We start from the raw sequence: 57,671 nt of genomic DNA on the forward strand, positions 1-57,671 counted from the left end.
GAATTATGCAAGCGGTCAATTCGTTGTATATTTAATTATACAATGATTTCGGTGTTCTGGAATTAATTAGAGGAATCTATGCGAGGGAAAAACGCATTGGGTTATTATTTTTGCTGATAACGGTTGTGGTTGGTGGCGGCGGGTTATTACTGGCGCAAAAAGCCTTACATAAAACGTCGGATACCGCATTTTGCCTTTCCTGCCACTCAATGAGTAAACCTTTTGAGGAATATCAGGGAACTGTCCACTTTTCTAACCAGAAAGGGATACGTGCGGAATGTGCCGATTGCCATATTCCAAAGTCAGGGGTGGATTATTTATTTGCTAAATTAAAAGCTTCTAAAGATATTTATCATGAATTTGTTAGCGGCAAAATAGACAGTGACGATAAGTTCGAAGCGCATCGTCAGGAAATGGCCGAAACAGTATGGAAAGAATTAAAAGCAACTGATTCTGCAACGTGTCGTAGTTGCCATTCTTTTGATGCCATGGATATTGCCTCGCAAAGTGAATCTGCACAGAAAATGCATAACAAAGCGCAAAAGGATGGCGAAACCTGTATCGATTGTCATAAAGGCATTGCCCATTTCCCGCCAGAAATAAAAATGGACGACAATGCGGCGCATGAGCTGGAAAGTCAGGCCGTCACTTCAGTTGCCAATGGTGCACATCTTTATCCTTTCAAACCCTCTCGCATAGGCGAACTGGCTACCGTGAATCCTGGTACCGATCTCACCGTCGTTGATGCCAGTGGCAAACAGCCGATCGTTCTGTTGCAGGGTTATCAAATGCAGGGCAGTGAAAACACGCTCTACCTGGCGGCAGGTCAACGGCTGGCGCTAGCCACATTAAGTGAAGAAGGTATCAAGGCGTTAACGGTAAACGGGGAATGGCAGGCTGACGAATACGGCAATCAATGGCGTCAGGCGTCTTTACAGGGTGTGCTTACCGATCCCGCATTAGCGGACCGTAAACCGCTATGGCAATACGCTGAAAAACTTGACGATACCTATTGCGCTGGTTGCCATGCCCCTATTGCCGCTGACCATTACACCGTCAATGCATGGCCGTCCATTGCCAAAGGAATGGGTGCGCGAACCAGCATGAGCGAAAACGAACTGGACATTTTGACGCGGTACTTCCAGTACAACGCCAAAGATATTACCGAGAAACAGTGATCCTCGTTGATCAGGGAGGAAGTTATGACATTAACAAGACGTGAATTTATTAAACACAGCGGTATTGCCGCTGGGGCGCTGGTGGTGACATCGGCTGCACCGCTACCCGCATGGGCAGAAGAGAAGGGGGGCAAAATCCTCACCGCGGGCCGTTGGGGAGCGATGAACGTAGAAGTGAAGGACGGGAAGATTGTTTCTTCGACAGGCGCGCTGGCGAAAACCATACCGAACTCCTTACAGTCTACGGCGGCGGATCAGGTACATACAACGGCGCGTATTCAGCATCCGATGGTGAGAAAAAGCTATCTCGATAATCCACTACAACCGGCGAAAGGTCGTGGCGAAGATACCTATGTACAGGTGAGCTGGGAACAAGCATTAAAACTGATTCATGGGCAACACGATCGTATTCGTAAAGCTAACGGACCATCGGCCATTTTTGCCGGATCTTACGGCTGGCGCTCTTCTGGCGTGTTGCATAAAGCGCAAACCTTACTGCAACGTTATATGAATCTTGCGGGCGGTTATTCAGGGCATAGCGGCGATTATTCAACCGGGGCGGCACAGGTAATCATGCCGCACGTGGTGGGTTCCGTGGAGGTGTATGAACAGCAGACCTCCTGGCCACTGATTCTGGAAAACAGTCAGGTGGTGGTGTTGTGGGGGATGAACCCGCTGAATACCTTAAAAATTGCCTGGAGCAGTACCGATGAGCAAGGGCTGGAATACTTCCATCAGCTGAAAAAATCTGGCAAACCAGTGATTGCTATCGACCCTATTCGTTCCGAAACTATTGAGTTCTTTGGCGACAATGCTACCTGGATCGCGCCAAATATGGGCACCGACGTGGCGCTGATGTTGGGGATTGCACATACCCTGATGACACTAGGCAAACACGATAAAGTGTTCCTTGAAAAATACACCACCGGGTATCCGCAGTTTGAAGAGTATCTGACAGGTAAGAGCGATAATACGCCGAAGAGCGCGGCCTGGGCGGCGGAAATTACTGGCGTAGCGGAAGCGCAGATAGTCAAACTCGCTGAACTGATGGCGGCAAATCGCACAATGCTGATGGCAGGCTGGGGAATTCAGCGCCAGCAATATGGTGAACAGAAACACTGGATGCTGGTGACGCTGGCGGCGATGTTAGGGCAGATTGGTACACCGGGCGGCGGGTTTGGTTTCTCTTATCATTACTCAAACGGTGGCAACCCGACGCGTGTTGGCGGAGTGCTGCCGGAAATGTCTGCGGCGATTGCAGGACAGGCCAGCGAGGCCGCTGATGATGGCGGAATGACGGCGATTCCTGTTGCCCGTATCGTCGATGCGCTGGAAAATCCTGGCGGCAAATATCAGCATAACGGTAAAGAACAAACGTATCCGAATATCAAAATGATCTGGTGGGCGGGTGGCGGTAACTTTACCCATCACCAGGATACTAATCGTCTGATTAAAGCATGGCAGAAACCGGAGATGATCGTCGTTTCTGAATGCTACTGGACCGCAGCTGCTAAACATGCAGATATCGTATTACCGATCACCACATCGTTTGAGCGCAATGACTTGACGATGACCGGTGATTACAGCAACCAGCATATTGTACCGATGAAGCAGGCTGTCGCTGCGCAATTTGAAGCGCGTAACGATTTTGATGTGTTTGCCGATCTTGCTGAATTACTCAAACCTGGCGGAAAAGAGATCTATACCGAAGGTAGAGATGAAATGGCGTGGCTGAAATTTTTCTATGATGCCGCTCAGAAAGGTGCGCGTGCGCAACGCGTGACTATGCCGATGTTTAATGCTTTCTGGCAGCAAAATAAACTGATCGAAATGCGCCGCAGCGAGAAGAACGAACAGTACGTTCGTTATGCTGATTTCCGCGCCGATCCGGTGAAAAATGCGCTGGGTACGCCAAGCGGCAAAATTGAGATTTACTCCAAAACGCTGGAAAAATTTGGCTATAAGGATTGCCCGGCACACCCAACCTGGCTTGCGCCTGATGAGTGGAAAGGTTCCGCCGACGAGAAGCAGTTGCAGCTTCTGACCGCACATCCGGCACACCGTTTACACAGTCAGCTTAACTATGCTGAGTTGCGTAAAAAATATGCGGTTGCCGATCGTGAACCGATCACTATTCACACCGAAGATGCTGCTCGCTTTGGTATTGCGAATGGCGATCTGGTGCGTGTCTGGAACAAACGTGGTCAGATTCTGACAGGCGCGGTGGTGACTGACGGGATCAAAAAAGGCGTGGTATGCGTGCATGAAGGTGCATGGCCAGATCTGGAAAATGGCTTGTGTAAAAACGGCAGTGCGAACGTGTTAACGGCGGATATCCCCAGCTCTCAGCTGGCAAATGCCTGTGCCGGTAACTCTGCGCTGGTGTATATCGAAAAATATACAGGCAATGCACCGAAGTTAACGGCGTTTGATCAGCCAGCTGTTCAGGCATAAGACGTGAAAAGCGCCCGGAAACGGGCGCTGAGGTTATGCAAACGTAAAACTGCCTGATGCGCTATGCTTATCAGACCTACATAGTCCCTGCAACATATTGAATTAAAAAGACTTTGTAGGCCGGATAAGGCGTTCACGCCGCATCCGGCAGTAATACCAGACCTTTACGGCTTGCGCGCAATCAGCACCGCGCGTTTAGGTGCCGGATAACCTTCCACCGTTTTACCCGGATCATGTGGGTCGAGAAAATCGGCCAGCGATTCGGTGACCATCCATTCGGTGCGTCGCTGTTCTTCTGTGGTGGTAACGCTCACATCCGCAATGCGAATATCAACAAAACCACACTTCTTCAGCCAGTTTTTCAGCGCCAGCGCGGAAGGGATGAAATAGACATTACGCATTTGCGCGTAACGATCGCCCGGCACCAGCACCGTGTTCTCATCACCATCAATAACCAGCGTTTCCAGCACCAGTTCACCTTCATTCACCAGTTGATCTTTTAACTGCCAGAGATGCTCCAGCGGTGAACGACGATGATAAAGTACGCCCATCGAAAAGACGGTATCAAAGGCTTTCAGTGCCGGAAGTTGTTCAATACCTAACGGCAGCAGATGCGCGCGCTGATCGTTACCCAGCAGTTTACGCACCGCTTCAAACTGGCAAAGAAACAGTTGCGTAGGGTCGATCCCCACCGCGAGGTGCGCGCCTGCGCCAATCATGCGCCACATGTGATAACCGCTGCCGCAGCCGACATCAAGAATGGTGCGCCCGGTTAAATCAGAAAGATGGGGCAGAACACGATCCCATTTCCAGTCAGAACGCCATTCGGTATCGATGTTCACGCCATACAGTGAAAACGGCCCTTTGCGCCACGGCATGAGGTTGCGCATCAGTGTTTCAATGCGCTTAATCTGCCCGGCGCTCAGTGGCTCTTCGCTTTCTGCCGTCACGCTATGTAGTAAATCAAGACGATACGGTTTAATTTCAGGCAGAAATTCCACCGCATTGGACCACTGTTTAAACAGACCGTGCTGCTGTTCGCGCTGCCAGCTGGCAATCTGCGCGGGCAGCGTTTCCAGCCAGTGTGAAAGATGATTTTTGGCAATCAGAGAATAAAAGTTACCAAAGTCGATCATGCAGCATCCTCTGCTTTTAATGCCACCAGTGAACCAAAGTTAAAGCACTGGAACCATAGCTCGCTATGTTCAAAACCGGCTTGATGCAGGCGAGCTTTATGTGTTTCCACGGAATCGGTCAGCATGACATTTTCCAGCATACTGCGCTTCTGGCTGATCTCCAGTTCACTGTAACCGTTGGCACGTTTAAAGTCGTGGTGCATGTTGAACAGCAGTTCACCAACTTTGGCATCTTCGAAACTGAATTTTTCTGAAAGCACCAGCGCGCCGCCCGGATTCAGCCCTTGATAAATTTTATCCAGTAACGCCTGACGCTCTGAAGGTTCCAGGAATTGCAGGGTAAAATTCAGCACAACCATCGATGCATTTTCAATGGTGATATCGCGAATATCACCTTCAATAACGTCTACTGGCGTAGGGGCTTTATAAGCGTCAATATGACGACGGCAGCGTTCAATCATCGCCGGAGAGTTGTCGATGGCGATAATTTTGCAATTATCATGATGAATATTGCGACGCACTGAGAGCGTCGCCGCGCCCAGAGAACAACCCAGATCGTAAACCTGCGTACCAGGTTGAACGAAGCGTTCGGCTAACATACCAATCATGGAAATAATATTGGAGTAGCCGGGAACGGAACGCTGGATCATATCCGGGAAGACTTCGGCTACCCGTTCATCAAAGGTCCAGTCGCCCAGTCTGGCGATAGGGGCAGAAAATAGCGTGTCGCGGTGAGACATAACGTAAAAATCCGGGAAAAAGAAAGTGGCGTATTGTGCGCTAACGCAGGGAGAAAACCAACTCCCAGGGCATATACCAAAGATTCGCCAGCACCATCAGCAACAGCGCACACCAGGTGGCGCTCATGCCAGAACGTCGCCAGCGGAACAGACGGTGATGAAAACCGTAATAATGCATCAGACGACCAGCAAGCAAAACGATGCCGCAAATATGCACCATCCAGGTTTCTGCGCCATTCATTTCCATAAACAGCATCAACACAATCGCGATGGGAATATATTCCACCGCGTTACCATGAATGCGAATAGCGCTTTGCAGTTCGCTAAAACCGCCGTCACCATAGGCAACGCGGTACTGCATTCGCAGGCGAACGACATCAAAAGAGAACTTCATTAATAACAACGCACTTAAAACGGCATATAGCGCGCTTACCATACAAACTCCCTTTAAAATGGCCGATGGCACCTGTCTATGATAGGTGGCAAATTCAGAAAAGAGAAGATTGCTGTGGAATAGCCGGAACTGCTCCGATCTCTGGAAGTGTTTTACGTAAGCCTTCCCAAAGGGTATGTACCAGTTCCGGTGCCTGGGCAATATCTGGCGTATGTAAAAAAAGATAAGGCGTAGTGGTCTGATGCCACTGCGCTAATTTTTGTAACCAGACCTGAAATAATTCCCGGTTTTGCGTCATATCATCACTACCGATAAAACGGATCAGCGGATTTGTCGCCGTCAGCACAGCATGTACGGGAACTTTAGGTTTTTTCCGTTGAGCGTCGCGAATAGCTTCACTGTGTGGGCGTGCTGCATGAACCGGGCGGCTGTCTAAAATCACCCGATTAACGCCGCGCTGATGTAAACCGCGATTAAGTGTTTGTTCCTCTTCCCCTTTGGCGAAAAACTGTGGATGGCGGACTTCCACACCATAATTAAACTCGCCGGGAAGAGAGTCGAGAAAATGCCAAAGCGCAGGCAGATCCCGTGGGCCAAATGTGGCAGGCAGTTGCAGCCAGTATTGCCCAATGCGCGGCGCTAACGGTGACAAGCGAGTCAAAAATTCAGTTACTAAATCATCGCAATGCCGTAATGCTGCCTGATGCGAAATGGTCGCCGGAAACTTAAAACAGAAGCGAAAATTATCTGTGGTCTGCTCACGCCAGCGCAGGACAACCTCGGATTTCGGCAGGGCGTAAAGCGTGGTGTTGCCCTCCACACAGTTAAAGTGGCGGGCATACTCTTCAAGGCTGGTGATCCCCAACCGCACCCATTTAGGATGCGACCATTGCGGCAGACCGATGTAAATCATAATGCGTTGAGGATCTCTTCCACACTGCGCACACGGGCGATGCGTGGGTAGATATGGTTGATGCTGTTATTATGCTGCTCGGCGCTGGCGGCGCTGCAGGCGTCTTCGGCAATCACCAGATTAAAACCGAGTTCCCAGGCATTGCGGGCGGTGGATTCAACACCGATATTGGTCGAGATCCCACATAATACTATTGTATCGATACCCCGGCGGCGTAATTGCAACTCCAGATCCGTACCGTAAAACGCACCCCATTGACGTTTGATGATTTCGATATCGCTGTCGGTTGCACCTAATGCAGCAGGATGTTGCCACCAGTTTTCGGGTAACACTTTAGCGGGGGAGGGGGCATCAACCGGCTGTTTTAATGCTTCGGCATAATCGGCAGACCAGCCAACGCGCACCAGAAACACGGGCTGACCGCTCGCGCGAAATTTCGCCGCCAGCTTCCCGGCGCGATTAACCACCTCATCGGCAGTATGCGGGCCACCGGCAAAAGGTAAGATGCCTTCTTGTAAATCAATCACCACCAGCGCAGTGGTTTTAGCATTAAGTTCAAGCATGATGACTCCTGACAAAACAAAATCGTGCCTCTCACCTTAATGCGATTAGCCGATGGCGGAACGACAAATTTTGTTAATTTTTATGAGTTCGGGCAACACCTTTATAGCAAACTGGCGTAGAGTCTGATTTCAGGCCCGATATAAAGTGGTAACGAGGCGTTCCAGCGCGGGCCAGGCTCTTACGGTGCGGCAGAATTTCCAGTATAATAGCCGCCTTTTTTCATTCAGTTGTGACATACAGCTAACGCTGCGACTTGGTCACCTGCGCAGCAGGGGGCATCCGCCGGCAGCTAAGTTAAGGGATATCTCATGCGTACAGAATATTGTGGACAGCTCCGTTTGTCCCACGTGGGGCAGCAGGTGACTCTGTGTGGTTGGGTCAACCGTCGTCGTGATCTTGGTAGCCTGATCTTCATCGATATGCGCGACCGCGAAGGTATCGTGCAGGTATTTTTCGATCCGGATCGTGCGGACGCGTTAAAGCTGGCCTCTGAACTGCGTAATGAGTTCTGCATTCAGGTCACGGGCACCGTACGTGCGCGTGACGAAAAAAATATCAACCGCGATATGGCGACCGGCGAAATCGAAGTGCTGGCCTCCTCGCTGACCATCATCAACCGCGCAGACGTTCTGCCGCTTGACTCTAACCACGTCAACACCGAAGAAGCGCGACTGAAATACCGCTACCTCGACCTGCGTCGTCCGGAAATGGCTCAGCGCCTGAAAACCCGCGCTAAAATCACCAGCCTGGTGCGCCGTTTTATGGATGACCACGGCTTCCTCGACATCGAAACTCCGATGCTGACCAAAGCCACGCCGGAAGGCGCGCGTGACTACCTGGTGCCTTCTCGTGTGCACAAAGGGAAATTCTACGCACTGCCGCAGTCTCCGCAGCTGTTCAAACAGCTGCTGATGATGTCCGGTTTTGACCGCTACTATCAGATTGTAAAATGCTTCCGTGACGAAGACCTGCGCGCTGATCGTCAGCCTGAATTTACTCAGATCGATGTGGAAACTTCTTTCATGACCGCGCCGCAAGTGCGTGAAGTGATGGAAGCGCTGGTGCGTCATCTGTGGCTGGAAGTGAAGGGCGTGGATCTGGGCGATTTCCCGGTAATGACCTTTGCAGAAGCAGAACGCCGTTATGGTTCTGATAAACCGGATCTGCGTAACCCGATGGAACTGACTGACGTTGCCGATCTGCTGAAATCCGTTGAGTTCGCGGTATTCGCAGGTCCGGCGAACGATCCGAAAGGCCGCGTTGCTGCTCTGCGTGTTCCGGGTGGCGCATCGCTGACCCGTAAGCAGATCGACGAATACGGTAACTTCGTTAAAATCTACGGCGCGAAAGGTCTGGCGTACATCAAAGTTAACGAACGTGCGAAAGGTCTGGAAGGTATCAACAGCCCGGTAGCGAAGTTCCTCAACGCTGAAATCATCGAAGCCATCCTGGATCGTACTGCCGCGCAAGATGGCGATATGATTTTCTTCGGTGCTGATAACAAGAAAATTGTTGCCGACGCGATGGGCGCATTGCGTCTGAAAGTGGGTAAAGACCTTGGTCTGACCGACGAAAGCAAATGGGCACCGCTGTGGGTTATCGACTTCCCGATGTTTGAAGACGACGGTGAAGGCGGCCTGACGGCAATGCACCATCCGTTCACCTCACCGAAAGATATGACGGCGGCAGAGTTGAAAGCTGCACCGGAAAATGCGGTGGCGAACGCTTACGATATGGTCATCAATGGTTACGAAGTGGGCGGTGGTTCTGTGCGTATCCATAATGGGGATATGCAGCAGACGGTGTTTGGTATTCTGGGGATCAACGAAGAGGAACAGCGCGAGAAATTCGGCTTCCTGCTCGACGCCCTGAAATACGGTACTCCGCCGCACGCAGGTCTGGCATTCGGTCTTGATCGTCTGACCATGCTGCTGACCGGTACTGACAACATCCGTGATGTTATCGCCTTCCCGAAAACCACGGCGGCAGCATGTCTGATGACCGAAGCGCCAAGCTTTGCTAACCCGACTGCTCTGTCCGAGCTGAGCATTCAGGTTGTGAAGAAGGCAGAGAATAATTGATATGACTTATAAGCGTCCCGTTTCTATTCTGGTGGTTATTTATGCGCAAGATACGAAACGGGTGCTGATGTTACAGCGGCGTGATGATCCCGATTTCTGGCAGTCGGTAACCGGCAGTGTGGAAGAGGGGGAAACCGCGCCGCAAGCCGCCATGCGCGAAGTAAAGGAAGAGGTCACCATTGATGTTGTCGCTGAACAACTGACCTTAATTGACTGTCAGCGCACGGTGGAGTTTGAAATTTTTTCACATTTACGTCATCGCTATGCGCCGGGCGTAACGCGTAATACGGAATCTTGGTTCTGTCTTGCACTCCCGCACGAGCGCCAGATCGTTTTCACTGAACATCTGGCCTACAAGTGGCTTGATGCGCATGCTGCGGCGGCGCTCACTAAGTCATGGAGCAACCGGCAGGCGATTGAACAGTTTGTAATTAACGCTGCCTGAACAGGCAGGGCTACCTGGAGATATTTTTATGGCAGGTCATAGTAAATGGGCCAACACCAGACATCGTAAAGCTGCGCAGGATGCTAAGCGCGGTAAAATCTTCACTAAAATCATTCGTGAGCTGGTAACCGCGGCTAAGTTGGGCGGTGGCGATCCGGATGCTAACCCGCGTCTGCGAGCAGCTATTGATAAAGCACTGTCTAACAACATGACCCGTGACACCCTGAACCGCGCAATTGCCCGTGGTGTGGGTGGTGATGATGATGCAAACATGGAAACCATCATCTACGAAGGTTACGGTCCTGGCGGCACGGCAATCATGATTGAATGTCTGTCTGATAACCGCAACCGTACCGTTGCTGAAGTGCGTCACGCATTCAGCAAATGTGGCGGTAACCTCGGTACTGATGGTTCCGTAGCCTATCTGTTCAGCAAAAAAGGCGTGATCTCCTTTGAGAAAGGCGATGAAGACACCATCATGGAAGCAGCTCTGGAAGCTGGTGCTGAAGATGTTGTGACCTATGATGATGGCGCGATTGACGTCTACACTGCATGGGAGGAAATGGGCAAAGTACGCGACGCTCTGGAAGCGGCAGGTCTGAAAGCAGACAGCGCGGAAGTTTCCATGATCCCGTCCACCAAAGCTGATATGGATGCAGAAACCGCACCGAAACTGATGCGTCTGATCGATATGCTGGAAGATTGCGACGACGTGCAAGAAGTCTACCATAACGGTGAAATCTCTGATGAGGTTGCAGCGACTCTCTGATGAGGCCTGCTAAACAGCAAAACGGAGACGCGTGATGGCTATTATTCTCGGCATTGACCCGGGTTCGCGCGTGACCGGCTATGGCGTCATCCGCCAGGTGGGCAGGCAGCTGTCCTACCTGGGTAGCGGATGTATACGCACCAAAGTAGATGATTTACCGTCTCGTCTTAAGCTCATCTATGCGGGCGTGACGGAAATCATCACCCAGTTCCAGCCTGATTATTTCGCCATTGAACAAGTCTTTATGGCTAAAAATGCCGACTCGGCCCTGAAGCTGGGGCAGGCGCGTGGCGTGGCGATTGTGGCGGCGGTGAATCAGGAATTACCGGTATTTGAATACGCGGCACGTCAGGTAAAGCAAACGGTGGTAGGTATTGGTAGTGCCGAAAAAAGCCAGGTGCAGCATATGGTTCGCACCTTGCTGAAACTCCCCGCTAATCCGCAGGCGGATGCCGCTGATGCGCTGGCAATTGCCATCACCCACTGCCACGTTAGTCAGAATGCGATGCAGATGAGCGAATCGCGGCTGAACCTGGCGAGAGGGCGACTGCGTTAAGTTATACCGCCTCAGTCAATTCAGGCTGAGGCGTTTCTACTCCCTCCGCATGAATCAACACCAAACCCGGATGATGCCACAAACTGGCTGGCGTGACGGTTTTACGCTCCCACGGAATCGAACCTAAAAACCAGAATTTCCAGAAAGTGAGTTTTGCATTCGGATTGCTGTTTAGCAGTTCTCCAAACGTCTCAATTTCACCCACCGGGATACATAGCGCCTCTTTATAAATATCAAAAACGAATTTTGAACAGAACTGGCGGGATGATTCGTATTTAAAACCGGTGTGGTAGAACTTATGCAACCGGGCAGGGACCTTTTCGACAAGAGCAAGTTTCTGCTCTGCGGTTAAACCTCCTGCCAGGCGGCGAACACCGTAGCGTTGATCGGTCGACCGTTCAATAAATCGTGACAAAGTTGTGATTGTGGAGAGCGGAACTCGACTCTCCGCAACCAGGTAATCATCACCGTCATGTCCGATGATTATCCCCACATGGTTGCTCCAGCATTTCGAGGCTGCAGAGATTTGCCCAAACAGGCGAGCACCGATGCAGGTAAAAACAATATCACCGGTTTCATATTTAGCTGGGTAATTTATTTTCACTATATCAATCCATTATTTATATATAAAACAGCATCTATCTTTCGTGATGGTAAAGCATTAGCATTGTATTGTAATAATGACAAGGAATGTTTTATGCGGTTATTTATTAATGTGATAATTATAGTTTCGATCAGTCAATGCGTGAATGTATTTGCTCAAGATAATGTCATTCGCTATCCCTGGCGATATGGACGTATTTCTTTAAATGAGAATAATGAGTTTGTGCCTCAAATTATTCATATGCGTGATGATATCTACGGCGTGGGTGAAGCTGGTGCAAGCCTTAACGATGCGAGAATGGCGCAAAGTGGTGTCACCGTGAGGCTTAGCGTTATACAGCAGGGGCAGGTGGTGAATGCTTTACTGGATTTCTACAATAGCAATAATCAACCTGCTTATATCTTTGAAGGTGGTTTGATGCCTTGCAATAAAGCCTTTGACATCACAACAAGCAACATTGTCCTTGATGGGATGTGTGGAATTTATGATGGGGTCGATGGCTGGCAAGTTATTCCTGCGGGTGATCATTATAAAGAATCATTTTCACTCACTCAGGCTTTTGAATTTCTGCCGGGAAAACATCATTATAAAATTAATGCCGGAAGTTTTATCATCAGAGTGGGGGATGATATTTTTGCAAGAGAGGACGCCGAAAGCATTCTTTTTGATTTGATTAACTGGCGATATGGCTATGTGCTAAAAAGTTATGAAAGGGTGTCGAAGGGGGATTTGATGGCAGGATATTATGCTCTGTATGAATACTCAGGCGCTGACATAATTGATGAGTATGATATTTACTCAAACCAGGTCTCGATTGATCTTAATGGTGACGAGTTAGCGCATACGGAGTCATATCAGTGGCGTATTGATAGTGGAATGATCCCGCAAAAATTCAGCGTTCAGGGACTCGCTGAATGATTAGTCCTCTACCTGCTTGCCAGATACAGAGGCGCGGATGAATTTATCAAGCGTATTCAATCAGCTTTTAATCTCATTTGCTCTTGCCGGGACGTTGATATTAAGCATCTATCTCATGGAAGCTCACTACCCACGTTTCAGGAAGCCAATTGCGCTCTTTTACTTCTTTTTAGCGATTTATACCAGTTATGCTGCCGTTCAGGAGTATGAGTACCACCGCAATAGCTTGACTACGCTCGCAAAAGTTTCTTCGGTTCGTTATACCAGTAATTTTGAGCGTAGCGCCTCGTACTCCTGCAATTTACTGCGGGGAGGAAGGATTGATTGCACGGGGCTGTATGCCTATGACCTGACCTGGCAGATTGACGGTAAGACCTGGAATTTGCATGTTGAGGACAAGCGTATAAAACCAGGATTCACCATGTGCGTGAAGGTTGTAAAAGATCGCCCCGCCATCGGGAAATCCTGTGAAAACGCGTTTTTCAATGTCAGCCCTTTGCCGATTCTGATAGCTATATGGGCAATCAGCGCATTTATATTTGCGGTCTTACTCCTTCACAGACTAAAAAAATGCCGCAAATGGAAGCACGCCAGCAAGGGGCGTTGAAAAATTGGGCATTAGAAGTGTGATGTAAGGGGTATTCATACAGAATTTCTGATGCCGTGAGCAAAAGGATTATCATTTCTGAAATGATTTAATATCATCCCTCGCTGGATATCTATCCAGCATTTTTTTATCATACAGCATTATCTTTGATTCGTTACGCAGGAGCGTCATGTGATAGGCAGGCTGAGAGGCATCATTCTGGAAAAACAACCCCCGCTGGTGTTACTTGAAGTGGGCGGCGTAGGCTATGAAGTACATATGCCGATGACCTGTTTCTACGAACTCCCGGAAGCGGGCAAAGAAGCGATCGTTTTCACCCATTTTGTGGTGCGTGAAGATGCGCAACTGCTCTACGGTTTTAACAATAAACAAGAGCGCACCCTGTTTAAAGAGCTGATCAAAACCAACGGCGTCGGCCCGAAGCTGGCGCTGGCAATTCTTTCCGGCATGTCGGCGCAGCAGTTTGTGAATGCCGTTGAGCGCGAAGAACCTGCGGCGCTGGTCAAATTACCCGGCATTGGCAAAAAAACCGCCGAACGCCTGATTGTCGAAATGAAAGACCGCTTTAAAGGTTTGCATGGCGATCTGTTTACCCCGGCGGCCGATCTGGTGCTGACGTCACCTGCGAGCCCGGCGACCGACGATGCTGAACAGGAAGCGGTTGCCGCGCTGGTGGCGCTGGGCTATAAACCACAAGAAGCAAGCCGCATGGTGAGCAAAATCGCTCGCCCTGACGCCAGCAGTGAAACATTAATTCGCGAAGCCCTGCGCGCCGCGTTATGAGGTAAAGGATGATTGAAGCAGACCGTCTGATTTCTGCCGGTACCACTTTGCCGGAAGATGTAGCAGATCGCGCCATTCGCCCCAAATTACTGGAAGAGTATGTTGGTCAGCCGCAGGTTCGTTCACAGATGGAGATTTTCATCAAAGCAGCGAAACTGCGCGGCGATGCCCTCGATCATCTGTTGATTTTTGGTCCTCCGGGTTTAGGTAAAACTACGCTTGCCAACATTGTCGCCAATGAAATGGGCGTGAATTTACGCACGACTTCTGGTCCAGTGCTGGAAAAGGCGGGCGATCTGGCAGCGATGCTCACTAACCTTGAACCGCATGACGTGCTGTTTATTGATGAGATCCACCGTCTTTCGCCAGTGGTGGAAGAGGTGTTGTATCCGGCAATGGAAGACTACCAACTGGATATTATGATTGGTGAAGGTCCGGCGGCACGCTCCATTAAAATTGACTTGCCGCCGTTTACTCTGATTGGTGCAACCACGCGCGCAGGTTCGCTGACATCACCGCTGCGCGATCGTTTTGGTATTGTGCAGCGTCTGGAGTTTTATCAGGTGCCGGATCTACAATATATTGTCAGTCGCAGCGCACGCTTTATGGGGCTTGAGATGAGTGATGACGGCGCGCTGGAAGTTGCTCGTCGCGCTCGCGGTACGCCACGCATTGCCAACCGTCTGCTGCGTCGAGTGCGTGACTTCGCCGAAGTGAAGCACGATGGCACCATCTCGGCTGATATCGCTGCTCAGGCGCTGGATATGCTGAATGTCGATGCCGAAGGTTTCGATTATATGGACCGCAAATTGTTGCTGGCGGTAATCGATAAGTTCTTTGGTGGGCCGGTAGGTCTGGATAACCTGGCGGCTGCCATTGGCGAAGAGCGTGAAACCATTGAGGATGTGCTGGAACCTTATTTGATTCAGCAAGGCTTTTTGCAGCGTACACCGCGCGGGCGTATGGCGACAGTGCGGGCGTGGAACCACTTCGGCATCACGCCGCCAGAAATGCCTTAAGTTGAATAAGGTATTCAAGCCGCTTCCGACATTGGCGATAAGCCTGATGCGACGCTGTTCGCGTCTTATCAGGCCTACCAGAAGTAGCGAACCGTAGGTCGGATAAGGCGCTCGCGCCGCATCCGACAAATGTGTTCAGCGACAGATTAGCTGGCCTGCTTTTTCATCATACTGATAATAAATAACAGTGCCGCACATAGCACTACCGACGGACCCGCCGGCGTATCGTAAAATGCGGAAAAGGTTAAACCGCCAGTTACTGCCACCATTCCCACCAAAACAGCGACACCGGCCATCTGTTCCGGCGTGCGGGCAAAGCGACGCGCTGTAGCTGCAGGAATAATCAGCAGCGAAGTAATAATCAACGCGCCGACAAATTTCATCGCTACACCAATCGTCAATGCTGTCACCAGCATCAACAACAATTTCACGCGCTGTAATTTCACACCATCAACAAACGCCAGATCCGGGCTAATCGTCATTGACAGCAAATTGCGCCATTGCCAGAACAGAATCGCCACCACGATGACCACGCCAATCGCAATAGAGATGAGATCTTCTGGCGTCACTGCCAGCAAATCACCGAACAGGTAAGCCATCAAATCAACACGAATGTTAGACATCAGACTAACGACCACCAGGCCCAGCGACAGGGCACTGTGCGCCATAATCCCTAATAACGTGTCGATCGCCAGCTGTGGGCGCTTCTCCAGCCATACCAGACCGCCCGCCAGCAGCAGCGTAACGGCAATTACCGCATAGAATGGATTCACGTCCAGCAACAAACCAAACGCGACGCCAAGTAATGAGGCATGAGCCAGTGTATCACCGAAATAAGACATACGACGCCAGACCACAAACGAACCCAGCGGACCCGCGGCACAGGCGAGCATGATCCCGGCTAACCAACCAGGAAATAATAATTCAATCATGAGCGATCATTTCCCCGACGCAAAACAATTCGTCCCTGTAAATCGTGACGATGATTATGATGATGGCGATAGATACCCAGTTGTTCAGCACCACGAGGACCAAACATAGAAATAAACTCCGGATGCAGGGAAACAACTTCCGGTGTGCCGGAACAACAAATGTGGTGATTCAGGCAAAGCACTTCATCGGTTTTTGCCATTACCAGATGCAGATCGTGAGAGACCATTAAAACGCCACAATCCAGTTCGCGACGCAACTGGTCAATAAGGTCATATAACGCCACCTGACCATTCACATCCACGCCCTGAGTGGGTTCATCCAGCACTAATAATTGCGGTCGATTTAACAATGCTCGCGCTAACAATACACGCTGTGTTTCGCCACCCGAGAGCTTTTGCATCGGTGCGTTAATCAGATGCCCGGCCTGGACACGTTTCAGTGCAGGCAAAATATCTTCTTTATGTGTGCCAGGGCGTAAGCGTAAAAATCGATTTACGGTCAGTGGCAATGTGGTGTCGAGATACAGCTTCTGCGGTACGTAGCCGATGCGCAGTTTTCCGTTGCGCTTGATAACCCCTTCATCGGGTGTTACCAGTCCGAGCACTACCCGTACCAGTGTCGACTTACCTGCGCCATTTGGCCCAAGTAAAGTCAAAATTTTTCCAGGTTTAAGTTCCAGCGACACATCAGAGAGGACGCGGCGTTGGCCAAAAGAAACCGAGACATTTTCCAGGGAAACCAGACTTGTCATGTTAATTTTAGTCTTGCAGTAGTCATGAAATGTTATAATATCACACTTCTCATATTCATTACGATGATTGGTCGCATTATGTTACATAAAAAAACGCTTCTTTTCGCAGCATTATCCGCCGCTCTCTGGGGCGGTGCAACACAGGCCGCAGATGCTGCCGTTGTCGCTTCGCTTAAACCCGTTGGGTTCATCGCTTCTGCCATTGCTGATGGGGTAACAGAAACGGAGGTTTTACTACCTGACGGCGCTTCAGAACATGATTATTCACTGCGTCCATCAGATGTAAAACGCTTACAGAACGCGGACTTAGTCGTTTGGGTTGGCCCGGAGATGGAAGCGTTCATGCAAAAACCGGTAAGTAAATTACCTGAAGCGAAACAGGTAACGATTGCGCAGCTAGAGAATGTGAAACCGCTGCTGATGAAAAGTATTCACGGCGATGATGATGATCATGACCACGCGGAAAAAAGTGACGAAGATCACCATCACGGCGATTTCAACATGCATCTTTGGCTTTCCCCAGAGATAGCGCGGGCTACAGCGGTTGCAATCCATGGAAAATTAGTGGAACTTATGCCGCAAAGTCGAGCCAAACTTGACGCCAACCTGAAGGATTTTGAGGCACAATTAGCCTCAACCGAAAAGCAGGTTGGTAACGAGCTCGCGCCGCTCAAGGGGAAAGGTTATTTCGTTTTTCACGATGCTTACGGCTATTTCGAAAAACAGTTCGGACTGACACCGCTTGGTCATTTTACCGTTAACCCTGAGATTCAACCTGGCGCGCAGCGTTTACATGAAATAAGAACACAGTTGGTTGAGCAAAAAGCAACCTGCGTTTTTGCTGAGCCACAGTTCAGGCCAGCGGTCGTTGAGAGCGTCGCACGAGGGACATCCGTTCGTATGGGAACGTTGGATCCCCTGGGGACGAATATCAAACTGGGTAAAACAAGCTATTCAGAATTCCTGAATCAATTAGCCAACCAGTATGCGAGCTGCCTGAAAGGAGATTAATGAGGAAGTGATTACGTGCAACAGATAGCCCGCTCTGTCGCCCTGGCGTTTAATAATTTACCGCGACCACACCGCGTTATGTTGGGGTCGCTCACCGTTCTTACTCTGGCCGTCGCTGTCTGGCGGCCCTATGTTTATCATCGCGATGCCACGCCAATTGTCAAAACCATTGAGCTGGAACAGAACGAAATTCGTTCGCTCTTACCTGAAGCCAGTGAGCCGATTGATCAAGCTGCACAAGAAGATGAAGCCATTCCCCAGGATGAACTGGATGACAAAATCGCCGGTGAAGCGGGCGTGCATGAATATGTTGTTTCCACTGGCGATACGCTAAGCAGCATTCTCAATCAGTATGGTATTGATATGGGTGATATCACCCAACTGGCTGCTGCCGACAAAGAATTGCGTAACCTGAAAATCGGTCAACAACTTTCCTGGACATTAACCGCGGACGGCGAACTGCAGCGCCTCACCTGGGAAGTGTCTCGTCGTGAAACCCGAACCTATGACCGTACTGCCGCTAACGGTTTTAAAATGACCAGCGAAATGCAGCAAGGAGAGTGGGTCAACAATTTGCTGAAAGGTACCGTCGGGGGAAGCTTTGTTGCCAGCGCCAGAAACGCCGGTTTAACCAGCGCCGAAGTGAGCGCTGTGATTAAAGCTATGCAGTGGCAAATGGACTTCCGCAAACTGAAAAAAGGCGATGAATTTGCGGTGTTAATGTCACGAGAAATGCTTGATGGCAAACGTGAGCAAAGTCAGCTGCTGGGCGTACGTTTGCGTTCTGAAGGTAAAGATTATTACGCAATCCGCGCTGAAGATGGCAAATTCTACGACCGTAACGGCACTGGTCTGGCGAAAGGATTCTTGCGATTCCCGACGGCGAAACAATTCCGTATCTCGTCTAACTTTAACCCGCGTCGTACTAACCCGGTGACTGGTCGCGTTGCACCGCACAGAGGTGTTGATTTCGCCATGCCACAGGGTACGCCAGTGCTTTCAGTGGGTGACGGTGAAGTGGTGGTTGCCAAACGCAGTGGCGCAGCAGGTTATTATGTGGCTATTCGTCATGGTCGTAGCTACACCACGCGTTATATGCACTTGCGTAAGATTCTGGTGAAACCAGGACAGAAGGTGAAACGTGGCGACCGTATCGCGCTTTCCGGTAATACCGGACGTTCAACCGGGCCGCATCTGCACTATGAAGTATGGATAAACCAGCAGGCCGTAAACCCGCTGACGGCAAAACTGCCGCGTACCGAAGGGCTGACCGGCTCCGATCGTCGCGAATTCCTGGCGCAGGCCAAAGAGATTGTGCCGCAGCTACGGTTTGATTAATTAACATCCATTCGCAGCCGGTACGCAGTCAGTACCGGCTTTTTTATTTGGTGCGAGGCAAGTTGCGCCGCTACACTATCACCAGATTGATTTTTGCCTTATCCGAAACTGGAAAAGCATGGAAACGAAAAAAAATAATAGCGAATACATTCCTGAGTTTGATAAATCCTTTCGCCACCCGCGCTACTGGGGTGCATGGCTGGGCGTAGCAGCGATGGCGGGTATCGCTTTAACGCCGCCAAAGTTCCGTGATCCCATTCTGGCACGGCTGGGACGTTTTGCCGGACGACTGGGAAAAAGCTCACGCCGTCGTGCGTTAATCAATCTGTCGCTCTGCTTTCCAGAACGTAGTGAAGCTGAACGCGAAGCGATTGTTGATGAGATGTTTGCCACTGCGCCGCAAGCGATGGCAATGATGGCTGAGTTGGCAATACGCGGGCCGGAGAAAATTCAGCCGCGCGTTGACTGGCAAGGACTGGAGATCATTGAAGAGATGCGGCGTAATAACGAGAAAGTGATCTTTCTGGTGCCGCACGGCTGGGCCGTCGATATCCCTGCCATGCTGATGGCCTCGCAAGGGCAGAAAATGGCAGCGATGTTCCATAATCAGGGTAACCCGGTTTTTGATTATGTCTGGAACACGGTGCGTCGTCGCTTTGGCGGTCGTCTGCATGCGAGAAATGATGGTATTAAGCCTTTCATCCAGTCGGTACGTCAGGGCTACTGGGGATATTATTTACCCGATCAGGATCATGGCCCCGAGCACAGTGAGTTTGTTGATTTCTTTGCCACCTATAAAGCGACGTTGCCCGCGATTGGTCGATTGATGAAAGTGTGCCGTGCGCGCGTTGTACCGCTGTTTCCAATTTATGATGGCAAGACGCATCGTCTGACGATTCAGGTGCGCCCACCGATGGATGATCTGTTAGAGGCGGATGACCATACGATTGCGCGGCGGATGAATGAAGAAGTCGAGATTTTTGTTGGTCCGCGACCAGAACAATACACCTGGATATTAAAATTGCTGAAAACTCGCAAACCGGGCGAAATCCAACCGTATAAGCGCAAAGATCTTTATCCCATCAAATAAAAAAAGCCTCTCGCGAGGAGAGGCTTCCGCCGTGTGATAAGTTCAAGTTTGCTTCAGAAGATTCGAAATCTGTTGAACTATCATTGAACTGTAGGCCGGATGAGGCGTTTTCGCCGCATCCGGCAACGTACTTACTCTACCGTTAAAATACGCGTGGTATTAGTAGAACCCACGGTACTCATCACGTCGCCCTGGGTGACAATCACCAGGTCACCAGACATCAAGTAACCTTTATCGCGCAGCAGATTAACCGCTTCGCTGGCAGCTGCTACGCCGTCATTAGCGCTATCAAAGTGCACCGGCGTAACGCCACGATAGAGAGCAGTCAGATTCAGCGTACGTTCATGGCGCGACATAGCGAAAATCGGCAGACCGGAGCTGATACGGGAGGTCATCAGAGCGGTACGACCCGATTCGGTCATAGTGATGATCGCCGTAACGCCTTTCAGGTGGTTAGCCGCGTACATTGCTGACATGGCGATAGCTTCTTCCACATTGTCGAACTGAACGTCCAGACGGTGTTTAGAAACGTTGATGCTCGGGATTTTTTCCGCACCCAGGCAAACACGCGCCATGGCTGCAACGGTTTCTGAAGGATACTGACCAGCAGCAGTTTCTGCAGACAGCATCACAGCGTCAGTACCATCCAGAACGGCGTTTGCTACGTCCATGACTTCTGCACGCGTCGGCATCGGGTTAGTAATCATTGACTCCATCATCTGGGTCGCAGTGATTACCGCGCGGTTTAGTTGACGTGCACGACGGATCAACGCTTTCTGAATGCCGACCAGTTCCGGATCGCCAATTTCCACACCGAGGTCGCCGCGAGCAACCATTACCACGTCAGAGGCGAGGATGATGTCATCCATTGCATCCTGGCTGCAAACGGCTTCCGCACGTTCAACCTTGGCAACAATTTTCGCATCACATCCTGCATCGCGTGCCAGCCGACGGGCATAGTTCAGATCTTCGCCGCAGCGTGGGAAGGAGACGGCCAGGTAATCTACGCCAATTAACGCCGCAGTCTTAATGTCTGCTTTGTCTTTTTCGGTCAGCGCTTCAGCCGACAAACCGCCGCCAAGTTTGTTGATACCTTTATTGTTGGAGAGGGGACCACCGACGGTCACTTCGGTGAACACTTTCATGCCCTGAACTTCCAGTACTTTTAACTGAACGCGACCATCGTCCAGCAGCAGGATGTCACCAGGCACGACGTCAGCAGGCAGGCCTTTGTAGTCGATACCGACTTTTTCTTTGTCGCCTTCACCTTTACCCAGGTTGGCGTCGAGCAGGAATTTATCCCCAATATTGAGGAAAACTTTGCCTTCTTTAAAGGTGGATACACGGATTTTGGGCCCCTGGAGGTCACCCAGAATAGCCACATGACGCCCCAGTTTTGCGGCAATCTCACGAACTTTATCCGCGCGCATTTTGTGATCTTCAGGAGAGCCGTGAGAAAAGTTCATCCGTACAACGTTTGCACCCGCAGCGATAACTTTCTCAAGGTTATTATCGCGATCTGTTGCTGGGCCTAACGTGGTAACGATTTTTGTTCTGCGAAGCCTTCTGGACATGTAATACTCCGTTGACTGAAACAACCAGGTGTTGCTTGAACATGAAATCCGAATGAAATAACGCCGCGATGGCGATAAAGTAATCTCATTCGGATGTCGTATAAGATTAGAACAGTGACAGTCGTTTTTAGCGATCGTCACTTAAATTAAGTAACTGCTTATCAAAACGCGATTCCTTCAGCGCTTCCTTGACCCGCTTCAAGTTATCTCTGAATTTTGCACCGCGTCGCAAAGTAAAACCTGTTGCCAGCACATCTATCACGGTCAGCTGTGCAAGTCGAGAAACCATGGGCATATAAATGTCAGTATCTTCCGGTACATCGAGGGTAATTGCTAGCGTTGCTTCTCGGGCAAGCGGGGTACCCGCAGAGGTGAGGGCAATCACCATGGCGTCGTTTTCCCGTGCCAACTGCGCCAACTCGACCAGATTTTTTGTTCTTCCAGTGTGAGAAATCAGCACCACCACGTCTCCGTCGCTACAATTCATACAACTCATGCGTTGCAGCACGATATCATCGGAGTACACCACCGGAACATTAAAACGAAAGAACTTATTCATCGCATCGTGGGCAACGGCGGCAGAAGAGCCTAATCCAAAAAACGCGATTTTTTTGGCCTGAGTGAGCAAGTCGACGGCGCGGTTAACGGCAGATTTATCCAGTGAATGACGGACATGATCGAGCGTCGCCATTGCCGACTCAAATATTTTTCCCGTGTATGATTCAACGCTGTCATCTTCATTGACGTTGCGATTAACATAGGGGGTGCCATTCGCCAGACTTTGTGCCAGATGCAGTTTAAAATCAGGAAAACCGCGCGTGTCCATACTGCGACAGAAACGATTCACCGTCGGTTCACTAACATTGGCCTCCAGCGCCAGAGCAGCAATACTCGAATGGATCGCGTTATCGGGCGAAGCCAGAATGACCTCGGCAACTTTGCGCTCTGATTTGCTCAAATGTTCCAGCTGAGACTGGATTTTTTCCAGCATATTCATGATGTAAAGAGACTCACGGGTAATGACGATTTCCGCACTGAAAGAAATCGAAATGCAGTTTTGTCAGATATTACGCCTGTGTGCTGTGTTAATGACAAAAGCAGATAAAAAAGTTGTTATTTTTTTTCATAACATGATCAGTGTCAGATTTTTACCCAATGGAAAACGATGATTTTTTTATCAGTTTTGCCGCACTTTGCGCGCTTTTACTGTAATCGCACGGGTGGATAAGCGTTTACAGTTTTCGCAAGCTCGTAAAAGCAGTACAGTGCACCGTAAGAAAATTACAAGTATACCCTGGCTTAAGTACCGGGTTAGTTAACTTAAGGAGAATGACATGGCGGTAACGCAAACAGCCCAGGCCTGTGACCTGGTCATTTTCGGCGCGAAAGGCGACCTTGCGCGTCGTAAATTGCTGCCTTCCCTGTATCAACTGGAAAAAGCCGGTCAGCTCAACCCGGACACCCGGATTATCGGCGTAGGGCGTGCTGACTGGGATAAAGCGGCATATACCAAAGTTGTCCGCGAGGCACTCGAAACTTTCATGAAAGAAACCATTGATGAAGGTTTATGGGACACCCTGAGTGCACGTCTGGATTTTTGTAATCTCGATGTCAATGACACAGCTGCATTCAGCCGTCTCGGCGCGATGCTGGATCAAAAAAATCGTATCACCATTAACTACTTTGCCATGCCGCCCAGCACTTTTGGTGCAATCTGCAAAGGGCTTGGCGAGGCAAAACTGAATGCTAAACCGGCACGCGTAGTCATGGAGAAACCGCTGGGGACGTCGCTGGCGACCTCGCAGGAAATCAATGATCAGGTTGGCGAATACTTCGAGGAGTGCCAGGTTTACCGTATCGACCACTATCTTGGTAAAGAAACGGTGCTGAACCTGTTGGCGCTGCGTTTTGCTAACTCCCTGTTTGTGAATAACTGGGATAATCGCACCATTGACCATGTTGAGATTACCGTGGCAGAGGAAGTGGGGATCGAAGGTCGCTGGGGCTATTTTGATAAAGCCGGTCAGATGCGCGATATGATCCAAAACCACCTGCTGCAAATTCTTTGCATGATTGCGATGTCTCCGCCGTCTGATTTGAGTGCAGACAGCATCCGCGATGAAAAAGTCAAAGTACTGAAGTCTCTGCGCCGCATTGACCGCTCCAACGTACGCGAAAAAACCGTCCGTGGGCAATACACAGCGGGCTTCGCCCAGGGCAAAAAAGTTCCGGGCTACCTGGAAGAAGAGGGCGCGAACAAGAGCAGCAATACAGAAACCTTCGTGGCGATCCGCGTCGACATCGACAACTGGCGCTGGGCCGGAGTGCCATTCTACCTGCGTACTGGTAAACGCCTGCCGACCAAATGTTCTGAAGTCGTGGTCTATTTCAAAACACCTGAACTGAATCTGTTTAAAGAGTCGTGGCAGGATCTGCCGCAGAATAAACTGACTATCCGTCTGCAACCTGATGAAGGCGTGGATATCCAGGTACTGAATAAAGTTCCTGGCCTTGACCACAAACATAACCTGCAAATCACCAAGCTGGATCTGAGCTATTCAGAAACCTTTAATCAAACGCATCTGGCAGATGCCTATGAACGTCTGCTGCTGGAAACCATGCGTGGTATTCAGGCACTGTTTGTACGTCGTGATGAAGTAGAAGAAGCCTGGAAATGGGTGGACTCCATTACTGAGGCGTGGGCGATGGACAATGATGCGCCGAAACCCTATCAGGCCGGAACCTGGGGACCGGTTGCCTCGGTGGCGATGATTACTCGTGATGGCCGTTCCTGGAATGAGTTTGAGTAATATCTGCACTCATCCTTTATGGTTATTTTACCGGTAACATGATCTTGCACAGATTGTAGAACAATTTTTACACTTTCAGGCCTCGTGTGGATTCACCCACGAGGCTTTTTTTATTACACTGACTGAAACGTTTTTGCCCTATGAGCTCCGGTTACAGGCGTTTCAGTCATAAATCCTCTGAATGAAACGCGTTGTGAATCATCCTGCTCTGACAACTCAATTTCAGGAGCCTTTATGAATCCACAATTGTTACGCGTAACAAATCGAATCATTGAACGTTCGCGCGAGACTCGCTCTGCTTACCTCGCCCGGATAGAACAAGCGAAAACTTCGACCGTTCATCGTTCGCAGTTGGCATGTGGTAACCTGGCACACGGTTTCGCTGCATGCCAGCCAGAAGACAAAGCCTCTTTGAAAAGCATGTTGCGTAACAATATCGCCATCATCACCTCCTATAACGACATGCTCTCCGCGCACCAGCCTTATGAACACTATCCAGAAATCATTCGTAAAGCCCTGCATGAAGCGAATGCGGTTGGTCAGGTTGCGGGCGGTGTTCCGGCGATGTGTGATGGTGTCACCCAGGGGCAGGATGGAATGGAATTGTCGCTGTTAAGCCGCGAAGTGATTGCGATGTCTGCGGCGGTGGGGCTGTCCCATAACATGTTTGATGGTGCGCTGTTCCTCGGTGTGTGCGACAAGATTGTCCCCGGGCTAACGATGGCAGCCCTGTCGTTTGGGCATTTGCCTGCGGTGTTTGTGCCGTCAGGTCCGATGGCAAGCGGTTTGCCAAATAAAGAAAAAGTGCGGATTCGCCAGCTTTATGCTGAAGGTAAAGTGGACCGCATGGCGCTGCTGGAGTCAGAAGCTGCGTCTTATCATGCTCCAGGGACATGTACTTTCTACGGTACCGCCAATACGAATCAGATGGTGGTGGAGTTTATGGGGATGCAGTTGCCGGGCTCTTCTTTTGTTCATCCGGACTCCCCGCTGCGCGATGCTTTGACCGCTGCAGCTGCGCGCCAGGTTACACGCATGACCGGTAATGGTAATGAATGGATGCCGATCGGTAAGATGATCGATGAGAAAGTGGTGGTGAACGGTATCGTTGCACTGCTGGCGACCGGTGGTTCCACTAACCACACCATGCACCTGGTGGCGATGGCGCGCGCAGCCGGTATTCAGATTAACTGGGATGACTTCTCTGACCTTTCTGATGTTGTACCGCTGATGGCACGTCTCTACCCGAACGGTCCGGCCGATATTAACCACTTCCAGGCGGCAGGTGGCGTACCGGTTCTGGTACGTGAACTGCTCAAAGCAGGCCTGCTGCATGAAGATGTCAATACGGTGGCAGGCTTTGGTCTGTCTCGTTATACCCTTGAACCATGGCTGAATAATGGTGAACTGGACTGGCGGGAAGGGGCAGAAAAATCACTCGACAACAATGTGATCGCTTCCTTCGAACAACCTTTCTCTCATCATGGTGGGACAAAAGTGTTAAGCGGTAACCTGGGCCGAGCGGTTATGAAAACCTCTGCCGTGCCGGTAGAGAACCAGGTGATTGAAGCGCCTGCGGTTGTTTTTGAAAGCCAGCATGACGTTATGCCAGCCTTTGAAGCGGGTTTGCTGGACCGCGATTGTGTCGTTGTTGTCCGTCATCAGGGGCCAAAAGCGAACGGAATGCCAGAATTACATAAACTCATGCCGCCACTTGGTGTATTATTGGACCGGTGTTTCAAAATTGCGTTAGTTACCGATGGACGACTCTCCGGCGCTTCAGGTAAAGTGCCGTCAGCTATCCACGTAACACCAGAAGCCTACGATGGCGGGCTGCTGGCAAAAGTGCGCGACGGGGACATCATTCGTGTGAATGGACAGACAGGCGAACTGACGCTGCTGGTAGACGAAGCGGAACTGGCTGCTCGCGAACCACACATTCCTGACCTGAGCGCGTCACGCGTGGGAACAGGACGTGAATTATTCAGCGCCTTGCGCGAAAAACTGTCCGGTGCCGAACAGGGCGCAACCTGTATCACTTTTTAAGACGACAAATTTGTAATCAGGCGAGAGAAAACTCTGATGAAAAACTGGAAAACAAGTGCAGAATCAATCCTCACCACCGGCCCGGTTGTACCGGTTATCGTGGTAAAAAAACTGGAACACGCGGTGCCGATGGCAAAAGCGTTGGTTGCTGGTGGGGTGCGCGTTCTGGAAGTGACTCTGCGTACCGAGTGTGCAGTTGACGCTATCCGTGCTATCGCCAAAGAAGTGCCTGAAGCGATTGTGGGTGCCGGTACGGTGCTGAATCCACAGCAGCTTGCAGAAGTCACCGAAGCGGGTGCACAGTTCGCAATTAGCCCGGGTCTGACCGAGCCGCTGCTGAAAGCTGCTACCGAAGGGACTATTCCTCTGATTCCGGGGATCAGCACTGTTTCCGAACTGATGCTGGGTATGGACTACGGTTTGAAAGAGTTCAAATTCTTCCCGGCTGAAGCTAACGGCGGCGTGAAAGCCCTGCAGGCGATCGCGGGTCCGTTCTCCCAGGTCCGTTTCTGCCCGACAGGTGGTATTTCTCCGGCTAACTACCGTGACTACCTGGCGCTGAAAAGCGTGCTCTGCATCGGTGGTTCCTGGCTGGTTCCGGCAGATGCGCTGGAAGCGGGCGATTACGACCGCATTACTAAGCTGGCGCGTGAAGCTGTAGAAGGCGCTAAGCTATAAAAGTCAAAATGCCCGATCGTGAATCGGGCATTTTTGTAGCGTTTTTCTCCGGGGTTAAGCTTGTACTTTTACCTGTGCTGCGGCGTGCTTTGCGCGCTCAATCGCTTCATCAACGCTCTCAGCGGTCGCCAGCGCTACACCCAGACGACGGCTGCCATCAATTTCCGGCTTACCAAATAAACGAATCTGCAAACCTGCCCCTACGGCATTCTGCACATTATCAAACGTGACATTCTGACTGGTCAGTTGTGGCAGGATAACGGCAGAAGCTGCAGGACCATACTGACGGATCCCGCCAACCGGAAGTCCGAGAAAGGCTCGCACATGCAGGGCAAACTCCGAGAGATCCTGAGAAATTAACGTCACCATCCCGGTATCATGTGGGCGAGGGGAGACCTCACTGAAAATCACCTCATCACCACAGACAAACAGCTCGACACCAAACAGCCCATAACCGCCCAGTGCCAGTACTACTTTGCGGGCAATCTCCTGCGCACGTTTCAGAGCCAGCTGACTCATTTGCTGCGGTTGCCAGGATTCACGATAGTCGCCATCTTCCTGGCGATGACCTACCGGTGCACAGAAATGGACGCCATCCACTGCGCTGACGGTTAGCAGGGTAATTTCGAAGTCAAACTTAACGAAGCCTTCAACAATCACGCGGCCCGCTCCGGCGCGTCCACCTTGCTGAGCGTATTCCCACGCATGTGTAAGCTGCTCGGCGGAACGAATAAACGTCTGCCCTTTGCCGGAAGAGCTCATTACCGGTTTAACTATGCAGGGATAGCCAATAGCGGCAACTGCTTCGCGGAAAAGACTTTCACTATCGGCAAAACGATAAGTTGAAGTGGGTAGCTGCAGTTCTTCTGCCGCCAGGCGACGGATACCCTCGCGATTCATCGTTAATTTCGTTGCGCGAGCGCAGGGGACAACATTCCGTCCTTCCTTTTCAAGCTGGATCAGCATATCGGTGGCAATAGCTTCGATCTCCGGCACGATATAATGTGGTTTTTCCAGTTCAACCACACGGCGTAATGCATCACCATCAAGCATATTAATGACATGGGAGCGATGCGCGACATGCATAGCTGGCGCGTCGGTATAGCGATCGACGGCAATCACCTCTACGCCGAGACGCTGACACTCGATTGCCACTTCTTTACCCAGTTCACCGGAGCCTAATAACATCACGCGAGTTGCTGCCGGACGCAGCGCAGTGCCTAATAACGTCATAACGAATATCCCCTGATTAATTCCGCGCGCAGTATAAACGAAAACGTTTGCGCGTGTCTTTATTGTTGAAGTTGATTTCCCAATCGAGAAGAAATATACTGTATAAAATCACAGTTATTATGAGAGGCTGCAAATGGCGGTTGAAGTTAAATACGTAGTCATTCGTGAGGGCGAAGAGAAAATGTCGTTTACCAGCAAAAAGGAAGCCGATGCTTATGACAAAATGCTTGATACGGCGGATCTGCTTGACACCTGGCTGACAAATTCTCCAGTGCAAATGGAAGACGAGCAACGTGAAGCCCTTTCGCTATGGCTGGCAGAACAAAAAGATGTGCTGAGCACCATTCTGAAAACCGGCAAATTACCGTCCCCACAGGTCGTCGGTGCTGAATCCGAAGAGGAAGATGCCTCACACGCGGCCTGAAGCAACTTGCGCTCCTGACAATTTGTACCATGCTTTCTCCTGAATCATTGTGCTATGGAGAAAAACATGAAAAAAAGAGGGGCGTTTTTAGGGCTGTTGTTGGTTTCTGCCTGCGCATCAGTTTTCGCTGCCAATAATGAAACCAGCAAGTCGGTCACTTTCCTAAAGTGTGAAGGTCTGGATGCTGCCGGAATTGCCGCGAGCGTAAAACGTGATTATCAACAAAATCGCGTGGCGCGCTGGGCAGATGATCAAAAAATTGTCGGTCAGGCCGATCCTGTGGCATGGGTCAGTTTGCAGGACATTCAGGGTAAAGATGATAAATGGTCAGTACCGCTAACCGTGCGTGGTAAAAGTGCCGATATTCATTACCAGGTCAGCGTGGACTGCAAAGCGGGAATGGCGGAATATCAGCGGCGTTAATGGCCTCTGATAATTCGATTGACCGTCGGCGGATGCGGCGCGAGTGCCTGGTCCGCCCTACAAGGCACTTCAATCGTAGGCCTGGGAAGACGCAACAGCGTCGCATCGGGCAATCAGCATCAAACAATGCCACTCAAAACGTCAAATTACGTTCACCTAAAATACCCTTATCACCTGATATACAGTGAACACCTTACCTGGCGCGAATTTCTTTGAATAACGGCCTGCCGACCCGCTTATTTGCGCATCTTTTGTCTCGATATACATTTTCTGACATCCTCATCCGCTATGCTACAGGCACTAAAAATGGTTATTGAGGAGCAAATATGGCTAACTGGTTAAATCAACTGCAATCCCTGCTTGGGCAAAGCAGTTCTTCTACCTCCTCGTCTGCGGATCAGGGATTGGGCAAACTTTTAGTGCCTGGCGCATTAGGCGGACTGGCTGGGCTGCTGGTCGCAAATAAATCAGCACGTAAACTTCTTACGAAATATGGCACCAACGCGTTGCTGCTTGGCGGCGGAGCAGTAGCGGGTACGGTGCTGTGGAATAAATACAAAGATAAAATTCGCGCGGCGCATCAGGACGAACCGCAGTTTGGCGCGCAAAGTACGCCGCTGGATGAGCGTACGGCACGTTTGATCCTTGCGCTGGTCTTTGCCGCTAAAAGTGATGGTCATATTGATGCCAGAGAACGTGCGGCAATCGACCAGCAATTGCGTGAAGCCGGCGTGGAAGAGCAGGGGCGTTTACTCATTGAGCAGGCAATCGAACAACCGCTGGATCCACAACGCCTGGCTACCGGGGTACGCAATGAAGAAGAGGCGCTGGAAATCTATTTCCTGAGCTGCGCGGCTATTGATATTGACCATTTTATGGAACGCAGTTACCTGAATGCACTGGGTGACGCGCTGAAAATCCCCCAGGACGTTCGTGAAGGCATTGAACGAGATCTCGAACAGCAAAAACGCACTTTGGCGGAATAATTCCGCTCTGGATAGCCTGAAGTTGACTATTTCGGGCTATCCAGAACCACACAGCCATTTGAGCAGGCTGATTTTCTCTGTCTGCATAACATTCGATATCCGCGCCATTACCTGTCATCATCTAAGCAATGACTCCCCTGTTTCGCTTGCATCCCCGGTGAGTTTTGCCACCCTTATAAGATGTTTCAACCAGAAAGAACAATAACATGCTACCAAAAGCCGCCCGCATTCCCCACGCCATGACGCTTCATGGCGATACGCGCATCGATAATTACTACTGGCTGCGGGACGATACGCGTTCTCAGCCGGAAGTCCTGGACTACCTGCAGCAAGAAAATAGTTACGGTCATCGGGTGATGGCCTCGCAACAAGCCTTACAGGATCGCATCTTAAAGGAAATCATCGACCGCATTCCGCAACGAGAAGTTTCTGCTCCCTACATCAAAAATGGCTACCGCTATCGGCATATTTATGAACCAGGCTGTGAATATGCTATCTACCAGCGTCAATCGGCGTTCAGCGAAGAGTGGGATGAGTGGGAAACATTGCTCGATGCCAACAAGCGCGCGGCGCACAGTGAGTTTTATTCGATGGGTGGAATGGCGATTACGCCCGATAACACCATTATGGCTCTGGCAGAAGATTTTCTTTCCCGACGCCAGTACGGAATTCGTTTTCGTAATCTGGAAACAGGTAACTGGTACCCGGAACTGCTCGATAACGTTGAACCCAGCTTTGTCTGGGCGAATGACTCCTGGACTTTCTACTATGTTCGCAAGCATCCGGTGACGCTGCTTCCTTATCAGGTCTGGCGTCACGCCATCGGTACGCCAGCATCGCAGGATAAACTGATCTACGAAGAAAAAGACGATACCTATTACGTCAGCCTGCATAAAACGACCTCGAAGCACTATATAGTCATTCATCTGGCCAGCGCCACCACCAGTGAAGTTCGCCTGCTGGACGCGGAAATGGCCGATGCCGAGCCGTTTGTTTTTCTGCCGCGACGCAAAGATCACGAATACAGCCTTGATCACTACCAGCATCGGTTTTATCTGCGTTCCAACCGCCACGGCAAAAACTTTGGCTTATACCGTACCCGTATGCGTGATGAGCAACGGTGGGAAGAGTTAATTCCGCCACGCGATAACATTATGCTGGAAGGGTTTACGCTGTTTACCGACTGGCTGGTGGTTGAAGAGCGTCAGCGCGGGTTAACCAGTTTGCGCCAAATCAACCGCAAGACCCGGGAAGTCATTGGCATTGCCTTTGATGATCCGGCCTATGTGACCTGGATTGCCTACAATCCAGAACCTGAAACCGCGCGATTGCGTTATGGTTATTCTTCCATGACCACACCAGATACTTTGTTTGAACTGGATATGGATACTGGTGAGCGTCGTGTATTAAAACAAACGGAAGTTCCCGGTTTTGATGCGGCGAATTACCGCAGTGAACACCTGTGGATAGTCGCCCGTGATGGCGTCGAAGTCCCGGTTTCGCTGGTTTATCATCGCAAACATTTTCGCAAAGGACACAACCCGCTACTGGTGTATGGCTACGGTTCTTACGGCGCAAGTATTGATGCCGATTTCAGTTTTAGCCGCTTGAGTTTGTTGGATCGTGGATTTGTCTACGCCATTGTCCATGTTCGCGGCGGTGGTGAGCTGGGGCAACAATGGTACGAAGACGGAAAATTTCTGAAGAAGAAAAATACGTTTAATGATTATCTTGATGCCTGCGATGCATTGTTAAAACTGGGCTATGGCTCTCCTTCGCTCTGTTATGCGATGGGCGGGAGTGCGGGGGGCATGTTGATGGGCGTTGCAATTAATCAACGCCCGGAATTGTTCCACGGCGTTATCGCCCAGGTACCGTTTGTTGATGTTGTAACAACAATGCTTGATGAATCAATTCCTCTTACCACCGGCGAATTCGAAGAGTGGGGGAATCCGCAGGATCCGCAATATTACGAGTACATGAAAAGCTACAGCCCCTATGACAACGTCACCGCACAGGCTTATCCGCATTTACTGGTAACGACCGGTTTACACGATTCTCAGGTGCAATATTGGGAACCGGCAAAATGGGTCGCTAAATTGCGCGAGCTGAAAACCGATAACCATCTTTTATTGCTCTGTACCGACATGGACTCAGGCCATGGCGGTAAATCTGGTCGCTTTAAATCGTACGAAGGCGTAGCGATGGAATATGCTTTTCTGGTCGCGCTGGCGCAGGGAACATTACCCGCTACGCCTGCGGATTAAGTATTTTCCAGATAATGTTTCAGTGTTAAACGCAGTTCCGGGCTCATGCTGTCCAGGTTATTAAATAACCAGCGCAGATAGCCCGGATCGCGTTCGGCAACGTCGGAAACCGCTTTGCCACGGTATTTGCCAAAGGTGAAGGTCGTCATCAACGATGGACGTCCGGTGATATCGGCCATCTGTTCTGCCGTCCAGCCGGAGGTGTTCATAATATCGATAAGCAACGCAGCGGTGATATAACAGTCATACAACGCGCGGTGATGATGCAGGCCCGGCGGCGTCTGTACATTGAGCTTCCGTGTTTTATATAACGCCATATTGCTGTACTTGATCCCTGGCCACAGACGACGGGCCAGTTTCATAGTGCAAATCCACTCACCGGGCATCTCAGGCAGTACGCGGCGGTCAAAGCTGGCGTTGTGCGCGACATACCATTCACTACCGTAATAGTGCGGGATCACATCTTCAATCCACGGTTTATCGGCGACCATGGCTTCGGTGATGCGATGAATCGCCATCGCCTGTGGACTAATAGGACGATCGGGGCGCACCAGGTGGCTCATGGGGTTGACGATTTTTCCGTCAATGACATCAACAGAGGCAATCTCAACGATCCCTCCCTGCAAACCGCAGGTTTCTGTATCGATAATGCGCAACATGGCATGCTCCAGGCCGAAAAAGCCTAACGTAATGGAATGATATCGCCTTGCCAACCCTGTGATGAACGCTGACCGACTAACAATAATGAACCACGATCGGCGCGAACGATGAGACGACCATGTTCATCCCATAGTGCACTGTTACCACGGGCATTTGCCATCAGCACGGCAATTGAGTACTGATGTGAAAAAAATTGTAAGCGGCGGGTCGACGCCAGCAGGTCGGGTTCCCCCAGACATTGCCCTGTCGTAAATAGTGAACAGGTCGGATCCATATCCATACCTTGCGGTTGTTCATCGACCACCGTGATGGTTCTGGAACGACGGCCCAGACATGCACCATGACTCTGATGGTAGATCCCTGGCGTTTTTCGCCACGGTGCGAACACCGCAATTCCACGAATAAAGCGATCGTTATATTCAACGGGAAGGCCGGCAATGATGGTCATTCGCCAGGTCGTTGCAGCATAACAAAGCGGGTCTAACAGCGAGAGATCGGGTGGGGCAGGAAGGGCACGTCGCGAATAATCACACCCCAGTAAAGAAAGCGATGGAAAAACTAACAGCAGACATTGTTGCCTGGCGGCGGCCCTCACAAACTCCAGATGATGAGCTACCTGTTCAGTCAGTGAGGTTGTACGAGGCTCATATTGCGCTGCTGCGACTTTCCAGAACGACATAATGACTTCCTTTTCAAAATGACTGTAAATTATGGATGCGGTTTAGAAAATACTCATAATTTAGCAGGCGTTATGTAAGAAAGTGTAACTCTGTATAAGTTTTATTTAAGTTTAGGCTCGTAAGGTAAACGTGACAGATTGACCGACGCTAAACGGTGGGCGATAAGTCGCTCGCGAAACCAGCTGCGCAAATGTTCAGGCTGTTCACGTTCAACCGCTTCAGCGATCACCGGCATATTGTAGCGTTCTTTAAATGCCACCCCGGCTGCCGCCAAATCGACATTCACTTTATCCATTTCTGTTTGATCCAGTTTAGCCAGATTCTTCAGCATTCTTAATCTCCTCATCATTCGCGGGCAAAAGTTACTAAGAGTGAGCCTGGATGGCAAGCCGGAATTGATGATCCTCGACTCAGACATTAGACAAGGTTATGCTCTGTAAAAAAGTTATTACAAAAAGGAATAGATAATATGACTTCAACTGCACGCTCCCTTCGCTACGCGCTGGCAATCCTGACCACTACGTTGGTGACACCTTCCGTCTGGGCACATGCGCATTTAACGCATCAGTATCCTGCGGCAAACGCGCAAGTGACAGCTGCCCCGCAGGCAATCACTTTAAACTTCTCGGAAGGCGTTGAAACAGGATTCAGTGGTGCAGAAATCACGGGGCCAAAAAACGAAAATATTAAAACATTACCGGCGAAGCGGAATGAGCAGGACCAAAAGCAACTGATTGTTCCACTGGCCGATTCGCTGAAACCCGGAACCTACACCGTTGACTGGCATGTTGTTTCGGTGGACGGGCATAAAACGAAAGGACACTACACCTTTAGCGTGAAATAAATCATGCTGGCGTTTACCTGGATCGCGCTGCGATTTATCCATTTCACCTCGCTGATGCTGGTTTTTGGCTTCGCAATGTACGGTGCCTGGCTGGCCCCCTTAACGATTCGTCGCTTGCTGACGAAGCGTTTTCTGCGTTTACAACAGCACGCTGCCGTCTGGAGTTTGATTAGTGCCACTGCAATGCTCGCCGTTCAGGGCGGGTTGATGGGAACGGGATGGTCAGATGTATTTTCGCCAAACATTTGGCAGGCTGTTTTGCAAACGCAGTTTGGTGGTGTCTGGTTATGGCAAATTGTTCTCGCCCTCGTAACGTTGATCGTCGCCCTTATGCAACCGCGGAATATGCCACGTTTGCTGTTTATGCTCACTACCGCGCAATTTATTCTGCTGGCGGGAGTCGGGCATGCGACGCTGAATGAAGGGGTAACGGCGAAAATCCATCAGACTAATCACGCGATTCACCTGATCTGTGCGGCGGCGTGGTTTGGAGGATTACTGCCGGTGCTCTGGTGTATGCAACTCATCAAAGGCCGTTGGCGACACCAGGCTATTCAGGCGCTGATGCGTTTTTCCTGGTGCGGGCATTTTGCGGTGATCGGCGTACTGGCAAGCGGCGTGCTTAATGCATTGTTGATTACCAGATTTCCCCCCACGCTTACGACTTACTGGGGCCAACTCTTATTGCTCAAAGCCATCCTGGTGATGATTATGGTGGTCATCGCGCTGGCTAATCGTTATGTTCTTGTACCGCGCATGAGGCAGGATGAAGATCGTGCGGCTCCCTGGTTTGTGTGGATGACTAAACTCGAATGGGCGATAGGTGCGGTAGTGCTGGTGATCATCAGCCTGCTTGCGACTCTCGAACCTTTTTGATGGATTACGAAAATGATGAAAAAAAGTATTCTGGCGTTTCTGTTACTCACCAGTTCTGCAGCGGCGCTGGCGGCACCGCAGGTGATTACCGTCAGTCGTTTTGAAGTGGGTAAAGACAAATGGGCATTTAACCGCGAAGAGGTGATGCTGACATGCCGACCGGGCCATGCGTTGTATGTTATTAATCCGAGTACCCTCGTGCAGTATCCTTTGAACGATATCGCACAAAAGGAAGTCGCCAGCGGGAAGACCAATGCCCAGCCCATTTCGGTGATTCAGATTGATGATCCTAACAATCCAGGTGAAAAAATGAGTCTGGCACCGTTTATAGAGCGAGCTGAAAAACTCTGTTAATTACCTAAAATAGCCTTTTGATTTCCAATAAAAAACCGCCTCAGTTCTTTCACCAGAACAGGCGGTTTTTAACATTTAAGCTGATGACCACCACGCTTTTTATTGACCATTTTGCACGCAAACTGGAAAACCTGGCGTCGTCATCTATTCTTAAAGGGCAAGGCAACTAAGCCTGCATTAATGCCAACTTTTAGCGCACGGCTCTCTCCCAAGAGCCATTTCCCTGGACCGAATACAGGAATCGTGTTCGGTCTCTTTTTATCTGTTAAAAGCCAGAAGCATTCCCTTCGCTGACTTTATAGTCAACCATAACACACACTCTACTGTCTGAGTCCAGCGTTTTTTAACATTATTGTTAAGATTATGTGATCTTTAGCGCGGGAGGAAAATATTGATGAAACAGCCTGCGCCCGTTTATCAGAGAATTGCGGGTCATCAATGGCGACATATCTGGCTTTCAGGCGATATACACGGTTGTCTTGAGCAGTTGCGCCGCAAATTATGGCATTGTCGTTTTGATCCGTGGCGAGATTTACTTATCTCAGTGGGAGACGTTATCGATCGTGGGCCGCAAAGTTTACGTTGCCTGCAGTTACTGGAACAACATTGGGTTCGTGCGGTAAGAGGCAATCATGAACAGATGGCGATGGATGCGCTGGCATCCCAGCAGATGTCTTTGTGGTTGATGAATGGCGGCGACTGGTTTATTGCGCTGGCAGATAATCAACAGAAACAAGCGAAAACGGCGCTGGAAAAATGTCAGTATTTGCCTTTTATTCTTGAAGTACACAGTCGCACCGGCAAACATGTTATTGCCCATGCCGATTATCCGGATGATGTTTATGAATGGCAAAAGGACGTCGATTTGCATCAGGTCTTGTGGAGCCGCTCACGATTACGTGAAGGCCAAAAAGGGCAGGGAATTACAGGTGCTGATCATTTCTGGTTTGGTCATACACCGTTGCGCCATCGCGTGGATATTGGCAACCTGCATTATATTGATACCGGCGCTGTCTTTGGGGGCGAACTGACTCTCGTGCAACTGCAATAATTAAAAATCACCGTACTCCTGTGCAGGTCGCCAGAAACCATCTATAAAATCCTCAATCGGAAAACAACCGCCATGGCGGATCCGTTGATCGCTCATAGAATAAAGACACTGCTGTTCCGTGTTGTAGACATCCACAACAATATCTTCACAACCGCCATCCAGGTAGCAAACAAAAAGTACCAGCGCGAACATTTCATCCCCGAAGTGTGGTGCCGTACCGTTAAGTTTAGGAGAGATTTTACAACGAGGGAATAACCAGGATAAATAACCCGCCATGCCGACGGGTTCTTTTTGGATCAGGCAAGACGCATAATCCAGGCATCAGATTGTTGATCGTAACGGGTACGGTAAAGGACAGAGTGTTCGCCATTTAGCAGGGCAGGGATACTGGTTTCAGCATCCCAGGCATCCAGTTGCATACATAAATCGGGGTCTGATTTACAAGGAATGGTTAACGTTCGATCACCCGGCGATTCGCCGTGTAATTCGCCGTCGTCGATTTCAAAAGCGCCTATGCGCACACTGGTTTTCATCTTCGTGCTCTCCATTTAGCTGCCGGTTGTGGTACGACCAGTCCGATCGCACCATTTTTCAGCCTAGTTGAGGCAGCCGAATGTGCCAGTCAAAAAGTGCGCTTTTTTTGTGCGCTTTCAGGCGTTACCGGTAAAAAGCTTCCCGTCGCGCACCAGTTCACGCGGGTAGCTGTTTTTCAGTCGCGAACCAATCCGTTTGGCTAAACCAATCGGCTGATGCTGGAAAGTAACCAATACATCATCCGCTACTGGCGCGGCTTGCGGGTAAACATCGCGCCCGCGATACCATTCTTCCGCTTCCTGCGGTGTCAGTTCAAAAGCGTTCACATTGTCGGGGGAGGCAAGGGCAATAACCGCTTCATGCTGCCAGCGATAACCTTTGTTATGTGTTTCGGCAAGTTTAATCCCCAACCGAGAAAATCGGACTTTACCGATCAAGGCTTCAATGCCCACCGGGAACAACCACAGTTCTTTGTCGCGTTGCCAGAGTCGCAGGTTTCCATCCCAGTTTAAGCCAACACTTGCAGCCGCCTGACGAATTTGACCGGCTTCGCGATCTTTCACCGGGCTAAACGGGAAATTGCCCACTTTGTATTTTGGGGCGGGTAAGACGGGGATCGCCTGAGTTTTACGCAGACGAGCAACGAAGAAGCCTTCGCAGTCGTAAATTTGTGGGAAAACATGCAAAAAGCCTTCTTCGGTCAGCGCCTTATTTGCACCAGGGAAGAGATCGCCAAGCGGTAAAAACTCTACTGCGTCGGGGTAAGTCTCTTTCAGCCACCGGCAGACGGCTTCATTTTCTTCCTGGTTTAAGGTACAGGTCGAGTAAATCAGCGTACCGCCAGGGCGTAATGCATGAAAGGCGCTGTCGATCAGTTCCCGTTGGGTAGCTGCGATTTCCTGATTGCTTTCTGGTGACCAGTTTTTTAGCGCATCGGGATCTTTACGCACCACGCCTTCGCCGGAGCAGGGAGCGTCCAGCAAAATGGCATCGAACATTTCTGGCACTGCCGCACCAAATACACGGCCATCAAAATGCGTGAGCGCAACATTACGGATGCCACAGCGGCTGATATTGGCATGTAACACTTTTACCCGACTGGCGGAAAACTCATTGGCAAGGATCGCCCCTTCGTTATTCATCCGCGCGGCAATTTGCGTCGTTTTGGAGCCGGGCGCGGCAGCGACATCCATCACCCGCTGTGGTGCATTACCGTCAGCAAACAAGGCGGCGACGGGCAACATTGAACTGGCTTCCTGAATATAAAACAGGCCACTTAAATGCTCGGCGGTACTACCCAATGGCAAGGCATCTTCATCGTTGCGTTCAATCCAGAAACCTTCTTCACACCACGGAATTGGCGTAAGCGTCCAGCCATAAGGGGCGGTTAATTGCAGGAAATCAGCAACGGAGATTTTCAGCGTATTAACGCGAATACTACGGCGCAACGGGCGCTGACAGGCGGCAAGAAAATCATCAAATGAGAGCGTCGAAGGCATTGCTTCGCGCATTTGTGTCAGAAAGGCGTCCGGGAAATAAACGGTGTGTTGGGCCACGAGCATGTACCACTGGCAAAAAAACAGGCGCGCAGTTTAGCATAAACGCTCCGGCGCAGGCACGCCGGAGCAGTGGGCATTATTTGGGAAGCGCTGTTCCCCATTCACGCCACTCTTTCGGTTCACTTTCCTGCAACAGGAAGTGCTTGCCTTCCTGGGCTTTCGGTGCCAGCGGCGTACCCGGAGGCGTAGCGAAGGCGATGCCGCCACGGATAAACTGGTTAAAGGTGCCGGTTTTCACGACGCCGCCCGTCAGACCAAAGTCCAGACTGTAACCCGATGCCAACCAGAAGACGGAATTGTTACGCACCAGGTGTTGATAGCGTTTACTGATGCGCATCGCAATCATCACGCGATCTGACAATGTCCCCAGCGTCATTCCGGTAACCGTACCGACTTCCAGACCACGGAACAGCACAGGCGTACCGATGCCTAACGAACCGGCTTCCGGCGCTTCAACAATAATGCTTAAGCCATCCAGGTAACGCGAATCAGTTATGGTGGCCTCTTGTAATTCAAAGTCGCGGCGAGGATTGCCCCGGCCTGGTTCGACGTTGATATACGGCTGGAGGATAGTATCAAGATGCTCAACGCCAGCTGCCGAAATTTGCGGTGTGACCACTGAGAAGCGTGTACCACCGCGTGCAAAGGTCTGGACATATTCCGGATAGAGTACCGCCTTTGCCTGTACTTCATTGCGCGCGGTAATCAGATCCAGCGTCTGGATTTGCCCGATATCAATACCGAGATAGCGAATTGGCATCCCGACCGCCAGTTTTCCGGCATCGAAAGCGTGAAGCGTAATTTGCCCTCCAACCGCACGGGCCGCTGTTTCGGAAGCATACAGAATTCGCTTGTCGCCTTTACGCTGACTGGCGCTGGCACCGCTGAGGTTATCGAAGCTAATAGCCCCCTTTAATGCTCTGGAGAGCGGGGATGCCTGTACAGTCAGACCACTACCATTTAGCTGAACTTTCGCCCCACCTTCTGCCCAGAACACGCTGTTGCTGGTCAGAAGGTTGCGATACTCCGGCTTAATATGCAGATCGATATCAAACGCGTTAGCTCGCGGACGCACAGTAATAACTTCACCAACTTCAAATTTACGGTACAGCACTACCGATCCTGCCTGCACATCTGGCAATGTCTCTGCACTCAAACTCACGGTTGTGGTGGGTAAATCGCTAAGGCTGTTCTCCAGCGCTTTTTCCAGATTGGCATACAGTGGATAGCTGGCTTTCATCTCGCCTTTATCGCCTGGCAGAATACGTATCCCGCCGTTAATCCATTCTGAGGCGCTGGCACCGAGAAACTCAACGCCATCCAGCCCCACCTTCACGTCGACACGGCTGTTGACGACAAATTTGCTATCGCCTTTTACCAGTTCGCGATGCTGAGGCTCGATGGCGACGGTAAAGGTGACGCCTTTGCTGGTGAGTTTACGATCAATAACCTGGCCTACCTGCACGCCGTGAAGAATGAGCGGCTGACCAGCATCAATGCCGTAACTTTCTGGTGCTGTCAGGGTCAGCGTCAGAACATCTGGCTCATGGAGCAGGGCTTTTTCGCCAGGAACAACAATAAACTCTTTACGTGGCTCACCGTCGCCCGGCACCAACTCGAAGGTTTTGCCGGTCAGCAAGGCACTGAGATTAGCATCGCTAAGGGATAATTTTGGATTACGTAATTCGATGCGGGTATTTTCCCGTAACAGCGTGACGACGCTGGGATCAACGGTCATTTCCCCAGTGACTTTACCACCAGGATTTAAATCCAGTTTAGTCAGCTGTCCGACTTCCAGCCCCTGATACATTAACGGCGTCGAGTCGGCGGTTAATCCGGCCCCACTCGGCAGTTCCAGTTTTATTATTACGCCACGCTGGCTGTGGGCGAGATCTTCATAAAGACCAAAGGTATCTTCCGCCTCGGCAGGTTTCGACTCTTCAGGTGAATCGAAGGCAATCGCACCGTTAACCAGTGCCGCCAGACTTTCCAGTTTCACCTTCGCACCACTGATACTGACGTTGGCATCAACGCCAGAAACGTTCCAGAAACGGCTACCTTTTTTCACCAGGTCGGTAAAACGCCGCTCGATCAGGACATCAATCACCACACCTTGTTTATTGGGATTGATGGCATAGTCGTAGACTTTACCCACCGGGATCTTGCGGAAATAGACCAGTGAACCACTGTTCAGTGAACCGAGATCGGGGGCTTGCAGGTGGATCATCAGATCGCCGTTATCCAGCCGATATTTTGGTTGGGTGTCGAGTGCGACAAAGTGATCCTGCTCTTTACCTTTACCCGGCATCATGCCGATATAGTTACCACCGACGAGGGCGTCCAGCCCGGAGACACCTGCCAGTGAGGCCTTTGGCGTCACCAGCCAAAACTGTGTCTCTTCGCGCAGCGCATCTTTCATATCGGACTTGATGCTGACTTTAACTTCAATCTTACGAAGATCGTCGCTCAGGCTGATATCCTGCACTGTTCCGACTTCAACACCCTGATAACGAACAGGCGTTCGGCCGGGGACGATACCGTCCGCCGACATAAAGTCGATGGTGACGGTATTACCCCGATCCTGATAACTGTCCCAAATCAGCCAACCGGCAATCATAAGCGCGATGAACGGCAGCAGCCAGAAAGGTGAGATACGGCGTTTATTTTTAATCTGCGCTTCAGTCGTCGAAGCGGGCGTTTCCTGACTCATGTGCATCCCAAAGTAAGCGGCTGTCCAGCCATTCCACAGCAAGAATAGTCAAAATTACCGCTGCGCCGAAATAAAACGCAGCCGGTCCCATAGTAAAAGCGAGGATCTGATCGCGATTAATCAGCGACATGGTTAAAGATATGACAAACAGGTCGAGCATCGACCAGCGACCAATCCAGGTCACCATCCGCAGTAACAGAATGCGTGTGCGTAAACCTTGCTGGCATTTAAAATGAATGCTCAACAGTAAAGTGAACATGACGATCACTTTAGTAAACGGCACCAGAATACTGGCGATAAACACGATTCCCGCCACCGCAATGTTGCTACTTGCCAGCGACATAATCCCGGAAAGAATCGTATCTTCCTGCCGTCCTCCGTTCAGATAAATGATAGAAATAGGCAACAGGTTGGCAGGTAACAACAACACGATTGATGCTAACAACGCCGCCCAGCATTTTTGCAGACTATGACGGCGACGCAGGCGTAGCGGGATATGGCAACGCGGGCAGCGACCACGCTGATCAGGATAGCCGGTAAAATGGCACCCAAGACAGACACGGAGTTTCTCGTCCCTACGCGTAGCGGGGCGCTGTGGATAAAATCGCGCCCACAGTTCCTCGACATTAAGATGTGACAACGTCACCGTGATCAATATCACTAATGCAACAAAAGAGAACAGACCAATACCCGCCTGAATGTGCGCATAATCCTGCACCTTTATAGAAGCAACGCCAATACCGACCAGATAGATGTCCAGCATCACCCACTCTTTCAATCGCTCAAGCATCAGCAGTACCGGGCGTAGATTCATTCCCAGTCGGTTACCAAACCATAAATAAGCTATGGAGGTCACCAGAATAAGGGGGGCACCAATAACGCAAAAAAAGACCATCGCCCCCGTTATTGCATCGCCCTGTTTGGTCATTTGCCAGATGCCTTGCATGACATTGGCGTCAATACGAATACCTAACAGCCAGATATGCAACAGCGGTTCGCCCCAGGCAAACGGCATCAGCAACAGCATGGTGAATGCCATTGCTGCCAGGCGCGTTAGCGACCAGTCGCGCCCGTCACGAATTTTTGCCTGACAGCGCGGACAATAGGCACTTTGATGAGAGTTTATCTCGGGTAGGCTAAACAGCATGTCACATTGCGGGCAACGTTGGTAATCACCACGCGGCAGTTCCTCGCCAATTGCCCTCACTGTTATCTTTTTTGTCGGCGTAATTTGTGGTGTGTTAAGAGCCATGACGTGCCAAATGTAATAAGAATTAACATTAATCTTAACCCATGATGGGAATGATCTTGAGCATTAACGCATTTAATGCTTATTTTAATAGGCTGGCAGTTCCAGGTAAGACAACCAAGTGATTACATAATGAACAAAACAGAATTTTACGCGGATTTAAACCGTGACTTTAACGCGCTGATGGCGGGAGAAACCAGTTTTCTGGCAACGCTGGCAAACACCAGTGCGTTGTTATATGAGCGTCTCACTGACGTAAACTGGGCAGGTTTTTATTTGCTTGAGGACGAGACGTTGGTTCTCGGACCGTTTCAGGGCAAAATTGCTTGTGTACGCATCCCCGTCGGGCGCGGTGTGTGTGGCACTGCAGTTGCCCGTAATGAAGTGCAGCGAATCGAGGATGTTCACGCTTTTGATGGGCATATTGCCTGTGATGCAGCAAGTAATTCTGAAATTGTCCTGCCGCTGGTGGTGAAAAATCAGATTATTGGTGTTCTCGATATCGACAGTACCGTCTTCGGTCGCTTTACAGACGAGGACGAGCAGGGCTTACGTCAGCTTGTGGCACAGCTTGAAAAGGTGCTTGCAATGACGGATTACAAAAAATTCTTTGCGAGCGTCGCAGGATAATCAACGGATAACGTAGCATTTACTGATGGCGTCATTATAATGACGCCTGTTCATGCCTGCGCTTGTTGGCTACGTCCGTTGTAATCAGGAAATTTCATGGAAAATCAACCTAAGTTGAATAGCAGTAAAGAAGTAATCGCGTTTCTGGCCGAACGTTTTCCCCACTGTTTCAGTGCGGAAGGTGAAGCGCGTCCGCTGAAAATCGGTATTTTTCAGGATTTGGTCGATCGTGTTGCCGGGGAAATGAACCTGAGCAAAACGCAATTGCGATCCGCTTTACGTCTCTATACCTCGAGCTGGCGTTACCTTTACGGTGTTAAACCCGGCGCAACGCGTGTCGATCTTGACGGCAACCCATGCGGTGAGCTGGACGAGCAACATGTAGAGCATGCTCGCAAGCAGCTTGAAGAAGCGAAAGCACGTGTTCAAGCACAGCGTGCTGAGCAGCAAGCGAAAAAACGCGAAGCTGCCGCAGCTGCTGGTGAGAAAGAAGACGCACCGCGCCGTGAACGCAAGCCACGTCCGACCACGCCACGCCGCAAAGAAGGCGCTGAGCGTAAACCACGTGCGCAAAAGCCGGTAGAGAAAGCGCCAAAAACAGCAAAAGCACCTCGCGAAGAACAGCACACCCCAGTTTCTGACATTTCAGCTCTGACTGTCGGACAAGCCCTGAAGGTGAAAGCGGGTCAAAACGCGATGGATGCCACCGTATTAGAAATCACCAAAGACGGCGTCCGCGTCCAACTGAATTCGGGTATGTCTTTGATTGTGCGCGCAGAACACCTGGTGTTCTGAAACGGAGGCCGGGCCAGGCATGAACATGTTTTTTAGGCTTACCGCGTTAGCTGGCCTGCTTGCAATAGCAGGCCAGACCTTCGCTGTAGAAGATATCACGCGTGCTGATCAAATTCCGGTGTTAAAGGAAGAGACGCAGCATGCGACGGTGAGTGAGCGCGTAACGTCGCGCTTCACCCGTTCTCATTATCGCCAGTTCGACCTCGATCAGGCATTTTCGGCTAAAATCTTTGACCGCTACCTGAATCTGCTCGATTACAGCCACAACGTGCTGCTGGCAAGCGATGTTGAACAGTTCGCAAAAAAGAAAACCGAGTTGGGTGATGAACTGCGTTCAGGCAAACTCGACGTTTTCTACGATCTCTACAATTTGGCGCAAAAGCGCCGTTTTGAACGTTACCAGTACGCTTTGTCGGTACTGGAAAAGCCGATGGATTTTACCGGCAACGACACTTATAACCTTGACCGCAGCAAAGCTCCATGGCCGAAAAACGAGGCTGAGTTGAACGCGCTGTGGGACAGTAAAGTCAAATTCGACGAGTTAAGTCTTAAGCTGACAGGAAAAACGGATAAAGAAATTCGTGAAACCCTGACTCGCCGCTACAAATTTGCCATTCGTCGTCTGGCGCAAACCAACAGCGAAGATGTTTTCTCGCTGGCAATGACGGCGTTTGCTCGTGAAATAGACCCGCATACCAACTATCTTTCCCCGCGTAATACCGAACAGTTCAACACTGAAATGAGTTTGTCGCTGGAAGGTATTGGCGCAGTGCTGCAAATGGATGATGACTACACCGTTATCAATTCGATGGTAGCAGGTGGCCCGGCAGCGAAGAGTAAAGCTATCAGCGTTGGTGACAAAATTGTCGGTGTTGGTCAAACAGGCAAGCCGATGGTTGACGTGATTGGCTGGCGTCTTGATGACGTGGTTGCCTTAATTAAAGGGCCGAAGGGCAGTAAAGTTCGTCTGGAAATTTTACCTGCTGGTAAAGGGACCAAGACCCGTACTGTAACGTTGACCCGTGAACGTATTCGCCTCGAAGACCGCGCGGTTAAAATGTCGGTGAAGACCGTCGGTAAAGAGAAAGTTGGCGTGCTGGATATTCCTGGCTTCTATGTGGGTTTGACAGATGATGTCAAAGTACAACTGCAGAAACTGGAAAAACAGAATGTCAGCAGTGTGATCATCGACCTGCGTAGCAATGGCGGTGGGGCGTTGACCGAGGCAGTATCGCTTTCAGGCCTGTTTATTCCTGCAGGTCCGATTGTTCAGGTCCGTGATAACAACGGTAAAGTTCGTGAAGACAGCGATACCGACGGTCAGGTCTTCTATAAAGGCCCGCTGGTGGTGCTGGTTGACCGCTTTAGTGCTTCGGCTTCAGAAATCTTTGCTGCGGCAATGCAGGATTACGGTCGTGCGCTGGTTGTGGGTGAACCGACATTTGGTAAAGGCACTGTCCAGCAGTACCGTTCATTGAACCGTATTTACGATCAGATGTTACGTCCTGAATGGCCAGCTTTGGGTTCTGTTCAATACACGATCCAGAAATTCTATCGCGTTAACGGCGGCAGTACGCAACGTAAGGGCGTAACGCCAGACATCATCATGCCGACAGGTAATGAAGAAACGGAAACGGGAGAGAAATTTGAAGATAACGCGCTGCCGTGGGATAGCATTGATGCTGCAACCTATGTGAAATCAGGCGATTTAACGGCCTTTGAACCGGAGTTGCTGAAGGCGCATAATGCGCGTATCGCGAAAGATCCTGAGTTCCAGAACATCATGAAGGATATCGCGCGCTTCAACGCCATGAAGGACAAGCGCAATATCGTTTCTCTGAATTACGCGGTGCGTGAGAAAGAGAATAATGAAGATGATGCGACGCGTCTGGCGCGTTTGAACGAACGCTTTAAACGCGAAGGTAAACCGGAGTTGAAGAAGCTGGATGATCTACCGAAAGATTACCAGGAACCGGATCCTTATCTGGATGAGACGGTGAATATCGCACTCGATTTGGCGAAGCTTGAAAAAGCCAGACCCGCGGAACAACCCGCTCCCGTCAAGTAACATCAATCAGGCACAAGAAATTGTGCCTGATTTTTTAACAGCGGCAAGATGCCGTAAATCAGATGCTACAAAATGTAAAGTTGTGTCTTTCTGGTGACTTACGCACTATCCAGACTTGAAAATAGTCGCGTAACCCATACGATGTGGGTATCGCATATTGCGTTTTGTTAAACTGAGGTAAAAAGAAAATTATGATGCGAATCGCGCTCTTCCTGCTAACGAACCTGGCCGTAATGGTCGTTTTCGGGCTGGTACTGAGCCTGACAGGGATACAGTCGAGCAGCGTTCAGGGGCTGATGATCATGGCCTTGCTGTTCGGTTTTGGTGGTTCCTTCGTTTCGCTTCTGATGTCCAAATGGATGGCATTACGATCTGTTGGCGGGGAAGTGATCGAGCAACCGCGTAACGAAAGGGAACGTTGGCTGGTCAATACTGTAGCAACCCAGGCTCGTCAGGCGGGGATCGCTATGCCGCAAGTGGCTATCTACCATGCGCCGGACATCAACGCTTTTGCAACCGGTGCGCGCCGTGATGCCTCTCTGGTTGCTGTCAGCACCGGTTTGCTGCAGAACATGAGCCCGGATGAAGCCGAGGCGGTAATTGCTCACGAAATCAGCCACATCGCCAATGGTGATATGGTCACCATGACGCTGATTCAGGGCGTGGTGAACACCTTCGTTATCTTTATTTCCCGTATTCTGGCGCAGCTGGCTGCTGGCTTCATGGGCGGTAACCGTGACGAAGGTGAAGAGAGCAACGGCAACCCACTGATCTACTTTGCCGTCGCGACGGTGCTGGAACTGGTGTTTGGTATTCTGGCGAGCATTATCACCATGTGGTTCTCGCGTCACCGTGAATTCCACGCCGATGCGGGTTCAGCAAAACTGGTTGGTCGTGAGAAAATGATTGCCGCGCTGCAACGTCTGAAAACCAGCTATGAACCGCAAGAAGCAACCAGCATGATGGCTTTCTGTATTAACGGGAAGTCGAAATCGCTCAGTGAGTTGTTCATGACTCACCCGCCGCTGGATAAACGTATTGAAGCTCTGCGTACGGGTGAATACCTGAAGTAATATGAAGTAAATACTAAAAAGCGCGTCCTGATCGACGCGCTTTTTTTATGCCCTGGATCGTGGCTGGGTAATACGTAAGCCACTGACACAGGCAGCAATCACTGCCAGAATAGCCGCAGCCATCAGCGAGACGTGTGTACCATTATCACCAAACTGATTTAGCATCAGCGCCACCAGCGCCGCGCCACTACTCTGACCCAATAGACGAGCCGTCCCTAACATGCCACTGGCCCCACCGCTACGTTCGCGCGGAGCGGAGGTAATAATGGTGTGGTTATTGGGTGACTGGAATAAGCCAAATCCAGCGCCACATAAGATCATCGGCCAGATAATATTGATATCCGCAGGTGACGCGGGCAGCAGAACCAGGGAAAAAAGCCCCGCAGCCATGATGAACAACCCTAAAGCACCCAGCAATCCTGCATGTACGCGTTCAATCAAATAGCCTGCCAGCGGAGCCATCACCATTGTTGCTAACGGCCACGGTGTCAGAAGTAAACCTGTTTCGACTTCACTACGCCCGAGCACGGTTTGCAGGTAAAAGGGCAGGGAAACCATTGCCAGCATTTGTGCGCAGAAAGAGCAAACAGATGTGCAAATAGAAAGTGAAAACAGCGGGATACGCAGTAAATCCACCGGTAGCAGCGGTACGGGAAGAGAAAGCTGGCGGCGAATAAAGAAAATACCAACGACAACCATTACCACCAGTTCCGCGCCAATCAACGTCAGCGATTGCCCCTGAGCGAAACCACTCAATGCAGTAATAAGCAGGCCGAAGGTTAACGCGTTCATCACGGCGCTGGGCAGGTCGAAACGGGGTTTACTGGCACGAGAGCCATTGGGTGGCAGAAAACGCATCGCCAGAAGCAGGGCGATAATACCCAACGGTACGTTGATTAAAAATAACCATTTCCAGGATGCGATGGAGAGGATTGCTGCAGCAATTGTCGGCCCGGCAGCAGAAGAGACGGCAACAATAAACGAGTTTACGCCCATCCCTCTACCCAGAAAACGTTGTGGATAGATCAGGCGGATAAGTGCGGTATTAACGCTCATCAACGCTGCACCGCCGAAACCTTGTATGACACGAGCAAGGGTGAGCATTTGTAGCGAATCAGAAAGGGCGCAGAACAGTGAAGACAACAGAAAAACGACCAGACCGCATTTATAAATACGTCGATAGCCAAACATATCGCCCAGAAACGAAAACGAGAGCAGGGAGATGACAATGGCGATTTGATAGGCGTTCACTACCCAGATGGAACTGGCCGGTGTGGCATGAAGGTCTGTGGCGATTGTTGGCAAGGCGACGTTGGCGATTGCGCCGTCAAGCACAGCCATCGAAATACCAATCACAATGGTTAATATCGCACCGTATCGCTGGGGCAATGGCAGGCCGTCGGCCTGAACTTTTGGCATAGGAATTTTATATCTTTGGTGAATAATCAACAGGGGTAAGATTCTAGCACTGATATTCACGGTGGATGTCGCAGAATTGTAACTAACCGGCAAAAGATGGATTGCGACCACCCAGGTGCGAAATTATAATAAAAAACAGTTCTGATTTTTATAAAACACTCGCAATGAGGTGATAAATGGCTAACGCAGATCTGGATAAACAGCCTGATTCTGTATCTTCCGTGCTGAAAGTTTTTGGCATTTTGCAGGCGCTGGGTGAAGAGCGCGAAATAGGGATAACCGAGCTGTCGCAGCGCGTCATGATGTCAAAAAGCACCGTTTATCGCTTTTTACAGACCATGAAAACCCTGGGTTATGTGGCGCAGGAAGGGGAGTCGGAGAAATATTCGCTGACCCTGAAATTGTTTGAACTGGGCGCTCGTGCGTTACAAAACGTCGATTTAATTCGTAGTGCAGATATCCAGATGCGTGAGATCTCCCGCCTGACGAAAGAAACTATCCACCTCGGCGCACTGGACGAAGACAGTATTGTTTACATCCACAAAATTGACTCTATGTACAATTTGCGCATGTATTCACGGATTGGTCGTCGTAATCCGCTGTACAGCACCGCGATTGGTAAGGTACTGCTGGCATGGCGCGATCGCGATGAAGTGAAGCAAATTCTCGAGGGCGTGGAGTATAAACGCAGTACCGAACGGACCATCACCAGTACTGAAGCGTTATTACCCGTTCTGGACCAGGTGCGCGAGCAGGGGTATGGCGAAGATAACGAAGAGCAGGAAGAAGGACTGCGTTGCATTGCGGTTCCGGTATTTGATCGCTTTGGCGTGGTCATTGCCGGTCTGAGCATCTCCTTCCCGACGTTGCGTTTCTCTGAAGAGCGTTTACAGGAATATGTCGCAATGTTGCATACCGCGGCGCGCAAAATTTCTGCACAAATGGGTTATCACGACTATCCGTTCTGATGAGAGTAAGAACCTGTCTGAATATCAAACAGACAGGTTCTTTATTTAGCATGAGAAAAATAAAGTTGAAGGTGGCGTTATATTAAACGCACTTGCGATAAGAATATTTTACTTATGAGTGAGAATCTGGTTATTTATTACCCTTAACCATTATCGACCACAATATTGCTTTTACGTAACAACGGGCAATCTGTTATCCCCAGAAAACCACTTTTAGTGTGCAGGTATTGTACCGTGCTGGTGCCTCTGGCGGTCAGATAGGTACATTGCAAACCTAATCCCGCGGCATTCTCTTTGCTTCCAATCAAAACGCCATATCCGCTGAGTAATAATCCTATCCATACCAGTGCTATCAGCATAACTGTGCGAATGATGAATCGCATTACAACCTCTTCTCTTTTTATGTTCGCTTAATCGTAGCGGCAATATGCGCTGAAGCAAGCGACTCATTCTGAAAAAGCACGAATATCGACATAGTTAGGCGCTGTTTAACTAACACATGCTAGTTTAATGACATAAGGTAGGTGAAACGGAGATTGGAGTGAAAAAGTTTCGATGGGTCGTTCTGGTTGTCGTGGTGTTGGCTTGCTTGCTGCTTTGGGCGCAGGTATTCAACATGATGTGCGATCAGGATGTACAATTTTTCAGCGGAATTTGTGCCATTAACCAGTTTATCCCGTGGTGATATCATTTTTTCAGCACTAGATTTTCTTCCTCTCCAGCAGTGGTAGAATAGCGCCTCTACTCAGAGGTGGTGAAATGAACGAAGTTGTAAATTCAGGCGTGATGAACATTGCGTCTTTGGTTGTATCGGTGGTGGTTCTTCTTATCGGGCTCATCTTGTGGTTTTTTATCAATCGTGCCAGTTCACGAACTAACGAACAGATTGAACTGCTTGAGGCGTTGCTGGATCAGCAAAAACGTCAAAATGCACTGTTACGTCGTTTGTGCGAAGCAAACGAACCTGAGAAAGAAGATAAAAAGACCGTTGAGAGTCAAAAATCGGTTGAAGACGAAGATATTATTCGTCTGGTCGCCGAACGGTAATCCTTCCTCAATCTTGAGTAACCCCGTCGTTGAAGGGTTACTCAATTCATCCTGATTATACGCACTGTCATGGTGCAACTGCTTCAAATTAAAACTCTGGTCTGACTTCAAATAATTATCATATTATTTATTTGCGTAACGGGATATCAGAAAAAGATATTTAGCCCATTAATTTATTAGGATGTTTACATCGGATTTGTGATTAAGCGTGTTATTATTTATTAGCGAAACGTTTCTCTCTTGATTTTTTTGCGCATTCATCAATTTTTCTTATTTTAAATTTACAATACCTTTGGCGATTGACTTCTCTTTGGGGTGATTGATAGCCGTTAACTGACTGTTTTATGAGAAAAAGTGATATAACTTTTTATTCATTGCATAGCAGAAAATGTGATATTGCACGCACTATGTAATAACTTCTCCCATTGGCCTGGAACAACTGAACTTATTGAACTATGTTAGAAAATACGTCAGTTTAAGTATCTGCCTGAACTGGCAAGGTTAAGCACAATGATATATCGGCGCGTATTCCGTTGCATAAGTGTGCAAAAAAAGTGGAAGACGTATCGAGATTTGTGCGTCTGATCGAGACATGTTTAAAAATGGCTTGCCATAATTAACGTTGTATGTGATAACAGATTTCGGGTTAAACGAGGTACAGTTCTGTTTATGTGTGGCATTTTCAGTAAAGAAGTCCTGAGTAAACACGTTGACGTTGAATACCGCTTCTCTGCCGAGCCTTATATTGGTGCCTCATGCAGTAATGTGTCAGTTTTATCTATGTTATGCCTGCGGGCGAAGAAAACAATCTAAGGAATTTTTCAAATGGCAAAGATTAAAGGTCAGGTTAAGTGGTTCAACGAGTCTAAAGGTTTTGGCTTCATTACTCCGGCTGATGGCAGCAAAGACGTGTTCGTACACTTCTCCGCTATCCAGGGTAATGGCTTCAAAACTCTGGCTGAAGGTCAGAACGTTGAGTTCGAAATTCAGGACGGTCAGAAAGGTCCGGCAGCTGTTAACGTAACAGCTATCTGATCGAATCCACTGATCTGAAGTGTGAAGACACTTCAATCTCGCTATAAAGCCTCGTCGAATGCGAGGCTTTTTACTTTGTTTTATCTTCGCTCCTGGCGTTCGGATATTTGCCCGCCGCGTGATTCGCGTTACACTTGCGGCCTTTAGTATCCTGCCGGAGTTGTCATGTCGTTTTCCTGTCCACTTTGCCATCAGCCTCTTTCGCGTGAAAAAAACAGCTATATCTGTCCCCAGCGACATCAGTTTGATATGGCGAAAGAAGGGTATGTCAATTTGCTGCCCGTTCAGCATAAACGGTCTCGTGATCCGGGCGACAGCGCGGAAATGATGCAAGCACGCCGCGCATTCTTAGATGCCGGACATTATCAGCCACTGCGTGATGCAATTGTCGCCCAACTGCAGGAACGGCTTGATGAAAAGGCCACGGCGGTGCTGGATATTGGCTGTGGTGAAGGGTATTACACACACGCATTTGCCGATGCGTTGCCCGAAATCACCACGTTTGGCCTGGATGTCTCGAAGGTAGCGATAAAAGCGGCGGCGAAACGCTATCCGCAGGTCACTTTTTGTGTTGCTTCCAGCCACCGTTTGCCGTTTTCCGATACCAGTATGGACGCCATAATACGTATTTACGCGCCGTGTAAAGCAGAAGAGTTAGCGCGAGTAGTGAAGCCTGGCGGTTGGGTCATTACTGCCACGCCGGGACCGCGACATTTGATGGAGCTGAAGGGGCTGATTTACAATGAAGTACATCTTCATGCACCTCATGCAGAACAACTCGAAGGTTTTACATTACAGCAGAGTGCTGAGTTGTGTTATCCGATGCGTCTTCGCGGTGATGAAGCCGTCGCATTATTGCAGATGACGCCGTTTGCCTGGCGTGCGAAGCCAGAAGTCTGGCAAACACTGGCAGCAAAAGAAGTGTTCGACTGCCAGACGGACTTTAATATTCACCTCTGGCAGCGTTCTTATTAACCGTGGAAGTGCGTCCAGAGGATCTGGACGCCGATGCCGATCAGCACCAACCCGCCGAGAATTTCTGCTTTTTTCCCAATAATTGAGCCAATAAAGCGACCAACCATCATCCCTAATGTCGACATAATCAAGGTTGCACAACCAATGGCCAATGCGGTCGCGATAATGTTGACCTGCAGGAAGGCGAGACCAACACCCACAGCCATGGCATCCAGGCTGGTGGCAATCGCGGTGGTTACCAGTAGCCAGAAACCGTGTCGACGGCGCGGTTCTTCATCTTCATCATCTGCGCCACGAAAACCCTCAATAATCATTCGCCCGCCGAGGAATATCAGCAGCACAAACGCAATCCAGTGGTTCCATTCAAGGACAAACCGGCTGGCTAACATGCCCATTCCCCAGCCGATCAGCGGCGTCAGGGTTTCGACGGCACCAAAAATAAGGCCGGTTCGCAAAGCTTCAGAAAATTTCGGTTTATGGAGGGTGGCACCTTTACCGATTGATGCAGCAAATGCATCCATCGACATACCAAACGCAAGAAGAACAGTAGCAGTGATATTCATGACAACGTCCTGACCGGGGTATCCATAAAACACATCATCGCCCCCAGCAAACATGCATACATGAACAACAAACCGCGATGATTTTCGCGTTCATGCAGGCATAGCGATTGATGTGCATATGGTCTCGCCTGACTGAAAGTGTTCAGTCCGTACGTGCCACGTTTTGCAACGAGTATGTTGACACGTACATTTCCGGAATCTGGAAATCGGCTACTCCCCAAATGAGGGCGCAACATTAACATATTTTTAGAATATAAAACAACTGTTGGGATATATTATTTCAGCAGTTAATTGATAACGATTGTCATTTGGATTTATATATCAATGAAACGTTAAAATAAATAACAAATAAGGGAAGGGGTAATATAGCCTAAGCTATGTCTGATTATTAAAAATACACTAAACATAGCTTTGGCTAAATTGATAACTTATTGAGTTGAAACGAGAAGCTTATAAATTTTTTCCAGATCGTCGATATTTCGAACGCGAATTAACAGCCGGCGCTGTTCTAATTGCATCACCAACACGCCATCTTCCGACAAGTTCATCGCTTTGATTCGGCTATATTCAATCCAGACATTGGCGAAGAAAAAACCTTTTTGTTTAAAGATGATCTTCGGAACGCGGATCCAGAATATATAAAACCCCATTAGAGCCAGTGCACTTAATAACCATGTCGTTATTTGCGCGCCATGATTCGTGACGTTGTTATAGATAAGAATGACAATCAGTCCTACGAAGATAACGCTGTCGATGCGGCCACGTCGGAGCAAAGGAATTGCCAGCAGGGTGGGGCCGTTGCGGCGGGGCATGATGAACTGATCGTAGATCGCGAAGGTCAGGAGTGCGGCGATAAAAAGAATCAGTACCAGGTCCGTGATTGTCATTAATCCTCCAGATAAAAAAACGGGGCCAAAAGGCCCCGGTAGTGTACAACAGTCTTACAGTCCCAGCAGGCCGCAAGCGTAACCAGCGATACCGATGACGAAGAAGCCAACGATGATCCACAGCGGGTTAACTTTTTTGCGCAGCAGCCACATACAAGCAAAGGTCAGCAGCAGTGGTACCAGGCCCGGCATTAACTGGTCAAGAATAGTCTGGACAGTGGTAACGTGTTCTTTGCCCGTCTGGTCAGTAATGCGAGAGACAACCAGCGGGATGTTGACATGTGTCCACTTGTTAACCAATGCCCCCATGACAAACAGGCCGAGAATAGACGCCCCTTCCGTCAGTTTTTGCAGGAAGCCGCCACCCATATCTTTAACGATATCGATACCTTTGGAGTAACCATACGCTACGCCGTAGTAACGGGTTGCCAGACGCACCAGGTTAAACAGGATGAAGAACAGAAGCGGACCTAACAGGCTGCCGCTCATCGCGATACCGGCACCCAGCGCTGCAAATACCGGACGTACCGTTCCCCAGAAGATCGGGTCGCCTACACCAGCCAGCGGCCCCATCAAACCGACTTTGATACCATTGATAGCACCGTCATCGATCTCTGCGCCATTAGCACGCTGTTCTTCCAGCGCCAGGGTTACGCCGAGAATCGGCGCAGCCACGAACGGCTGGGTGTTAAAGAACTCCAGGTGACGGCGAATAGCTTGTTTACGAGCTTCGTTGTTCTCAGGGTAGAGGCGACGAATTGCCGGTACCATAGAGAAGCAGAAACCCAGTGCCTGCATACGTTCGAAGTTCCATGAACCCTGGAAGAGGTTAGAACGCAGGAAGACGCCACGAATATCACTTTGAGTGAGTTTTTTCTCGGTGGTAGTTTGAGTTGTATCAACCATTTCGCTCACCTGTTAGTCCAGTTCGTTATCGAGATCGTTGTTACCAGCTGCCTGAGCAGGCGCACCGGCTACGCGGTTGTATTTCGGGCTAAGTTGGATGTAGAGCACTGCCATAACAGTACCAATCACACCCAGAGCAACCAGGTTAAAGTTGGTGAATGCTGCGGTTACGAAGCCGAGGTAGAAGAACGGCATCAGGTAGCCAGCACGCATCATGTTGATAACCATCGCATAACCAACCACCACGATCATGCCACCGGCGATATTCAGACCATTGGTTACCACTTCCGGAATCGCATTCAGCATGTTCTGGACTTCGCTGGTACCAACAGACAGCGCAACGATGACGGCCGGAATAGCCACACGCATTGCTTGCAGGAACAGAGAAGAAACGTGGATCCAGGAAATCGCTGTCAGGTTGCCGTTATCAGCAGCCTTATCCGCAGCGTGCTGGAAGGCAACGGTAATAGTACGAACGATGATGGTCAGTACCTGGCCCGCAGCGGCCAGAGGGATTGCCAGTGCGATACCTGCACCAATGCTCTGATGACCTGCGATAACCAGAATAGTAGAAATGATGGAAGCCAGAGCGGCGTCAGGCGCAACTGCAGCACCGATGTTCATCCAGCCCAGCGCGATCATTTCCAGCGTACCACCGATAATAATACCGGTTTTCATATCCCCAAGAACGATACCCACCAGGGTACACGCGATTAGCGGACGGTGAAACTGAAATTCATCGAGGATAGATCCCATACCTGCGATACAGGCTACGATAAATACCAGCACAATTTGAAGAGTGGTAATCTCCATTGTACTTCTCCTGTTTACGTAAGACTTAAGTGTGAAAACTGAGTGATAATCAACACAATACGTTACTTATCGATTTTGCTGATCAGATCCATCATTTTCAGTTTCGGATCGGTGGAAACCTTACGGACTTCCAGCTCAATACCGCGCGCATTCAGTTTCTTGAACGCCTCGATATCTTTTTCATCAACAGAAACCGCGTTATTCACCTGGGTTTTACCCTGACGGAATGCCATACCACCAACGTTAACAGAGGTGATTTTCACGCCGCCTTCAACGAGACGCTCTACATCTGTAGGGTTGGTAAATAACAGCATTACGCGTTCGCCAGCATATTTCGGGTTGTTGTAGACGCGAATCATTTTGGCGACATCAACCACGTGTGCTGTTACGCCCGGAGGTGCAACCTGGGTGAGCAGTGTCTTACGAACGGTATCCGCAGCCACTTCATCACTAACAACAATAATACGGGAGACATTGGTTTCTTTAGTCCAGCGGGTGGCGACCTGACCGTGAATCAGACGGTCGTCGATACGCGCAAGGCCAATAACCATGTAGTCGTTTGGTCCCATTGGTTTTGCCGGAGTTGGAGCCGCTTTTGGTGCTGCGGCAACGGGTGCTGGCGCGGCTTTTTCAACCGGTTTGGCTTTCAGTGCTTTCACGCCTTCACGGCCTGTTTCTACTGCCAGCGCCACCAGTTCATCAAAGCTTGGGTCATCATCACGGGCCATTAACGTTTCCACGAGCATTGGAATGTTAACGCCTGCAATGACTTCATAATGCTCTTTGTCGACGACAATGCGGCTGGCAGCATTGAACGGGCTGCCTCCCCATGTATCAACGAGAAACAGCACGCCTTTAGTGGTGTCGAGTTTTGCCAACTGAGCGTTGTACTTTTCAATCAGCGTTTCGGCATTTTCACCTGGAACGAAATCGATCCAGCCGACGTTTTCCTGCTCGCCTAACAGCATTTCTGCCGTTTTAAGCAACTGCTCTGCAGCCCAACCATGTGTGCCTATGACAATAGCAATGGTCACTTGCTACCTCCTTTATTATCGTTAACACCTCAACGTGCCAGATGTATTTTTGAATCGTCGTCCACAATCGAATCGATTCAGATAAGGGCTACAACCAAAAACCCCTGCGTTTCGCGATTTATTTTAGATATCGAAAAAATTATTTTATGTGATGAAGATCCGTAATTTAACTTTCGATTAGCAGAAATTTCGAAAGGTAAAATATCCTTGTCACAT

60 protein-coding genes are annotated in these 57,671 nt (G+C 50.0%); 34 read left to right on the forward strand and 26 right to left on the reverse strand.

Annotated features, from left to right (window positions below; genetic code table 11):
• Positions 1–74: 74 nt before the first annotated feature.
• Both HEN33_RS01055 and torZ read left to right on the forward strand, forming a co-directional pair.
• Complete coding sequence (locus tag HEN33_RS01055; RefSeq protein ID WP_176263796.1) at positions 75–1,178, forward strand: NapC/NirT family cytochrome c; 1,104 nt, start codon at positions 75–77, stop codon at positions 1,176–1,178.
• 24 nt (positions 1,179–1,202) lie between these two features.
• Positions 1,203–3,632: a trimethylamine N-oxide reductase TorZ gene (torZ, locus tag HEN33_RS01060; RefSeq protein ID WP_176263795.1), complete on the forward strand. Its 2,430-nt coding sequence runs from the start codon at positions 1,203–1,205 to the stop codon at positions 3,630–3,632.
• A gap of 164 nt (positions 3,633–3,796) precedes the next feature.
• On the opposite strand, the gene cmoB is transcribed toward torZ, so the two are convergent.
• The 5 genes from cmoB to HEN33_RS01085 are packed head-to-tail and all read right to left on the reverse strand — an operon-like array spanning position 3,797 to position 7,378.
• Positions 3,797–4,768, reverse strand: a complete 972-nt coding sequence (gene cmoB / locus HEN33_RS01065) for a tRNA 5-methoxyuridine(34)/uridine 5-oxyacetic acid(34) synthase CmoB (protein ID WP_000564757.1) — start codon at positions 4,766–4,768, stop codon at positions 3,797–3,799.
• Positions 4,765–5,508: a carboxy-S-adenosyl-L-methionine synthase CmoA gene (gene cmoA / locus HEN33_RS01070; protein WP_000019597.1), complete on the reverse strand. Its 744-nt coding sequence runs from the start codon at positions 5,506–5,508 to the stop codon at positions 4,765–4,767. Before cmoA ends, cmoB begins: the two co-directional genes overlap by 4 nt.
• A gap of 40 nt (positions 5,509–5,548) precedes the next feature.
• Positions 5,549–5,944 (reverse strand): MAPEG family protein, encoded by a 396-nt coding sequence (locus HEN33_RS01075; protein ID WP_000252980.1) that lies wholly within the window; start codon positions 5,942–5,944, stop codon positions 5,549–5,551.
• A gap of 52 nt (positions 5,945–5,996) precedes the next feature.
• Entirely contained in the window at positions 5,997–6,815 is an 819-nt protein-coding gene (locus HEN33_RS01080) for a DUF72 domain-containing protein (protein WP_000639288.1), read from the reverse strand.
• Positions 6,812–7,378 (reverse strand): hydrolase, encoded by a 567-nt coding sequence (locus HEN33_RS01085; RefSeq protein ID WP_000891621.1) that lies wholly within the window; start codon positions 7,376–7,378, stop codon positions 6,812–6,814. Before HEN33_RS01085 ends, HEN33_RS01080 begins: the two co-directional genes overlap by 4 nt.
• Before the next feature lie 309 nt (positions 7,379–7,687).
• Here HEN33_RS01085 and aspS point away from each other — a divergent pair, with 309 nt between their 5' ends.
• The 4 genes from aspS to ruvC are packed head-to-tail and all read left to right on the forward strand — an operon-like array spanning position 7,688 to position 11,230.
• Positions 7,688–9,460, forward strand: coding sequence for an aspartate--tRNA ligase (gene aspS, locus HEN33_RS01090; RefSeq protein ID WP_001258663.1), 1,773 nt, complete (start codon positions 7,688–7,690; stop codon positions 9,458–9,460).
• Complete coding sequence (gene nudB / locus HEN33_RS01095; protein WP_077626310.1) at positions 9,453–9,905, forward strand: dihydroneopterin triphosphate diphosphatase; 453 nt, start codon at positions 9,453–9,455, stop codon at positions 9,903–9,905. The genes aspS and nudB overlap by 8 nt, the downstream gene beginning before the upstream one ends.
• A gap of 28 nt (positions 9,906–9,933) precedes the next feature.
• Positions 9,934–10,674: a YebC/PmpR family DNA-binding transcriptional regulator gene (locus HEN33_RS01100; protein ID WP_000907234.1), complete on the forward strand. Its 741-nt coding sequence runs from the start codon at positions 9,934–9,936 to the stop codon at positions 10,672–10,674.
• 34 nt (positions 10,675–10,708) lie between these two features.
• Positions 10,709–11,230 carry a crossover junction endodeoxyribonuclease RuvC gene (gene ruvC / locus HEN33_RS01105; RefSeq protein ID WP_001295503.1) on the forward strand — a complete coding sequence of 174 codons (522 nt, stop codon included), beginning with the start codon at positions 10,709–10,711 and terminating at the stop codon, positions 11,228–11,230.
• Between the two features lies 1 nt (position 11,231).
• On the opposite strand, the gene HEN33_RS01110 is transcribed toward ruvC, so the two are convergent.
• A complete protein-coding gene (locus tag HEN33_RS01110) occupies positions 11,232–11,834 on the reverse strand; it encodes a YebB family permuted papain-like enzyme (protein ID WP_032184426.1) in 603 nt (200 codons plus the stop codon).
• A 93-nt stretch (positions 11,835–11,927) separates the two neighbouring features.
• Between HEN33_RS01110 and HEN33_RS01115 the strand changes: the two genes are divergently transcribed.
• The 4 genes from HEN33_RS01115 (at position 11,928) to ruvB (ending at position 15,161) form a co-directional block, all read left to right on the forward strand.
• The gene (locus tag HEN33_RS01115) at positions 11,928–12,752 is read left to right on the forward strand and encodes a hypothetical protein (RefSeq protein WP_001235962.1); all 825 of its coding nucleotides are present in this window, start codon (positions 11,928–11,930) and stop codon (positions 12,750–12,752) included.
• A 37-nt stretch (positions 12,753–12,789) separates the two neighbouring features.
• Complete coding sequence (locus tag HEN33_RS01125) at positions 12,790–13,359, forward strand: hypothetical protein (protein ID WP_176263788.1); 570 nt, start codon at positions 12,790–12,792, stop codon at positions 13,357–13,359.
• A gap of 171 nt (positions 13,360–13,530) precedes the next feature.
• Positions 13,531–14,142, forward strand: coding sequence for a Holliday junction branch migration protein RuvA (ruvA, locus tag HEN33_RS01130; RefSeq protein ID WP_046083496.1), 612 nt, complete (start codon positions 13,531–13,533; stop codon positions 14,140–14,142).
• Between the two features lie 8 nt (positions 14,143–14,150).
• Positions 14,151–15,161: a Holliday junction branch migration DNA helicase RuvB gene (gene ruvB, locus HEN33_RS01135; protein WP_000568522.1), complete on the forward strand. Its 1,011-nt coding sequence runs from the start codon at positions 14,151–14,153 to the stop codon at positions 15,159–15,161.
• 146 nt (positions 15,162–15,307) lie between these two features.
• On the opposite strand, the gene znuB is transcribed toward ruvB, so the two are convergent.
• Together znuB and znuC are read right to left on the reverse strand one after the other, a co-directional pair.
• Entirely contained in the window at positions 15,308–16,093 is a 786-nt protein-coding gene (znuB, locus tag HEN33_RS01140) for a zinc ABC transporter permease subunit ZnuB (protein ID WP_000571478.1), read from the reverse strand.
• Positions 16,090–16,845 carry a zinc ABC transporter ATP-binding protein ZnuC gene (gene znuC, locus HEN33_RS01145; protein WP_000202996.1) on the reverse strand — a complete coding sequence of 252 codons (756 nt, stop codon included), beginning with the start codon at positions 16,843–16,845 and terminating at the stop codon, positions 16,090–16,092. The genes znuB and znuC overlap by 4 nt, the downstream gene beginning before the upstream one ends.
• Before the next feature lie 78 nt (positions 16,846–16,923).
• On the opposite strand from znuC, the gene znuA reads away from it, so the two are divergent.
• From znuA to lpxM, 3 genes are all read left to right on the forward strand, one after another.
• The gene (gene znuA / locus HEN33_RS01150; protein ID WP_011076428.1) at positions 16,924–17,856 is read left to right on the forward strand and encodes a zinc ABC transporter substrate-binding protein ZnuA; all 933 of its coding nucleotides are present in this window, start codon (positions 16,924–16,926) and stop codon (positions 17,854–17,856) included.
• Positions 17,857–17,871: 15 nt separating this feature from the next.
• On the forward strand, positions 17,872–19,194 hold the full coding sequence (gene mepM, locus HEN33_RS01155) for a murein DD-endopeptidase MepM (protein WP_001184045.1): 1,323 nt from the start codon (positions 17,872–17,874) through the stop codon (positions 19,192–19,194).
• Between the two features lie 118 nt (positions 19,195–19,312).
• Complete coding sequence (gene lpxM / locus HEN33_RS01160) at positions 19,313–20,284, forward strand: lauroyl-Kdo(2)-lipid IV(A) myristoyltransferase (protein ID WP_000448381.1); 972 nt, start codon at positions 19,313–19,315, stop codon at positions 20,282–20,284.
• Between the two features lie 131 nt (positions 20,285–20,415).
• Here lpxM and pyk read toward each other — a convergent pair whose 3' ends face one another.
• Together pyk and hexR are read right to left on the reverse strand one after the other, a co-directional pair.
• Complete coding sequence (gene pyk, locus HEN33_RS01165) at positions 20,416–21,858, reverse strand: pyruvate kinase (RefSeq protein ID WP_000091148.1); 1,443 nt, start codon at positions 21,856–21,858, stop codon at positions 20,416–20,418.
• Positions 21,859–21,985: 127 nt separating this feature from the next.
• Positions 21,986–22,855: a DNA-binding transcriptional regulator HexR gene (gene hexR / locus HEN33_RS01170; RefSeq protein WP_001056701.1), complete on the reverse strand. Its 870-nt coding sequence runs from the start codon at positions 22,853–22,855 to the stop codon at positions 21,986–21,988.
• 337 nt (positions 22,856–23,192) lie between these two features.
• On the opposite strand from hexR, the gene zwf reads away from it, so the two are divergent.
• The 3 genes from zwf (at position 23,193) to kdgA (ending at position 27,392) form a co-directional block, all read left to right on the forward strand.
• Positions 23,193–24,668, forward strand: coding sequence for a glucose-6-phosphate dehydrogenase (gene zwf, locus HEN33_RS01175; RefSeq protein WP_000301727.1), 1,476 nt, complete (start codon positions 23,193–23,195; stop codon positions 24,666–24,668).
• Between the two features lie 234 nt (positions 24,669–24,902).
• Entirely contained in the window at positions 24,903–26,714 is a 1,812-nt protein-coding gene (edd, locus tag HEN33_RS01180; protein ID WP_001069461.1) for a phosphogluconate dehydratase, read from the forward strand.
• A 36-nt stretch (positions 26,715–26,750) separates the two neighbouring features.
• A complete protein-coding gene (gene kdgA, locus HEN33_RS01185; protein ID WP_000800512.1) occupies positions 26,751–27,392 on the forward strand; it encodes a bifunctional 4-hydroxy-2-oxoglutarate aldolase/2-dehydro-3-deoxy-phosphogluconate aldolase in 642 nt (213 codons plus the stop codon).
• Between the two features lie 54 nt (positions 27,393–27,446).
• On the opposite strand, the gene purT is transcribed toward kdgA, so the two are convergent.
• Positions 27,447–28,625, reverse strand: a complete 1,179-nt coding sequence (purT, locus tag HEN33_RS01190; protein ID WP_176263787.1) for a formate-dependent phosphoribosylglycinamide formyltransferase — start codon at positions 28,623–28,625, stop codon at positions 27,447–27,449.
• Positions 28,626–28,758: 133 nt separating this feature from the next.
• Here purT and yebG point away from each other — a divergent pair, with 133 nt between their 5' ends.
• The 4 genes from yebG (at position 28,759) to ptrB (ending at position 32,725) form a co-directional block, all read left to right on the forward strand.
• The gene (yebG, locus tag HEN33_RS01195; RefSeq protein WP_000257738.1) at positions 28,759–29,049 is read left to right on the forward strand and encodes a DNA damage-inducible protein YebG; all 291 of its coding nucleotides are present in this window, start codon (positions 28,759–28,761) and stop codon (positions 29,047–29,049) included.
• 66 nt (positions 29,050–29,115) lie between these two features.
• The gene (gene yebF / locus HEN33_RS01200) at positions 29,116–29,472 is read left to right on the forward strand and encodes a protein YebF (protein WP_176263786.1); all 357 of its coding nucleotides are present in this window, start codon (positions 29,116–29,118) and stop codon (positions 29,470–29,472) included.
• Between the two features lie 326 nt (positions 29,473–29,798).
• Positions 29,799–30,458, forward strand: coding sequence for a tellurite resistance TerB family protein (locus HEN33_RS01205; protein ID WP_000024744.1), 660 nt, complete (start codon positions 29,799–29,801; stop codon positions 30,456–30,458).
• Between the two features lie 206 nt (positions 30,459–30,664).
• On the forward strand, positions 30,665–32,725 hold the full coding sequence (gene ptrB, locus HEN33_RS01210) for an oligopeptidase B (RefSeq protein WP_176263785.1): 2,061 nt from the start codon (positions 30,665–30,667) through the stop codon (positions 32,723–32,725).
• On the opposite strand, the gene exoX is transcribed toward ptrB, so the two are convergent.
• From exoX to holE, 3 genes are all read right to left on the reverse strand, one after another.
• Positions 32,722–33,384: an exodeoxyribonuclease X gene (gene exoX, locus HEN33_RS01215; RefSeq protein ID WP_000944256.1), complete on the reverse strand. Its 663-nt coding sequence runs from the start codon at positions 33,382–33,384 to the stop codon at positions 32,722–32,724. The genes ptrB and exoX overlap by 4 nt on opposite strands.
• A 23-nt stretch (positions 33,385–33,407) precedes the next feature.
• On the reverse strand, positions 33,408–34,064 hold the full coding sequence (gene yobB / locus HEN33_RS01220; protein WP_176263784.1) for a carbon-nitrogen hydrolase family protein YobB: 657 nt from the start codon (positions 34,062–34,064) through the stop codon (positions 33,408–33,410).
• A gap of 101 nt (positions 34,065–34,165) precedes the next feature.
• Positions 34,166–34,396 (reverse strand): DNA polymerase III subunit theta, encoded by a 231-nt coding sequence (gene holE / locus HEN33_RS01225; RefSeq protein WP_000916763.1) that lies wholly within the window; start codon positions 34,394–34,396, stop codon positions 34,166–34,168.
• A gap of 138 nt (positions 34,397–34,534) precedes the next feature.
• On the opposite strand from holE, the gene yobA reads away from it, so the two are divergent.
• The 4 genes from yobA to pphA all read left to right on the forward strand — a co-directional run bounded on the left by yobA (position 34,535) and on the right by pphA (position 37,190).
• Complete coding sequence (yobA, locus tag HEN33_RS01230) at positions 34,535–34,909, forward strand: CopC domain-containing protein YobA (protein ID WP_176263783.1); 375 nt, start codon at positions 34,535–34,537, stop codon at positions 34,907–34,909.
• A 3-nt stretch (positions 34,910–34,912) separates the two neighbouring features.
• A complete protein-coding gene (gene copD, locus HEN33_RS01235) occupies positions 34,913–35,785 on the forward strand; it encodes a copper homeostasis membrane protein CopD (RefSeq protein WP_000879324.1) in 873 nt (290 codons plus the stop codon).
• A 12-nt stretch (positions 35,786–35,797) separates the two neighbouring features.
• Positions 35,798–36,139: a YebY family protein gene (locus HEN33_RS01240; RefSeq protein ID WP_000976467.1), complete on the forward strand. Its 342-nt coding sequence runs from the start codon at positions 35,798–35,800 to the stop codon at positions 36,137–36,139.
• Between the two features lie 394 nt (positions 36,140–36,533).
• Positions 36,534–37,190: a protein-serine/threonine phosphatase gene (pphA, locus tag HEN33_RS01245; protein WP_000812737.1), complete on the forward strand. Its 657-nt coding sequence runs from the start codon at positions 36,534–36,536 to the stop codon at positions 37,188–37,190.
• On the opposite strand, the gene HEN33_RS01250 is transcribed toward pphA, so the two are convergent.
• The 5 genes from HEN33_RS01250 to yebS form a co-directional block, all read right to left on the reverse strand.
• Positions 37,191–37,382 carry a YdfD/YebW family protein gene (locus HEN33_RS01250; protein WP_001296140.1) on the reverse strand — a complete coding sequence of 64 codons (192 nt, stop codon included), beginning with the start codon at positions 37,380–37,382 and terminating at the stop codon, positions 37,191–37,193. It abuts the gene before it with no gap.
• A gap of 104 nt (positions 37,383–37,486) precedes the next feature.
• On the reverse strand, positions 37,487–37,723 hold the full coding sequence (locus HEN33_RS01255; protein WP_001295499.1) for a YebV family protein: 237 nt from the start codon (positions 37,721–37,723) through the stop codon (positions 37,487–37,489).
• A 117-nt stretch (positions 37,724–37,840) separates the two neighbouring features.
• Entirely contained in the window at positions 37,841–39,280 is a 1,440-nt protein-coding gene (gene rsmF, locus HEN33_RS01260) for a 16S rRNA (cytosine(1407)-C(5))-methyltransferase RsmF (RefSeq protein WP_105271124.1), read from the reverse strand.
• Between the two features lie 79 nt (positions 39,281–39,359).
• Entirely contained in the window at positions 39,360–41,993 is a 2,634-nt protein-coding gene (yebT, locus tag HEN33_RS01265; RefSeq protein ID WP_001360729.1) for a lipid-binding membrane homeostasis protein YebT, read from the reverse strand.
• On the reverse strand, positions 41,962–43,245 hold the full coding sequence (gene yebS, locus HEN33_RS01270) for a membrane integrity lipid transport subunit YebS (RefSeq protein WP_001353151.1): 1,284 nt from the start codon (positions 43,243–43,245) through the stop codon (positions 41,962–41,964). Before yebS ends, yebT begins: the two co-directional genes overlap by 32 nt.
• A gap of 129 nt (positions 43,246–43,374) precedes the next feature.
• Here yebS and msrC point away from each other — a divergent pair, with 129 nt between their 5' ends.
• The 4 genes from msrC to htpX all read left to right on the forward strand — a co-directional run bounded on the left by msrC (position 43,375) and on the right by htpX (position 47,808).
• Entirely contained in the window at positions 43,375–43,872 is a 498-nt protein-coding gene (gene msrC, locus HEN33_RS01275; RefSeq protein WP_001043890.1) for an L-methionine (R)-S-oxide reductase, read from the forward strand.
• Positions 43,873–43,968: 96 nt separating this feature from the next.
• Complete coding sequence (gene proQ, locus HEN33_RS01280; RefSeq protein WP_000431368.1) at positions 43,969–44,667, forward strand: RNA chaperone ProQ; 699 nt, start codon at positions 43,969–43,971, stop codon at positions 44,665–44,667.
• A gap of 19 nt (positions 44,668–44,686) precedes the next feature.
• A complete protein-coding gene (gene prc, locus HEN33_RS01285; RefSeq protein WP_001055790.1) occupies positions 44,687–46,735 on the forward strand; it encodes a carboxy terminal-processing peptidase in 2,049 nt (682 codons plus the stop codon).
• 191 nt (positions 46,736–46,926) lie between these two features.
• Positions 46,927–47,808, forward strand: coding sequence for a protease HtpX (gene htpX, locus HEN33_RS01290; RefSeq protein ID WP_000984517.1), 882 nt, complete (start codon positions 46,927–46,929; stop codon positions 47,806–47,808).
• Positions 47,809–47,853: 45 nt separating this feature from the next.
• Here htpX and HEN33_RS01295 read toward each other — a convergent pair whose 3' ends face one another.
• Positions 47,854–49,227 (reverse strand): MFS transporter, encoded by a 1,374-nt coding sequence (locus tag HEN33_RS01295; protein WP_039020728.1) that lies wholly within the window; start codon positions 49,225–49,227, stop codon positions 47,854–47,856.
• A gap of 176 nt (positions 49,228–49,403) precedes the next feature.
• On the opposite strand from HEN33_RS01295, the gene kdgR reads away from it, so the two are divergent.
• Positions 49,404–50,195, forward strand: coding sequence for a DNA-binding transcriptional regulator KdgR (kdgR, locus tag HEN33_RS01300; RefSeq protein ID WP_001262182.1), 792 nt, complete (start codon positions 49,404–49,406; stop codon positions 50,193–50,195).
• Between the two features lie 143 nt (positions 50,196–50,338).
• On the opposite strand, the gene HEN33_RS01305 is transcribed toward kdgR, so the two are convergent.
• Positions 50,339–50,578 (reverse strand): YobH family protein, encoded by a 240-nt coding sequence (locus tag HEN33_RS01305; RefSeq protein ID WP_001211011.1) that lies wholly within the window; start codon positions 50,576–50,578, stop codon positions 50,339–50,341.
• Between the two features lie 158 nt (positions 50,579–50,736).
• Between HEN33_RS01305 and mgrB the strand changes: the two genes are divergently transcribed.
• From mgrB to rlmA, 5 genes are all read left to right on the forward strand, one after another.
• Positions 50,737–50,880 carry a PhoP/PhoQ regulator MgrB gene (gene mgrB, locus HEN33_RS01310; RefSeq protein ID WP_000714550.1) on the forward strand — a complete coding sequence of 48 codons (144 nt, stop codon included), beginning with the start codon at positions 50,737–50,739 and terminating at the stop codon, positions 50,878–50,880.
• Between the two features lie 74 nt (positions 50,881–50,954).
• Entirely contained in the window at positions 50,955–51,242 is a 288-nt protein-coding gene (locus HEN33_RS01315; RefSeq protein ID WP_001006867.1) for a YebO family protein, read from the forward strand.
• A 669-nt stretch (positions 51,243–51,911) separates the two neighbouring features.
• The gene (locus HEN33_RS01320) at positions 51,912–52,055 is read left to right on the forward strand and encodes a DUF2627 domain-containing protein (protein ID WP_001295496.1); all 144 of its coding nucleotides are present in this window, start codon (positions 51,912–51,914) and stop codon (positions 52,053–52,055) included.
• A 12-nt stretch (positions 52,056–52,067) separates the two neighbouring features.
• Complete coding sequence (gene cspE, locus HEN33_RS01325) at positions 52,068–52,277, forward strand: transcription antiterminator/RNA stability regulator CspE (protein WP_001062678.1); 210 nt, start codon at positions 52,068–52,070, stop codon at positions 52,275–52,277.
• A 165-nt stretch (positions 52,278–52,442) separates the two neighbouring features.
• Complete coding sequence (gene rlmA, locus HEN33_RS01330) at positions 52,443–53,252, forward strand: 23S rRNA (guanine(745)-N(1))-methyltransferase (protein ID WP_000010109.1); 810 nt, start codon at positions 52,443–52,445, stop codon at positions 53,250–53,252.
• Here rlmA and mntP read toward each other — a convergent pair.
• The 5 genes from mntP to manX form a co-directional block, all read right to left on the reverse strand.
• Entirely contained in the window at positions 53,249–53,815 is a 567-nt protein-coding gene (gene mntP, locus HEN33_RS01335; protein WP_001296134.1) for a manganese efflux pump MntP, read from the reverse strand. The genes rlmA and mntP overlap by 4 nt on opposite strands.
• Positions 53,816–54,243: 428 nt before the next feature.
• Positions 54,244–54,702: a DUF986 family protein gene (locus HEN33_RS01340; protein WP_000156290.1), complete on the reverse strand. Its 459-nt coding sequence runs from the start codon at positions 54,700–54,702 to the stop codon at positions 54,244–54,246.
• Between the two features lie 54 nt (positions 54,703–54,756).
• Complete coding sequence (manZ, locus tag HEN33_RS01345) at positions 54,757–55,608, reverse strand: PTS mannose transporter subunit IID (protein WP_000228655.1); 852 nt, start codon at positions 55,606–55,608, stop codon at positions 54,757–54,759.
• Positions 55,609–55,620: 12 nt separating this feature from the next.
• Positions 55,621–56,421 (reverse strand): PTS mannose transporter subunit IIC, encoded by an 801-nt coding sequence (manY, locus tag HEN33_RS01350; protein ID WP_000406926.1) that lies wholly within the window; start codon positions 56,419–56,421, stop codon positions 55,621–55,623.
• 62 nt (positions 56,422–56,483) lie between these two features.
• Positions 56,484–57,455, reverse strand: coding sequence for a PTS mannose transporter subunit IIAB (gene manX, locus HEN33_RS01355; RefSeq protein ID WP_000150550.1), 972 nt, complete (start codon positions 57,453–57,455; stop codon positions 56,484–56,486).
• Positions 57,456–57,671 lie beyond the last annotated feature (216 nt).

The organism is Escherichia sp. 94.0001 (assembly GCF_013369155.2).
Lineage (GTDB): Bacteria > Pseudomonadota > Gammaproteobacteria > Enterobacterales > Enterobacteriaceae > Escherichia > Escherichia coli_F.

Coding starts and splice junctions, on each gene's coding strand:
- torZ (WP_176263795.1), top strand. CDS start 1,203: ATGACATTAACAAGACGTGAATTTATTAAACACAGCGGTATTGCCGCT.
- cmoB (WP_000564757.1), bottom strand. CDS start 4,768: ATGATCGACTTTGGTAACTTTTATTCTCTGATTGCCAAAAATCATCTT.
- cmoA (WP_000019597.1), bottom strand. CDS start 5,508: ATGTCTCACCGCGACACGCTATTTTCTGCCCCTATCGCCAGACTGGGC.
- HEN33_RS01075 (WP_000252980.1), bottom strand. CDS start 5,944: ATGGTAAGCGCGCTATATGCCGTTTTAAGTGCGTTGTTATTAATGAAG.
- HEN33_RS01080 (WP_000639288.1), bottom strand. CDS start 6,815: ATGATTTACATCGGTCTGCCGCAATGGTCGCATCCTAAATGGGTGCGG.
- HEN33_RS01085 (WP_000891621.1), bottom strand. CDS start 7,378: ATGCTTGAACTTAATGCTAAAACCACTGCGCTGGTGGTGATTGATTTA.
- aspS (WP_001258663.1), top strand. CDS start 7,688: ATGCGTACAGAATATTGTGGACAGCTCCGTTTGTCCCACGTGGGGCAG.
- HEN33_RS01100 (WP_000907234.1), top strand. CDS start 9,934: ATGGCAGGTCATAGTAAATGGGCCAACACCAGACATCGTAAAGCTGCG.
- ruvC (WP_001295503.1), top strand. CDS start 10,709: ATGGCTATTATTCTCGGCATTGACCCGGGTTCGCGCGTGACCGGCTAT.
- HEN33_RS01115 (WP_001235962.1), top strand. CDS start 11,928: ATGCGGTTATTTATTAATGTGATAATTATAGTTTCGATCAGTCAATGC.
- HEN33_RS01125 (WP_176263788.1), top strand. CDS start 12,790: ATGAATTTATCAAGCGTATTCAATCAGCTTTTAATCTCATTTGCTCTT.
- ruvB (WP_000568522.1), top strand. CDS start 14,151: ATGATTGAAGCAGACCGTCTGATTTCTGCCGGTACCACTTTGCCGGAA.
- znuB (WP_000571478.1), bottom strand. CDS start 16,093: ATGATTGAATTATTATTTCCTGGTTGGTTAGCCGGGATCATGCTCGCC.
- znuC (WP_000202996.1), bottom strand. CDS start 16,845: ATGACAAGTCTGGTTTCCCTGGAAAATGTCTCGGTTTCTTTTGGCCAA.
- znuA (WP_011076428.1), top strand. CDS start 16,924: ATGTTACATAAAAAAACGCTTCTTTTCGCAGCATTATCCGCCGCTCTC.
- lpxM (WP_000448381.1), top strand. CDS start 19,313: ATGGAAACGAAAAAAAATAATAGCGAATACATTCCTGAGTTTGATAAA.
- pyk (WP_000091148.1), bottom strand. CDS start 21,858: ATGTCCAGAAGGCTTCGCAGAACAAAAATCGTTACCACGTTAGGCCCA.
- hexR (WP_001056701.1), bottom strand. CDS start 22,855: ATGAATATGCTGGAAAAAATCCAGTCTCAGCTGGAACATTTGAGCAAA.
- zwf (WP_000301727.1), top strand. CDS start 23,193: ATGGCGGTAACGCAAACAGCCCAGGCCTGTGACCTGGTCATTTTCGGC.
- edd (WP_001069461.1), top strand. CDS start 24,903: ATGAATCCACAATTGTTACGCGTAACAAATCGAATCATTGAACGTTCG.
- kdgA (WP_000800512.1), top strand. CDS start 26,751: ATGAAAAACTGGAAAACAAGTGCAGAATCAATCCTCACCACCGGCCCG.
- purT (WP_176263787.1), bottom strand. CDS start 28,625: ATGACGTTATTAGGCACTGCGCTGCGTCCGGCAGCAACTCGCGTGATG.
- yebG (WP_000257738.1), top strand. CDS start 28,759: ATGGCGGTTGAAGTTAAATACGTAGTCATTCGTGAGGGCGAAGAGAAA.
- yebF (WP_176263786.1), top strand. CDS start 29,116: ATGAAAAAAAGAGGGGCGTTTTTAGGGCTGTTGTTGGTTTCTGCCTGC.
- HEN33_RS01205 (WP_000024744.1), top strand. CDS start 29,799: ATGGCTAACTGGTTAAATCAACTGCAATCCCTGCTTGGGCAAAGCAGT.
- ptrB (WP_176263785.1), top strand. CDS start 30,665: ATGCTACCAAAAGCCGCCCGCATTCCCCACGCCATGACGCTTCATGGC.
- exoX (WP_000944256.1), bottom strand. CDS start 33,384: ATGTTGCGCATTATCGATACAGAAACCTGCGGTTTGCAGGGAGGGATC.
- yobB (WP_176263784.1), bottom strand. CDS start 34,064: ATGTCGTTCTGGAAAGTCGCAGCAGCGCAATATGAGCCTCGTACAACC.
- holE (WP_000916763.1), bottom strand. CDS start 34,396: ATGCTGAAGAATCTGGCTAAACTGGATCAAACAGAAATGGATAAAGTG.
- yobA (WP_176263783.1), top strand. CDS start 34,535: ATGACTTCAACTGCACGCTCCCTTCGCTACGCGCTGGCAATCCTGACC.
- copD (WP_000879324.1), top strand. CDS start 34,913: ATGCTGGCGTTTACCTGGATCGCGCTGCGATTTATCCATTTCACCTCG.
- HEN33_RS01240 (WP_000976467.1), top strand. CDS start 35,798: ATGATGAAAAAAAGTATTCTGGCGTTTCTGTTACTCACCAGTTCTGCA.
- pphA (WP_000812737.1), top strand. CDS start 36,534: ATGAAACAGCCTGCGCCCGTTTATCAGAGAATTGCGGGTCATCAATGG.
- HEN33_RS01250 (WP_001296140.1), bottom strand. CDS start 37,382: ATGTTCGCGCTGGTACTTTTTGTTTGCTACCTGGATGGCGGTTGTGAA.
- HEN33_RS01255 (WP_001295499.1), bottom strand. CDS start 37,723: ATGAAAACCAGTGTGCGCATAGGCGCTTTTGAAATCGACGACGGCGAA.
- yebT (WP_001360729.1), bottom strand. CDS start 41,993: ATGAGTCAGGAAACGCCCGCTTCGACGACTGAAGCGCAGATTAAAAAT.
- yebS (WP_001353151.1), bottom strand. CDS start 43,245: ATGGCTCTTAACACACCACAAATTACGCCGACAAAAAAGATAACAGTG.
- msrC (WP_001043890.1), top strand. CDS start 43,375: ATGAACAAAACAGAATTTTACGCGGATTTAAACCGTGACTTTAACGCG.
- proQ (WP_000431368.1), top strand. CDS start 43,969: ATGGAAAATCAACCTAAGTTGAATAGCAGTAAAGAAGTAATCGCGTTT.
- prc (WP_001055790.1), top strand. CDS start 44,687: ATGAACATGTTTTTTAGGCTTACCGCGTTAGCTGGCCTGCTTGCAATA.
- htpX (WP_000984517.1), top strand. CDS start 46,927: ATGATGCGAATCGCGCTCTTCCTGCTAACGAACCTGGCCGTAATGGTC.
- HEN33_RS01295 (WP_039020728.1), bottom strand. CDS start 49,227: ATGCCAAAAGTTCAGGCCGACGGCCTGCCATTGCCCCAGCGATACGGT.
- kdgR (WP_001262182.1), top strand. CDS start 49,404: ATGGCTAACGCAGATCTGGATAAACAGCCTGATTCTGTATCTTCCGTG.
- HEN33_RS01305 (WP_001211011.1), bottom strand. CDS start 50,578: ATGCGATTCATCATTCGCACAGTTATGCTGATAGCACTGGTATGGATA.
- HEN33_RS01315 (WP_001006867.1), top strand. CDS start 50,955: ATGAACGAAGTTGTAAATTCAGGCGTGATGAACATTGCGTCTTTGGTT.
- HEN33_RS01320 (WP_001295496.1), top strand. CDS start 51,912: ATGTGTGGCATTTTCAGTAAAGAAGTCCTGAGTAAACACGTTGACGTT.
- cspE (WP_001062678.1), top strand. CDS start 52,068: ATGGCAAAGATTAAAGGTCAGGTTAAGTGGTTCAACGAGTCTAAAGGT.
- rlmA (WP_000010109.1), top strand. CDS start 52,443: ATGTCGTTTTCCTGTCCACTTTGCCATCAGCCTCTTTCGCGTGAAAAA.
- mntP (WP_001296134.1), bottom strand. CDS start 53,815: ATGAATATCACTGCTACTGTTCTTCTTGCGTTTGGTATGTCGATGGAT.
- HEN33_RS01340 (WP_000156290.1), bottom strand. CDS start 54,702: ATGACAATCACGGACCTGGTACTGATTCTTTTTATCGCCGCACTCCTG.
- manZ (WP_000228655.1), bottom strand. CDS start 55,608: ATGGTTGATACAACTCAAACTACCACCGAGAAAAAACTCACTCAAAGT.
- manY (WP_000406926.1), bottom strand. CDS start 56,421: ATGGAGATTACCACTCTTCAAATTGTGCTGGTATTTATCGTAGCCTGT.